Annotated in this window: 46 protein-coding genes and 1 pseudogene (1 of these 47 cut by a window edge); 35 read left to right on the top strand and 12 right to left on the bottom strand. The window is 42.6% G+C overall.

What is annotated here, in order from left to right; translation table 11 throughout:
* Both F902_RS14690 and tpgA read left to right on the top strand, forming a co-directional pair.
* Positions 1–1,599 (top strand): YadA-like family protein (locus F902_RS14690; RefSeq protein WP_005204612.1); only part of this gene is annotated, 1,599 nt, incomplete at its 5' end.
* 63 nt (positions 1,600–1,662) lie between these two features.
* Positions 1,663–2,463, top strand: a complete 801-nt coding sequence (gene tpgA / locus F902_RS14685; RefSeq protein ID WP_005204610.1) for a trimeric autotransporter adhesin/peptidogylcan-associated protein TpgA — start codon at positions 1,663–1,665, stop codon at positions 2,461–2,463.
* Positions 2,464–2,645: 182 nt separating this feature from the next.
* Here the strand turns inward: tpgA and pcaU are convergent, their stop codons facing one another.
* A complete protein-coding gene (pcaU, locus tag F902_RS14680; protein ID WP_005204608.1) occupies positions 2,646–3,470 on the bottom strand; it encodes an IclR family transcriptional regulator PcaU in 825 nt (274 codons plus the stop codon).
* Positions 3,471–3,719: 249 nt separating this feature from the next.
* Between pcaU and F902_RS14675 the strand changes: the two genes are divergently transcribed.
* From F902_RS14675 to F902_RS14585, 19 genes are all read left to right on the top strand, one after another.
* Positions 3,720–4,409, top strand: coding sequence for a 3-oxoacid CoA-transferase subunit A (locus F902_RS14675; protein ID WP_005204607.1), 690 nt, complete (start codon positions 3,720–3,722; stop codon positions 4,407–4,409).
* Positions 4,406–5,059, top strand: coding sequence for a 3-oxoacid CoA-transferase subunit B (locus tag F902_RS14670; protein ID WP_005204606.1), 654 nt, complete (start codon positions 4,406–4,408; stop codon positions 5,057–5,059). Before F902_RS14675 ends, F902_RS14670 begins: the two co-directional genes overlap by 4 nt.
* Positions 5,060–5,165: 106 nt before the next feature.
* Positions 5,166–6,374, top strand: a complete 1,209-nt coding sequence (gene pcaF, locus F902_RS14665; RefSeq protein WP_005204605.1) for a 3-oxoadipyl-CoA thiolase — start codon at positions 5,166–5,168, stop codon at positions 6,372–6,374.
* 8 nt (positions 6,375–6,382) lie between these two features.
* Positions 6,383–7,732, top strand: a complete 1,350-nt coding sequence (locus F902_RS14660) for a 3-carboxy-cis,cis-muconate cycloisomerase (RefSeq protein WP_005204604.1) — start codon at positions 6,383–6,385, stop codon at positions 7,730–7,732.
* 4 nt (positions 7,733–7,736) lie between these two features.
* A complete protein-coding gene (gene pcaD, locus F902_RS14655; RefSeq protein ID WP_005204603.1) occupies positions 7,737–8,522 on the top strand; it encodes a 3-oxoadipate enol-lactonase in 786 nt (261 codons plus the stop codon).
* A 43-nt stretch (positions 8,523–8,565) separates the two neighbouring features.
* Positions 8,566–9,921, top strand: coding sequence for a 4-hydroxybenzoate transporter PcaK (gene pcaK, locus F902_RS14650; RefSeq protein WP_004654280.1), 1,356 nt, complete (start codon positions 8,566–8,568; stop codon positions 9,919–9,921).
* Between the two features lie 15 nt (positions 9,922–9,936).
* The gene (pcaC, locus tag F902_RS14645) at positions 9,937–10,350 is read left to right on the top strand and encodes a 4-carboxymuconolactone decarboxylase (RefSeq protein ID WP_005204602.1); all 414 of its coding nucleotides are present in this window, start codon (positions 9,937–9,939) and stop codon (positions 10,348–10,350) included.
* A 10-nt stretch (positions 10,351–10,360) separates the two neighbouring features.
* Positions 10,361–11,086: a protocatechuate 3,4-dioxygenase subunit beta gene (pcaH, locus tag F902_RS14640; protein WP_004806145.1), complete on the top strand. Its 726-nt coding sequence runs from the start codon at positions 10,361–10,363 to the stop codon at positions 11,084–11,086.
* Between the two features lie 12 nt (positions 11,087–11,098).
* Positions 11,099–11,728 carry a protocatechuate 3,4-dioxygenase subunit alpha gene (gene pcaG / locus F902_RS14635; RefSeq protein WP_004806146.1) on the top strand — a complete coding sequence of 210 codons (630 nt, stop codon included), beginning with the start codon at positions 11,099–11,101 and terminating at the stop codon, positions 11,726–11,728.
* 168 nt (positions 11,729–11,896) lie between these two features.
* Positions 11,897–12,736, top strand: coding sequence for a type I 3-dehydroquinate dehydratase (aroD, locus tag F902_RS14630; protein ID WP_005204600.1), 840 nt, complete (start codon positions 11,897–11,899; stop codon positions 12,734–12,736).
* A gap of 20 nt (positions 12,737–12,756) precedes the next feature.
* On the top strand, positions 12,757–14,217 hold the full coding sequence (locus F902_RS14625; RefSeq protein ID WP_005204598.1) for a right-handed parallel beta-helix repeat-containing protein: 1,461 nt from the start codon (positions 12,757–12,759) through the stop codon (positions 14,215–14,217).
* An 18-nt stretch (positions 14,218–14,235) separates the two neighbouring features.
* Positions 14,236–15,465, top strand: coding sequence for a carbohydrate porin (locus F902_RS14620; RefSeq protein ID WP_005204596.1), 1,230 nt, complete (start codon positions 14,236–14,238; stop codon positions 15,463–15,465).
* Positions 15,466–15,481: 16 nt separating this feature from the next.
* Entirely contained in the window at positions 15,482–17,905 is a 2,424-nt protein-coding gene (locus F902_RS14615; RefSeq protein WP_005204594.1) for a glucose/quinate/shikimate family membrane-bound PQQ-dependent dehydrogenase, read from the top strand.
* Between the two features lie 181 nt (positions 17,906–18,086).
* On the top strand, positions 18,087–18,587 hold the full coding sequence (uraD, locus tag F902_RS14610; protein WP_005204591.1) for a 2-oxo-4-hydroxy-4-carboxy-5-ureidoimidazoline decarboxylase: 501 nt from the start codon (positions 18,087–18,089) through the stop codon (positions 18,585–18,587).
* Entirely contained in the window at positions 18,587–18,922 is a 336-nt protein-coding gene (gene uraH / locus F902_RS14605) for a hydroxyisourate hydrolase (protein WP_005204590.1), read from the top strand. Before uraD ends, uraH begins: the two co-directional genes overlap by 1 nt.
* A gap of 50 nt (positions 18,923–18,972) precedes the next feature.
* Positions 18,973–20,340, top strand: a complete 1,368-nt coding sequence (locus F902_RS14600) for a nucleobase:cation symporter-2 family protein (RefSeq protein ID WP_004654259.1) — start codon at positions 18,973–18,975, stop codon at positions 20,338–20,340.
* A 198-nt stretch (positions 20,341–20,538) separates the two neighbouring features.
* Positions 20,539–21,834 carry an OprD family outer membrane porin gene (locus F902_RS14595; protein ID WP_005204588.1) on the top strand — a complete coding sequence of 432 codons (1,296 nt, stop codon included), beginning with the start codon at positions 20,539–20,541 and terminating at the stop codon, positions 21,832–21,834.
* Between the two features lie 17 nt (positions 21,835–21,851).
* Positions 21,852–23,225: an 8-oxoguanine deaminase gene (locus F902_RS14590; protein WP_005204586.1), complete on the top strand. Its 1,374-nt coding sequence runs from the start codon at positions 21,852–21,854 to the stop codon at positions 23,223–23,225.
* A gap of 172 nt (positions 23,226–23,397) precedes the next feature.
* Positions 23,398–24,387, top strand: a complete 990-nt coding sequence (locus F902_RS14585) for a hypothetical protein (RefSeq protein ID WP_005204584.1) — start codon at positions 23,398–23,400, stop codon at positions 24,385–24,387.
* Between the two features lie 362 nt (positions 24,388–24,749).
* On the opposite strand, the gene hpxO is transcribed toward F902_RS14585, so the two are convergent.
* Both hpxO and F902_RS14575 read right to left on the bottom strand, forming a co-directional pair.
* Complete coding sequence (gene hpxO / locus F902_RS14580) at positions 24,750–25,907, bottom strand: FAD-dependent urate hydroxylase HpxO (protein WP_005204582.1); 1,158 nt, start codon at positions 25,905–25,907, stop codon at positions 24,750–24,752.
* Between the two features lie 182 nt (positions 25,908–26,089).
* Positions 26,090–26,806, bottom strand: a complete 717-nt coding sequence (locus F902_RS14575) for a FadR/GntR family transcriptional regulator (protein WP_005204580.1) — start codon at positions 26,804–26,806, stop codon at positions 26,090–26,092.
* Positions 26,807–26,970: 164 nt separating this feature from the next.
* Between F902_RS14575 and alc the strand changes: the two genes are divergently transcribed.
* From alc to F902_RS14550, 5 genes are all read left to right on the top strand, one after another.
* Positions 26,971–27,984 (top strand): allantoicase, encoded by a 1,014-nt coding sequence (gene alc / locus F902_RS14570; protein WP_005204578.1) that lies wholly within the window; start codon positions 26,971–26,973, stop codon positions 27,982–27,984.
* A 198-nt stretch (positions 27,985–28,182) separates the two neighbouring features.
* Positions 28,183–28,719 carry an ureidoglycolate lyase gene (locus F902_RS14565; protein ID WP_005204576.1) on the top strand — a complete coding sequence of 179 codons (537 nt, stop codon included), beginning with the start codon at positions 28,183–28,185 and terminating at the stop codon, positions 28,717–28,719.
* Positions 28,720–28,978: 259 nt separating this feature from the next.
* Entirely contained in the window at positions 28,979–29,467 is a 489-nt protein-coding gene (locus F902_RS14560) for a hypothetical protein (RefSeq protein WP_005204574.1), read from the top strand.
* 178 nt (positions 29,468–29,645) lie between these two features.
* Entirely contained in the window at positions 29,646–30,083 is a 438-nt protein-coding gene (gene imm9 / locus F902_RS14555) for an Imm9 family immunity protein (protein ID WP_017402348.1), read from the top strand.
* Positions 30,084–30,146: 63 nt separating this feature from the next.
* Entirely contained in the window at positions 30,147–30,746 is a 600-nt protein-coding gene (locus tag F902_RS14550) for a hypothetical protein (protein ID WP_005204571.1), read from the top strand.
* 45 nt (positions 30,747–30,791) lie between these two features.
* On the opposite strand, the pseudogene F902_RS14545 reads toward F902_RS14550, so the two are convergent.
* Positions 30,792–31,046, bottom strand: a pseudogene (locus F902_RS14545) (2OG-Fe(II) oxygenase family protein); the annotation flags it as partial.
* Between the two features lie 104 nt (positions 31,047–31,150).
* Here F902_RS14545 and F902_RS14540 point away from each other — a divergent pair.
* Entirely contained in the window at positions 31,151–31,921 is a 771-nt protein-coding gene (locus F902_RS14540) for a hypothetical protein (protein WP_005204569.1), read from the top strand.
* A 72-nt stretch (positions 31,922–31,993) separates the two neighbouring features.
* Here F902_RS14540 and F902_RS14535 read toward each other — a convergent pair whose 3' ends face one another.
* Positions 31,994–33,007, bottom strand: a complete 1,014-nt coding sequence (locus tag F902_RS14535) for an isopenicillin N synthase family dioxygenase (protein WP_026057558.1) — start codon at positions 33,005–33,007, stop codon at positions 31,994–31,996.
* Between the two features lie 353 nt (positions 33,008–33,360).
* Between F902_RS14535 and F902_RS14530 the strand changes: the two genes are divergently transcribed.
* From F902_RS14530 to F902_RS14495, 7 genes are all read left to right on the top strand, one after another.
* A complete protein-coding gene (locus F902_RS14530) occupies positions 33,361–34,062 on the top strand; it encodes a hypothetical protein (RefSeq protein WP_017402349.1) in 702 nt (233 codons plus the stop codon).
* Complete coding sequence (locus tag F902_RS14525; protein WP_005204566.1) at positions 34,063–34,545, top strand: hypothetical protein; 483 nt, start codon at positions 34,063–34,065, stop codon at positions 34,543–34,545.
* A 358-nt stretch (positions 34,546–34,903) separates the two neighbouring features.
* A complete protein-coding gene (locus tag F902_RS14515; protein WP_005204557.1) occupies positions 34,904–35,302 on the top strand; it encodes an Imm10 family immunity protein in 399 nt (132 codons plus the stop codon).
* A 340-nt stretch (positions 35,303–35,642) separates the two neighbouring features.
* Positions 35,643–36,635 carry an ABC transporter substrate-binding protein gene (locus F902_RS14510; RefSeq protein WP_005204555.1) on the top strand — a complete coding sequence of 331 codons (993 nt, stop codon included), beginning with the start codon at positions 35,643–35,645 and terminating at the stop codon, positions 36,633–36,635.
* 77 nt (positions 36,636–36,712) lie between these two features.
* On the top strand, positions 36,713–37,534 hold the full coding sequence (locus tag F902_RS14505) for an ABC transporter ATP-binding protein (protein ID WP_005204552.1): 822 nt from the start codon (positions 36,713–36,715) through the stop codon (positions 37,532–37,534).
* Positions 37,527–38,321, top strand: coding sequence for an ABC transporter permease (locus F902_RS14500; protein ID WP_005204551.1), 795 nt, complete (start codon positions 37,527–37,529; stop codon positions 38,319–38,321). Before F902_RS14505 ends, F902_RS14500 begins: the two co-directional genes overlap by 8 nt.
* On the top strand, positions 38,318–39,772 hold the full coding sequence (locus tag F902_RS14495; protein ID WP_005204548.1) for an amidohydrolase family protein: 1,455 nt from the start codon (positions 38,318–38,320) through the stop codon (positions 39,770–39,772). The genes F902_RS14500 and F902_RS14495 overlap by 4 nt, the downstream gene beginning before the upstream one ends.
* An 83-nt stretch (positions 39,773–39,855) precedes the next feature.
* Here F902_RS14495 and F902_RS14490 read toward each other — a convergent pair whose 3' ends face one another.
* The 7 genes from F902_RS14490 to F902_RS14465 form a co-directional block, all read right to left on the bottom strand.
* Entirely contained in the window at positions 39,856–40,209 is a 354-nt protein-coding gene (locus F902_RS14490; protein WP_005204546.1) for a DUF7716 domain-containing protein, read from the bottom strand.
* Between the two features lie 62 nt (positions 40,210–40,271).
* Positions 40,272–40,721, bottom strand: coding sequence for a DUF7832 domain-containing protein (locus F902_RS14485; RefSeq protein WP_005204545.1), 450 nt, complete (start codon positions 40,719–40,721; stop codon positions 40,272–40,274).
* A 324-nt stretch (positions 40,722–41,045) separates the two neighbouring features.
* Positions 41,046–42,221, bottom strand: coding sequence for an OmpA family protein (locus F902_RS14480; RefSeq protein WP_005204543.1), 1,176 nt, complete (start codon positions 42,219–42,221; stop codon positions 41,046–41,048).
* Between the two features lie 135 nt (positions 42,222–42,356).
* Entirely contained in the window at positions 42,357–42,602 is a 246-nt protein-coding gene (locus F902_RS22175; RefSeq protein ID WP_005204541.1) for a zinc ribbon domain-containing protein, read from the bottom strand.
* 195 nt (positions 42,603–42,797) lie between these two features.
* A complete protein-coding gene (locus F902_RS14475; protein ID WP_005204539.1) occupies positions 42,798–43,388 on the bottom strand; it encodes a dihydrofolate reductase family protein in 591 nt (196 codons plus the stop codon).
* 100 nt (positions 43,389–43,488) lie between these two features.
* Complete coding sequence (gene puuE / locus F902_RS14470) at positions 43,489–44,439, bottom strand: allantoinase PuuE (RefSeq protein ID WP_005204536.1); 951 nt, start codon at positions 44,437–44,439, stop codon at positions 43,489–43,491.
* 128 nt (positions 44,440–44,567) lie between these two features.
* Positions 44,568–45,500, bottom strand: a complete 933-nt coding sequence (locus F902_RS14465) for a LysR family transcriptional regulator (RefSeq protein WP_005204534.1) — start codon at positions 45,498–45,500, stop codon at positions 44,568–44,570.
* A gap of 164 nt (positions 45,501–45,664) precedes the next feature.
* On the opposite strand from F902_RS14465, the gene F902_RS14460 reads away from it, so the two are divergent.
* Positions 45,665–46,482 carry the 5' portion of an aromatic ring-hydroxylating oxygenase subunit alpha gene (locus F902_RS14460; protein WP_005204532.1) on the top strand. 238 nt of this gene lie beyond the right edge of the window, so the window shows 818 of its 1,056 coding nt (coding positions 1–818); it begins with the start codon at positions 45,665–45,667; its stop codon lies off the right edge, out of view.

The raw sequence follows: 46,482 nt of genomic DNA, 5'->3' as shown, positions 1-46,482 counted from the left end.
ACGGTGGATGTGGTTGGCGCCGACAGCAACATCACCACGAAGGTGGATCAAGGTAAGCTTGCGATTGAACTCTCCAAAGACTTGGCAGTGAATAGTGTCAACGCAGCAGGAACATTGATCAATAGTAATGGTCTTAGCTTTGTCGATGGCAGTGGCAATGCAATCGCAAATAGCCCAAGTATTAGCAAGAATGGAATCAGTGCAGGCAATCAAAAGATCACCAATGTCGCCAAAGGTGATGTAAATGCGAGTTCGACTGATGCTGTGAATGGCAGTCAATTATTTGCAGTTGGAGATGGCGTGAAAAACATCATTGGTGGCACAACCACTTATGATCCAAACACAGGCACATTTATCAATAACAATATCGGGAACACTGGTGAAAGTACCATCCATGATGCGATTAAATCAGTGAATAATACTGTGCAAACGGTGAGCAAAGGTTGGAATTTAACCACCAATGGGCAAAATTCAAGCCAAGTAAAACCAACAGATACGGTTGATTTTGCAAATAAAGATGGAAATATTAAGGTCAATAATAGCGGCAATAATGTCACAGTTGATTTGGCTAAAGACATTAAGGTGGATAGTGTTCAAGCAGGAAATACCACGCTCAATAACAACGGTCTTACCATTAAAGATGGGCCGAGTGTCACCCAAAGTGGAATTGATGCTGGTAATAAAAAAATTACCAACGTTGCAGAGGGTAGCATCGCTAAGAACAGTAAAGATGCTGTGAATGGTAGTCAATTGCATGACATGTTGGGAGATGGTGCATTTGTTGGCGGCGATGGAAATACCATTACCAATATTGGTGGAACAGGTGCGACCAACATCAATGATGCCATTAGCTCAATTAACCAAAAAGCGGGACAGCATTCTACTGTAGTTGCAGGTCAAAATATGACGGTAACAGAAACTGTAAATAGTTCCGGTGGTAAAGAGTTCAAAGTTGCAACGACTGATGATGTCACTTTTAAAACCGTTACTTCGCAAAAAGTAACTGCGGATAATGTAACCGTTGGTGATGTTCAGATTACTAAAGCAGGTATTAATGCGGGCAACAAAGTTATTAGCAATGTTGCAGATGGAGCAGTCAATAGCACGTCGAAAGAGGCGGTGAATGGTTCACAATTGAATACATCGAACCAATATATTACCAAGTCACTTGGTGGCGGTGCGAAGTATGAAAATGGCAAATTTACTGAACCAACCTACAATGTAAATAATGGATCCTATAACAATGTAGGAGATGCGCTTGGCGCATTGAATCAAGCTAATATTAATATGGGTAATCAAATTAATAACTTGGGTGATCGAATTGAGCAAGTCTTTTATGAAACCAATGGGCGCATTGACAATTTAGAAGAAAAAATGTCTGCGGGTATCGCTGCAAATGCGGCACTGGAACAAGCCCCATATGTAGCTGGTAAAGTTACCTTAGCCGTTGGTGCTGGTTATTATAATAATCAGAATGCAGTAGGTGTGACTCTAAGAAAAACAGCAGACAATGGTCGTTGGTCACTCACCAGCGGTGCTGCGCTTGGCAGTCAAGGTGGGGCATTGGTACGTGTCGGCGTGAGCACTGTGCTTGATTAAAATAATGAACAAAGGGAGAGCTAAACTCTCCCAACATAAATTTATAAGAATTTGGAGCAAGAAATGAGAAAAAATACATTATTGATGATCAGCATGTTGGTGATAGGGTTTTCTTCAATCCAGGCACAAGCCGATGATATGAAACAGGTTCAGCAGGAGGAAGTCACTTTTCCCAATGTCGATAAAAGCTATCTAAAGCAAGTGAAACGTTATGAATATGACAGCGTTGCACGTTTAGATACGGGTTTAACCAAAGATCAAATTCGTCATCTATTGGGAAATCCACAATTTAGTGAAGGGATTTTTTATGTTAAAACATGGAATTATGTACTTGATATCCGTATCCCCAAAACACAAAAATATCAACGTTGTCAGCTAAGAGTTGATTTTGATAAACACTATATTGCCGAAAGACTCTCGTGGAAAGGAGAAGCATGTGAGGGTTTGATTGCATGGGGGGAGAATAATCAATTACCTGAGAAACCTGTCGTTGCTCCTGTAGCTGCAACGAAGGCAGCCAGTATCTTCTTTGCTTTTGATCGCTTTGATGAAACCGCGATTGAGACGGGTACGACCTCGATTGCGGATATTGCTCAAAGAATAAAAGCAGAAAGTTCAAATACTCCGATTATTGTCGCAGGTTTTACCGATCCTTTGGGTAAGTTCGCCTACAACTATCGTTTGTCTTCGCAGCGGGCCAATACAGTTGCGAAGTTATTGGTTGCTCATGGTATTGATGGAAATCGTATTCAAATACAGGCCAATAGTAAAACTGATGTATATCAGCAATGTACAGGCGATCAGCATAATCAACAATTGATCGGTTGTCTTGCACCCAATCGACGTGTCAATGTGAGTTGGTAATTATGGGTTTGGTTAAAGCAATTTTCTTGATTTCTGTTTACACACAGAGACACAAAACATAATGATCGTTAAAAACTTTAATGTTCATTTAAGCAAGGGTGGTTAATTTAAAGATACGGACATAAGCCGTAGCAGCAATACACCTTTCGCCACATTTCCAGATGTGGCTTTTTTTTATCTGATTAAATGATTTGGCGTAAATCGCGAGCCGTTTCTTGTAGTAAAGGTAAAATATGGGCAATTAAATAATCTTTGGTGGTACGCATGGTTGGAGACACGATATTTAAGGCAGCAACAACGGCTGCATTGGAATCATATATAGGTACAGCCACAGCATGCACCCCCAATTCATGTTCTTCACAGGAATAGCACCAGTCTTGTTCTTTGATTTCATGCAGTAATTCTAAAAATTGATCAGTTTCGGTATGGGTATATTTGGTTAGACGTTTTAACGGGTATTTTTCTAACCATCGTTTTTGTTGTTCAGGTGTTAAATGTGCCAGCAGAATTTTGCCAGCAGAAGTCGCATGGGCAGGGAGCCGATTGCCTAAATGTAAGCCATAAGGATTGACCCGATCGGTTTGTTGGTGAGCTGCACTACGGGCAATGGTAATTGCTTCATAACCATCTAAGACCATCACCGAATAAATCAACGAGGTTTGATTGGTTAAAAGATTTAATAAGGGCTGACATATTTTTGGAAGTGTGGAACCATCGAGATAAGCCCCTGAAAATTTTAGAATCTTGGGTGATAAATAATAATAATGTCCATCAAAATCTAAATAGCCTAAGTATTCTAAAGTGAGTAAATGGCGTCGTGCAGCCGCGCGGGTCATGCCTGTTTTTTCAGCGGCGGTACTCATATTCAAGCGATGCCGTTCGGGACCGAAGCATTCTAAAATTGCCAAGCCTTTCGCGATTCCTGCAATAAAGTCTTCATGCCGAATGGTCTTTTTATTTTCGTTATGATGAATCAAACGCGGATTCTTTTCCTGATCATTTTCCATAATTTAGACATCCTTGCTAAAACGGGTTCTTTATAAAAACATTCTAAGCGAAAGATGACTATTTTACTTGGATAATGTTCGATGATCGAACATAAAAAATAATCATCGAACAAAATGCACTTCAACGTCTAGAAGTGAGCGCAGAATTTATCAAGAATGAATAGAAGAAATCCGAACAAAGCACTCGACTTAATTTCATCGGTTTTCAGGATGAAAATACGAGTGATGCATCGTACAGGAAGTAGGTAGATGATTGATAAAAGTACGCTCACATTGACTGAGGCACTGTCACAGATCAAGGATGGCGCAACCATCATGATTGGTGGTTTCGGCACCGCAGGACAACCCGCTGAATTGATTGATGGATTGATCGAACTTGGTATCAAAGACCTTGTCATCGTCAATAACAATGCTGGCAATGGTGATTATGGCTTGGCCAAACTGCTTAAAACAGGGGCAGTACGTAAAATCATCTGTTCTTTCCCACGTCAGTCCGATTCATGGGTATTCGATGAACTGTATCGTGCTGGCAAGATTGAATTGGAACTGGTGCCGCAAGGTAATCTGGCATGCCGTATTCAAGCTGCGGGCATGGGCCTCGGTGCAGTTTTTACCCCAACTGGCTTTGGAACACTCTTGGCGGAAGGTAAAGAAACCCGTCATATCGATGGCAAAGACTATGTACTTGAATATCCAATCAAAGCCGACTTTGCCTTAATCAAAGCACATCAAGGCGATCGCTGGGGCAATCTGGTCTATAACAAATCTGCACGTAACTTTGGCCCAATCATGGCGATGGCAGCGGATGTCACCATTGCACAAGTGTCTGAACTGGTCGAACTCGGTCAGCTTGATCCTGAACACATCATTACCCCTGGGATTTTTGTACAGCATGTGGTCGCTGTTGATACAGCCAATGGCACAGGAGTAGAACAATGAGCTATCAAAAATTAAGCCGTGACCAAATTGCTGAACGTGTCGCACAAGATATTCCTGATGGTGCTTATGTCAATCTCGGCATAGGCCTGCCAACCAAGATTTCCAATTATCTTCCTGCGGATAAAGATGTATTCCTACATTCGGAAAATGGCCTGTTGGCATTCGGTCCACCACCAGCCAAAGGTGAGGAAGACCCTGAACTGATCAATGCGGGTAAAGAATACGTCACCATGCTCACTGGTGGCAGTTTTTTCCATCATGGTGACTCCTTTGCCATGATGCGTGGCGGGCATTTAGATATCGCGGTATTGGGTGCTTTCCAAGTAGCAGCCAATGGTGATCTAGCCAATTGGCATACCGGTGCGGCAGATGCGATTCCTGCGGTGGGTGGTGCGATGGATTTAGCGGTAGGTGCCAAGAAAGTATTTATCACCACCGATCATAATACCAAGCAAGGTGAACCCAAGATTGTTGAAACGCTTTCATATCCAGCAACAGGGTTGAAATGTGTCGATCGTATTTATACCGACCTGTGTGTAATTGATGTGACCGTAGACGGTTTAAAAGTGATTGAGAAAGTGGATGGTTTGAGCTTTGAGGAGTTGCAGGCTTTGACAGGTGCTCAGTTGATTGATGCGACTCAAGGATAATGAATCCCTCCCTTGCGGAACTTTAATCGTTCCTCACCCTTTTTAAAAGGGAGGAGTTCCCCTCTTTGTAAAGAGGGGTTAGGGGAGATTTTTAAGGGAAAAACACATGAAAAACGCTTATATCATTGATGCCATCCGTACCCCATTTGGTCGCTATGCAGGCGGTCTTGCCCCAGTACGTGCTGACGATCTGGGGGCAGTTCCAATCCAAGCACTCATGCAACGTAACCCAACTGTGGATTGGCAACAAGTGGATGATGTGATCTATGGCTGTGCAAATCAAGCGGGTGAAGATAACCGTAATGTGGGACGCATGTCAGCCTTATTGGCAGGTTTACCGTATCAGGTGCCAGCCACCACAGTGAATCGTTTATGTGGTTCATCACTGGATGCCATTGCCATGGCTGCCCGTGCCATTAAAGCCAACGAAGCTGACCTGATTATTGCCGGTGGCGTCGAAAGTATGAGCCGTGCGCCCTATGTGATGGGCAAATCTGACAGCGCCTTTGGACGTAGTCAAAAGATTGAAGATACCACCATGGGCTGGCGTTTTATCAATCCAAAGCTCAAAGAAATGTATGGCGTGGACACCATGCCACAAACCGCGGAAAATGTGGCGGAACAATTCAACATTAATCGTGCCGATCAAGACCAGTTTGCCCTCAATAGCCAACAACGTACTGCAACCGCACAAGCCAAAGGCTTCTTCGCCAACGAAATCATTCCTGTGACGATTCCACAGCGTAAGGGTGATGCACTTGTGGTGGATACGGATGAGCATCCACGTGCATCAACCACATTGGAAGCATTAACCAAACTCAAGGGTGTAGTAAAAGCCGAAGGGACGGTCACGGCAGGTAATGCCTCTGGGATTAATGATGGTGCAGCAGCGGTGTTGATTGCTTCGGATGAAGCAGTGGAAAAATATCAGCTCAAGCCACGCGCCAAAATTATTGCTGCGACTACCGTTGGTGTTGAACCAAGAATTATGGGCTTTGCACCTGCACCTGCGATCAAGAAACTGCTGAAACAAGCCAATCTCTCTTTAGCGCAGATGGATGTGATTGAACTAAACGAAGCTTTTGCAGCGCAAGCTTTAGCAGTGACTCGCGATTTAGGTTTGGCTGATGACGACGCACGAGTCAACCCGAATGGTGGCGCAATTGCCTTGGGTCATCCTTTGGGTGCTTCAGGTGCGCGTCTAGTCACCACCGCCTTAAACCAGCTTGAACAAATCAAAGGTCAGTATGCCTTGTGTTCGATGTGTATTGGTGTTGGTCAAGGCATCGCCTTGATTATTCAACGTGTTGAGTGAGGTCTGTCATGAGCCAGTTATACGCCAGCTTATTTTATCAGCCTGAAGTCACGGCCATTTTTAGTGACCAAGCTTTATTGAAATATATGATCCAGACTGAAGTGGCTTTAGCCAAAGCTCAGGCACAGGTCAAAGTGATTCCTGATTCTGCCGCCAGCATCATAGAGCAGGTGGGTCAAAATGCTGTAGCGCAAATCGATCTAGATGCACTGGCTACAGCAGCAGGGTTGGCAGGTAATGTTGCGATTCCATTGGTCAAACAATTCACCGCTTTGGTGAAACAGCAGGATGAAGATGCTTCACGCTATGTGCATTGGGGCGCGACCAGTCAGGATATTATTGATACAGCAACGATTTTACAGTGCCGTGATGCCTTGGTTTTGATCGAAAAGCAACTGCACCAGGCATATCAAATTTGCTTAAAGCAAGCGCAGCAATATTGCGATCAGGTCATGATTGGGCGGACGTGGTTACAGCAAGCTTTGCCGATTACTTTAGGACATAAATTTGCCCGTTGGGCAGCAGCCTTGAAACGTGATCTTGATCGCTTACAGGCAATGAAAACTCGCGTATTGACTGCACAACTCGGTGGTGCAGCAGGCTCACTGGCATCTTTACAAGATCAAGGTTCAGCGGTGGTCGAAGCTTTTGCAGCACAACTCAAGTTAACAGCGCCTGAATGTACATGGCATGGCGAGCGCGACCGTATGGTTGAGATTGCCAGTACCCTTGCTTTGATTGTTGGCAATGTTGGCAAGATGGCGAAAGACTGGTCATTGCTGATGCAAACTGAAATCGCAGAAGTTTTTGAACCCGTAGCAAAAGGGCGTGGTGGTTCATCGACTATGCCACATAAGCATAATCCTGTGGCAGCAGCTTCAATTCTTGCCGCAGCCAATCGTGTACCTGCCTTAATGGCGAGCGTCTATCAAAGCATGGTGCAAGAACATGAGAGAGCTTTAGGCGCTTGGCATGCAGAATGGTTGGCAATCCCAGAAATTTTCCAGTTATGTGCGGGTGCTTTAGAACGTAGTTGTGATGTGCTCGAACATATGCAAGTCAATGCAGAGGCGATGCAACGCAATCTTGAATGTACACAGGGTTTGATCATGGCCGAAGCGGTGATGATGGCGTTGGCACCAAAGCTTGGCCGTTTGAACGCACATCATCTGGTTGAGCAGGCTTGCCAACAAGCAGTTGCTCAACAGCAACATCTAAAAATCATTTTGTCAGCGATGGATGAAGTCAACACTCATTTTAATGATCAGGCTTTGGATGAGTTGTTCCAGCCAGCAACTTACCTCGGCAATATTCAGGCGCAAATTGATGCCGTGCTACACGCAGCAAAAGGAGAGTAAGCACATGATCACGCATATCAATAATCGTCAAGGATATCCAGTTGCAGTTCAAGTGCAAGGTCTAAAAGATGCGCCAGTCATCATGTTCTCCAACTCTTTGGGAACCGACTACGGTATGTGGCAGGCCCAAGTTGCAGCTTTGGCTGATCATTATCAAGTTATTAGCTATGACACACGTGGGCATGGTGCAAGCGCAGTCATTGCCAATAGTACATTGCAAAATCTAGTTGAAGATGTGGTCGATATTCTGGATGCCTTAGCCATTGAAAAAGTTCATTTCTGTGGCATTTCAATGGGAGGGATTACTGCATTGGCTTTAGCCATCTATCATGCTGAACGTTGTCACAGCATTACTGTTGCAAATTCCGCAGCAAAAATTGGCACTGCCGAAGCATGGAATACCCGTGCGGAGAGTGTTGAACAAAACGGTTTGGCTGAAATTGTAAAAACCACGCATACACGTTGGTTTAGTGAACATTTTGATTATGCGCATGATGTGCTGGCACAAAAGACCATTCAAAGTCTTGCAGTGACACCTGCACAAGGTTATGCCAATGCGTGTCGTGCTTTAGCTGATGCTGATGTTCGGGCGCAATTTGGTCAGATTCAAATTCCCACTTTAATTATCGCAGGGCAATACGATCCTGTCACAACGGTTCAAGATGCAGAGTTTATGCATCATCACATTGCAAACAGTCAGCTTGAAATTTTGCTGGCTTCACATTTATCGAATATTGAGCAACCACAAGTATTTACTCAGGAACTGACAAAGTTTATCCAAAGAATATAAACACTTAGGTTTGTTAAAAGGATTTCGCCTCAAGGAGACTACTATGGCGTTTCAGGATTACGCTGCAAAAAATAACAGCATGGATGCACAGGAATTAATTGATAATGCGCCGATTAGCAAGTATCAATGGATGATTGCAATCATCTGTTTTTTAATTGTTTTTTTTGATGGTGTGGATACTGCTGCAATGGGTTTTATTGCACCAGCCCTCACACAGGACTGGGGCATTGACCGCTCCCAGTTAGGACCAGTGATGAGTGCCGCTTTGGGCGGTATGATTATTGGAGCTTTAGTCTCGGGACCAACTGCTGACCGTTTTGGCCGTAAGATCGTTTTGACAGTGGCCATGCTGATTTTTGGTGGTTTTACCTTTGCTTCTGCCTATGCATCAGGTCTAGATCAATTGGTGGTATTACGCTTTTTAACAGGTATTGGTTTGGGTGCAGCCATGCCGAATGCAACAACCTTGTTCTCGGAATATTGCCCGAAACGCGTACGCTCTATTTTAGTGGTGTGTATGTTCTGCGGTTTTAACCTAGGGATGGCGATTGGTGGCTTTATCAGTAGTTGGCTTATTCCTGCTTTTGGTTGGCACAGCTTATTCCTGTTTGGTGGAATTATTCCTTTGATATTGATGCTTCTGGTGATTGTGTTCTTGCCGGAGTCTTATCGCTTCCTGATTGTAAAAAATAAGAGCCCTGAAAAAGTACGTAAAATTTTAAACCATATTGCCCCTTCGCAAGTCCAAGGTATTACCCAGTTTCATATTCCTGAAGAAGAATCCAATGTTGCACCAAAAGGCAATGTATTCAAGATGTTGTTTTCCCGGAAATATGCCAAAGGTACGGTTTTATTGTGGCTCACCTATTTTATGGGTTTGGTCATCATTTATCTATTGACCAGTTGGTTACCGACTTTGATGCGTGAAACCGGTGCGAGCATGGAGCGTGCGGCATTTATCGGCGGATTGTTCCAGTTTGGTGGTGTACTCAGTGCATTGGTGATTGGCTGGGCAATGGATAAATTCAATCCAAACCGAGTATTGGCAGTGTTCTATGTCGTTGCAGGTGTTTTCGCTGTAGCCGTTGGTCAAAGCCTGAATAGCCCGACCTTATTGGCCATTCTAGTGCTTTGTGCCGGTGTTGCGATCAATGGTGCCCAGTCTTCCATGCCTGCATTAAGTGCTCGTTTCTACCCAACTCAATGTCGTGCAACAGGGATTGCATGGATGATGGGAATTGGACGTTTTGGTGCGGTATTTGGTGCATGGATCGGGGCGATCCTGCTTGGAAATAACTGGTCATTTACCGCCATTCTGAGCCTGCTAATGATTCCTGCCGCCGCAGCCGCAGTCGCCATTTTTGTTAAATCTATCGTTGCCCATACCGATGCAACCTAATCGAGGAAAAAGTCAATGAATGATGAGCAGCGTTATCAACAGGGACTGAAAGTTCGTACCGAAGTACTGGGCGAAAAACATGTCGGCCGCTCTTTAGAGAACCTGAATGATTTCAATCAGGACTTCCAGAATTTTATTAGTCGCTTCGCTTGGGGGGAAGTGTGGTCACGTGAAGGTTTACCACGCCATACCCGCAGTCTGGTCACTATTGCCATCTTATTGGCTTTGGGGCGAGAAGATGAACTGAGAATGCATTTGCGTGCTTGCTTCAACAATGGTGTCACTAAGGATGAACTGAAAGAACTGATCTTGCATAGTTCTTTATATGCAGGTTTGCCAGCAGCAAATGCAGCCATGCATATGGCCGAAGAAGTCTTTAAGGAACTTGGCATCGACGTGCAGCCCATTGCAGCACAACTACAGGATTAAGGAGACTGGTATGTTAAAGCATACATTAGGTGCATACCCACAACGTAATACCGATGATCATCCGCCAGCATATACACCCGGTTATAAGACCAGTGTATTACGCTCGCCAAAGAATGCATTGATCTCAATTAATGAAACCTTGACTGAAGTCACTTCACCGCATTTTTCACCGAGTATTTTTGGTCCTAAAGATAATGACTTGATCCTGAACTATGCCAAAGAAGGTCTACCTGTGGGTGAACGTATCATTGTGCATGGTTATGTGCGTGATCAGTTTGGTCGTCCTGTGAAAAATGCCTTATTAGAAGTGTGGCAAGCCAATGCATCAGGTCGTTATCGTCATCCAAATGACAAATTTATTGGTGCAATGGACCCTAATTTCGGTGGTTGTGGCCGTACCTTAACCGATGAAAATGGTTTTTATATTTTCCGTACCATTAAACCAGGTCCGTATCCGTGGCGCAACAGGATTAATGAGTGGCGCCCAGCGCATATTCATTTCTCCTTAATCGCAGATGGTTGGGCACAGCGTCTGATTTCGCAGTTCTATTTTGAAGGCGATACCTTGATTGATACGTGCCCGATTTTAAAAACTATTCCATCTGAAGATCAGCGTCGTGCTTTGATCGCACTGGAAGATAAAAACAACTTCATTGAAGCAGACAGTCGTTGTTACCGCTTTGATATTCATCTTCGTGGTCGTCGTGCGACTTATTTTGAAAATGATTTGACTTAAGGGAGACCAACGATGAATGCATGGAATTTTCAGGAATTAAAGGAAACCCCATCACAAACGGGTGGTCCTTATGTACATATCGGTTTACTACCGCAACAAGCCAATATTGAAGTATTTGAGCATAATTTCAATCATCAGTTAGTCAATGAGCAAACGCAGGGGCAACGTATTCGTCTGGAAGGTCAAGTCTTTGACGGGCTGGGTTTGCCATTAAGAGATGTATTGCTGGAAATCTGGCAGGCGGATGCCAATGGTGTTTATCCAAGTCAGGCAGATACTCAAGGTAAAACTGCCGATCCACATTTTCTGGGATGGGGCCGTACAGGAGCCAATTTTGAAACAGGCTTCTGGAGCTTTAATACGGTAAAACCGGGTGCTGTTGCTGGGCGTAAAGGTTCAATTCAAGCACCACATATTGCTGTCGCAGTTTTTGCCCGCGGTATAAATATTGGTTTGCATACCCGTATTTATTTTGAAGATGAAGTGGACGCCAATACCAATGATCCTGTTTTAAACAGCATTGAATGGGCAGTACGTCGTCAGACTTTAATCGCCAAACGCAGTGAAGTGGATGGTGAAGTGATTTATCGCTTTGATATTCGCATTCAGGGTGATGATGAAACTGTGTTCTTTGATATTTAGATATTTCTTTAAATGTCTTCGTTTCAGGGATGGGCTGATTATGGAACCACTTATATCCTGAAATTGAAAATACTCCTCACTTTTGATCGGTGAGGAGCAATCAAAAAATGAAATGAGAACTCGGCAAGACGTCGCAGAGTTGCAAAAAATTTATTAAGGACGATACCGATGAAAATGAAAATACTGGCAGCAGTGATGCTGCTTGTTAGCCCCTTATTGATGGTTCAAAGCGTACAAGCGCAAGATCATAAGCAAAAGCAGGTTGAGTTAGCTGAACTGGCAAAGCTGCCTGTGAAAACTATTGTGCCCATTACTGCCAAAACCAGAGAGCAGGCGATTGCTCAGGCAAAAGTGATTGCAGCGAATGCCGATGCAGATCTCGCGGAGTTTCGGATTGATTTACTGAACTTTGCCAATGATACAAAGCAAGTGATTGCATTGGGGCATGAATTAAAACAGATTCTCGGCGCTAAGCCGATGATTGCCACCATTCGTACGCATAACGAAGGCGGGCAATTAACAATTAGCGATGCAGATTATGGTAAGACCTATCAAGCGTATTTACAGCAGCCATTTATGGACATGCTCGATGTGGAAATGTTCCGTGATCAGCAGATTGTGGAGAATACAGTCAAATTGGCGCATGCGAAAAAAGTGCTGATCGTCATGTCGAATCATGATTTTCAAAAAACACCACCTGAGGCCGAAATCATCAAACGTTTACTTAAACAGGATGAGTTAGGTGCCGATATACTTAAAATTGCAGTCATGCCGCAAAACAAACAAGACGTATTTACTCTCATGAATGCGACATTGAAAGTGAGTCAACAGTCTAAAAAACCATTACTGACCATGTCGATGGGCAAACTTGGCACGATTTCCCGCATCGCCACGGCCAATATGGGGGGGAGCTTTAGCTTTGGCATGATTGGTGAAGCATCGGCACCCGGCCAGATTGATGTGACCCAACTGAAACAGTTTTTAAAAACAGTGCAACCAACACAATAATTTAAAAAGGATTTTTAGATATGAAAACAATTTACTTACGTTTAAGTACTTTAGCCATCGCTATGGCAGTTTCGAGTTGGGCGGCAGCAGAAACTTATATCGTAGATCGTTATCAGGATGATGCTGATAAAGGTTCTTTGCGCTGGGCAATTGAACAAGCCAACAGCAAGCCGACTGAAGCCAGCGAGATTCTGATTCAGGCAGTAGGTAAAGCGCCTTATGCCATTAAGGTGAATAGTCCATTACCTGAGATCAAAGCGCCTGTAAAAATCATTGGGACGCAATGGGCAAAAACAGGTGAGTTTATTGCAGTCGATGGATCGAACTATATTAAAGGAACTGGTGTTGAAGCCTGTCCTGGTGCAGTTGAAGGGCAATTCGGGACCAATGTTCGGACTACGACTTTACCGGGCATCGTATTACGCGACATCAATGGGGTGACCATTCAAGGCTTGGAAATTCGTCATTTCTGTATTGGTATCTTGATGAACCGTGCCAGCAATAACCTGATTCAAAATAACCGTATCATGCATAACTACGGCGGTGCTGGTGTGATGCTGACGGGTGATGATGGCAAGGGCAATCCAACAGCGACCACCACCAATAACAACAAAGTATTGAGCAACTATTTTCAGGACAATGGTGACGGGCTTGAACTGACTCGTGGCGCAGCATTTAACTTAGTTGCCAATAACCATTTTATTTCTACAGCAGCAAATCCTGAACCATCACAAGGGATTGAAATTCTGTGGGGTAATGACAATGCGGTTGTCGGCAATAAATTTGAAAACTATTCAGATGGCTTACAGATCAACTGGGGCAAGCGCAACTACATTGCCTATAACGAACTGACTAACAACTCCAATGGTTTTAACCTGACCGGTGATGGCAACATTTTTGACAGCAATAAAGTACATGGCAATCGGGTCGGCATCGCGATCCGTTCTGAAAAAGATGCCAATGCACATATTACCCTGACCAAAAACTTAATCTGGAATAACGGCAAAGACATTAAACGTTGTGAGGCGGGTGGAAGTTGCGTACCGAATCAACGTGTCGGCGCGATTATCTTTGATATTCCAGGACTGGAGCATGCACATTTTGTGGGTTCACGTGGTCATGGCGTCAAGATTGATCCTGCCAACTTGCAAAAGACCTGCAACAAACCAGATGAGCAAGGCTGTAATGCACAACCGAATCAGAATATTCAGGCACCGAAATTAACCTTGTCCAAAGGACAAATTGCGGTCGAAGTCAAAGGTCAGCCGAACCAACGTTATCAGGTCGAGTTTTTTGGCAACTCATCAGCACAGTCAAATGAAGCAGAGCTTTATTTAGGTTCAGCGGTGGCTGCAACCAATGCACAAGGAACTGCAACGCTGACTTGGAAACCAACAGCACAAGCTGCTTCAGTGACCGCAAATATTACGGATCGTTTGGGTGCAACGTCTGAACTCAGTTCAGCTGTGAAACTGAAATAAACGGCAAGGAGGCCGAATATGAAGTCGAATGCATTATTGCTCAAAATGAGCTGTCTGGTAGTGGCGGTATGTGCTGCTCAATCTAGTTTTGCGGATCAGCCATGGTCACAGGACCGCCAATGGTTACTCGGTGATTGGAATGGTCAGCGTCAGCAACTGGAAAAAGAGGGCTATAAATTTAACCTCAATGTCATGAACCAGACAGCAACAGTGCTGGACGGTCTGGAACATCATCCCACCAAAAATGCCAATCAGGTGGCATTAGGCGCAAATTTTGATTTGGCTAAAATTGCTGGATTACCCAACACGACAGCCGCTCTAACCGTGACCAAACGAGATGGACGTAATATTGCCAGCAATATAGGCATGAACGGTAGTCCAACGGAAATCTATGGGCGCGGTAATATCTGGCGCTTGACGCAAGCATGGATTAAAACAGGATTTCTGGATAATACCCTGCAGTTTAAGCTTGGGCGTATGGGAATGTCTGAGGACTTTAATGGCTCACACTGTAATTTCCAGAGTCTAATTTTATGTGGTGGCCAAGTGGGCAAGAGTCAGGGCGATGTCTGGTATAACGGTCCGGTGAGTGGTTGGGCTGCAAATATTAAATACCAGTTTATGCCTGAATGGACGTTTGGTGTGGGCGTTTATGAAAATAATCCCGAAAATACTGAAGTGAAGGACAATGCCAATTTCAACCTGTCTACGGATCGGGCAAAAGGTGTCTTGATTCCAGTCGAATTGGCTTGGAAAACCAAGAAATTGAATGGTTTGGCGGGCGAGTATAAAGTTGGCGGTTTTTGGAGTAGTCATGACTATGATCGGGTTGATGCACAAGCAGGACAAGATCCAAAGTCGGCAATCTGGCTGAATACCCAGCAACAGTTGAGCAGCAATACCACAGATTCAAAGGGTGGTTTATATGGCGCAGTGAATCTGGTCTGGAACAATGATAAAACCGCCAATATTTCTGATACCCAGCAAATCGCCTTCTGGTACAAGGGAGCCTTGCCATCACGACCAACCGACCAGATCGGTTTTGGGGTGGGCCGTTATAAATTTAATGATCAGGTGCCAGCCAATCGCGATCGTGATGATGAGATGAATGTTGAACTGAACTATGTTTACAACTATTCCCCAGCCGTAATGTTACGTCCCAATATCCAGTATGTTTATCAGCCACGGGGCATTCCATCTCGTGATAATGTCTGGGTAGCTGGTATTTCAGTTGGGCTGAATTTCTAATACAGGAGTATGACAGATGTCTGAATCTTCAAGCTCACATACCATACTGAAAATATGGTGCTTTATTTTAGCGTTGGTTTTATTGCTTACAGGACTGTTTTTTACAGTCGGTGGCGTAAAGCTGGCGACCTTAGGCGGATCATGGTATTTCGTGATCTCGGGTGTACTCACACTCATCTCTGCTGTTTTTATTTTTAAGAAAAAAGCATTGGGCGTATGGTTATTCAGTCTGGTTTTTGCAGGAACGATCATCTGGTCATTGATTGATGCAGGTTGGGAGTTCTGGCCTTTATTTTCAAGACTGATGTTTCCAGCAGGCTTATTTGCCGCGCTGATGTTTACTTTACCTGCCATCCGTCGTTATCAATTTCAACCGAGCACAGATTTACCTGCTTATGGTCTAGGTATATTGACGGTTATTGGTATGGTGATTGGTCTCTATCAGATGTTCCAACCTCATCCAACCGTGACGGCTTCTGGTGAGGTATTACCACTGATTCCTGTAAAAACGGATATGAAGCAGACCAACTGGGCGCATTATGGTCAGGATTCAGGAGGGAGCCGTTTTGCTGCACTGGATCAGATCACAAGGGACAATGTACATCAATTAAAAGAGGTTTGGCGTTTTCGGACGGGTGATTTCACCACAGGTTCGGGAAATGGTGCAGAAGATCAAATGACGCCGCTACAAGTGGGCAATAAGATTTTCCTATGTACTCCGCATAATAATATTTTCGCGTTGGAAGCAGACTCAGGTAAACAACTCTGGAAAGCCGAAGTCAACTCGAAGTCAGATGCATGGGAGCGATGTAGAGGGGTTGCTTATTTTGATTCTACCCAAGCCTTGGTTCAGCCGACTCTGGCTGGAGCGACACAGGTAAAAGCGGTGGCAAATAATACTTCATGCTTACGTCGAGTCTATACCAATACACCGGACGGTCGCTTAATTGCAGTCAATGCAGACACGGGCGAACGTTGTAAAGACTTTGGTGTGGAAGGTACGGTTGACCTACTCAAAGGTTTAGGTGAGGGCACAACAGCACCACGTTTTGAGGTGACTTCTGCGCCAACTATTGCGGGTACGGTAATTGTGGTGGGTAGCCGTATTGCCGATAACTTTGCTGCCGATATGCCGGGTGGTGTAATTCGTGCATACGATGTCATTACAGGTGAATTACGTTGGGCTTTTGATCCTCGCAACCCTGATCCAAACTATGTGTTGAAGGATGGAGAAACCTATAAACGTAGTTCAGCAAACTCATGGGCAGCGATGTCTTATGATCCTCAGATGAACACGGTATTTTTGCCAATGGGCAGCTCATCGGTCGATGTATGGGGTGGTAATCGTCAACCATTGGACCACAAATACAACTCATCCGTTCTGGCTTTGGATGCAACCACTGGCAAGGAAAAGTGGGTCTATCAGACCGTTCATAATGACCTATGGGATTTTGACTTACCAATGCAGCCAAGCTTGGTGGATTTCCCAATGCAAGATGGTAGCAATAAACCCGCTGTGGTGATTGGTACTAAATCAGGCCAGTTCTTTGTATTGGATCGTGTAACGGGCCAACCACTGACCAAAGTGATTGAGCAGCCAGTTAAACCTGCCGATATCAAAGGTGAGCAATATAGCCCAACTCAACCACGTTCGGTGGAAATGCCGCAAATTGGCAATCAAACCTTAACTGAATCGGATATGTGGGGTGCTACGCCATTTGACCAGTTGATGTGCCGAATTAACTTTAAATCGATGCGTTATGAAGGTTTATTCACTGCACCGGGCACGGATAAATCATTGAGCTTCCCGGGTTCTCTAGGCGGTATGAACTGGGGCAGTATTGCCTTTGATCCAAGCCATCAATATATGTTCGTCAATGACATGCGTTTAGGACTGTGGATTCAATTGATTGAACAAACGCCAGAAGACTTGGCTGTTCAAGCCAATGGCGGAGAGAAAGTCAATACCGGGATGGGTGCAGTGCCGATGAAGGGTACACCCTATAAAGTCAACAAAGATCGTTTCTGGTCAAAGTTGAATATCCCATGCCAAAAACCACCGTATGGCACTATGACCGCAATTGATATGAAAACCCGTCAAATTGCTTGGCAGGTTCCAATGGGAACCGTGCAAGATACGGGCCCGATGGGCATCAAAATGGGGCTTAAAGCACCGATTGGAATGCCAACCATTGGTGGGCCAATGGCAACTCAAGGTGGGGTGGTATTCTTTGCTGCGACGCAAGACTATTACTTACGTGCATTAGATTCATCTTCTGGTAAGGAGTTGTGGAAAGCGCGTTTACCTGTAGGCAGCCAAGCGACACCGATTAGCTATGTGTCTCCAAAAAATGGCAAGCAGTATGTGCTGATTACCGCGGGCGGTGCACGTCAATCGCCTGATCATGGTGATTATGTGATTGCATATAGCTTGAACTAAGTTCTTTTAAGTTTTTAAGATAAAAACGGTGACCCTTGTGGTTGCCGTTTTTTTTATTTCAATCTGAACCTTATAGCTTATTGATGATGTTTGTGGTCTAAGCACAAAAATTGGCATATTCATTGCTTAATTTATGATATCTGGTCTGACCAGTCAGACAATGCGTTAAATTGGAGCAGCGATGCAACTTGAAACATTCAATCAGCTCGATTCAGGTGAGGCCCAACGGGTCTTGCAAGGTTGTGTGCACATTCCAACTTGGATTTCTGAACTGCTACAGCAACGTCCTTACAGCTCTAAAGAACAGCTTTATCAAACTGCGCTTGCACAAGCTCAAACCTGGCAATGGCCTGAAATTTCTGCGGCCTTGGCGCAACATCCACGTATAGGCGAGAAAAAAGCGGCAGCGGTGTTGTCTGAAAAAGAGCAGCAGTTTTCTCAGCAAGAACAAGGGCAGATCCAAACCGATGCAGTGCTGCAACTGGCACTTTATCAGGGCAATTTAGATTATGAGCACAAATTTGGGCATATCTATCTGATTCGTGCAGCAGGTCGTTCAGGGCAACAGATACTGTCTGAGCTGCAACGCAGACTCAAAAACACAGCAGAACAAGAGCAAGCCGAAGTGAAGCAGCAATTAGGGGAAATTGCACTGCTTCGTTTAAATCAGGAGATTCAATAATGGCGGGTATCAGCACACATATTTTAAATGCATCACTGGGTCAGCCTGCGTCAAAGGTTCTGGTGAAATTATTGCAGCAAGTGGATCAAGGCTATGTGTTATTAGATCAACAAGTTACCGATACCGATGGTCGTATTAAAACATTCAACATCGATGTATTTGTGCAGAGCAATTACCAATTAATTTTTGAAGTTGCCGATTATTTTCAAGCTTTGAATACCGACAGTTTTTATCCACGTGTGTGTATTGATTTTAAGGTAGCCGATATTCAACAGCACTATCACGTGCCGTTATTAATCAGTCCGTTTTCATATTCAACCTATCGTGGCAGCTAAACCAACTCAAGCAATGTGGACATTATGAATTTAATTTGAGGAATTAACCCATGCAGCAAGACAACTTAGACCGTGAGGCTCACGGATCAGCAGAACATCAGTATTTAGGCATGAACAAAAACCTCATTTATGGTTTGCAGCATGTCTTAACCATGTATGGCGGCATCATTGCACCACCGTTAATTATTGGCGCTGCGGCAGGTTTGCAAGCCTCTGAAATTGGATTGTTGGTGGCGGCTGCATTATTTGTTGGGGGAATTGCCACAGTTTTGCAAACCGTTGGTTTCAAGCATTTTGGTGCGAAGTTGCCGATTGTTCAGGGTGTATCTTTTGCAGGGGTCGCCACCATTCTTGCTATTGTGACCACAGGTGGTGGCTTAGCTTCGGCGTTTGGCGCTGTGATTGTGGCGTCGATTATTGGCCTGTTGCTCACCCCATTTTTCGCAAAAATTATCCGTTTCTTTCCACCCGTGGTGACGGGTTGTGTGATTACCATGATCGGTATTTCGCTGACACCTGTGGCAATCCGCTGGATTATGGGCGGCAACCCAAAAGCTGAAAACTGGGGGGATCCAGCCAATGTCGGTTTGGCATTAATGACCTTAGCGATTGTGATTATTTTTAGTATGTTACGCAGTCAAATCTTGCGACGGCTTGCGATTTTGATTGCGATTGTGTTGGGAACAATACTGGCTTATTTTGCAGGATTCACTGATTTTTCTAATGTGGGTTCAGGCTCTATCTTTGCTTTGCCGAGCTTTTTCCACTTCGGTTCTCCTGTCTTTGAGTTTTCTGCCATTCTTTCCATGGTGATTGTGACATTGGTGGTGATGACGGAAACCACCGCAGATATTATTGCGATTGGTGAAATCGTAGGCAGCAAAGTTGATTCCAAACGTATTGGAGATGGATTACGTGCTGACATGTTATCCAGTGCAATCTCACCGATCTTCGGCTCATTTATGCAAACGGCATTTGCACAGAATGTTGGACTGGTTGCGATAACCGGCATTAAGAGCCGATTCGTAGTGGCAACTGCTGGAGGAATTCTGATTGTTTTAGGTTTGCTGCCGATTGTGGGGCGTTTAGTCGCATCCATTCCGATGCCGGTATTAGGCGGAGCGGGGATTGTCCTGTTTGGAACGGTCGCTGCCAGTGGAATTCGCACTTTAGCGAAAGTGGATTATAACGAGCATAAGAACCTGATTATAGTCGCAACCTCATTGGCGATTGGCATGATTCCGATTGTAAATCATGAGTTTTATGCACAATTCCCTGTTTCTGTGCAGATGTTATTACACTCTGGGATCAGTTCGACCTGTATTACCGCAATTCTACTCAACATCATTTTCAATCATCTTCCATTCACTAAAAAATCAGTGGAAGTGGCAAGCTTGCCCTTAAATTCAGGGCATTGATCATCACGGATTCAGGCTTGAATGTTCAAACTGAATCCTGCTTTTTACCTGCACATCGTTAAAAGTCGCTTATTCAATTTTGAATAGGTCTGGGGGAGTTGTGGCTTTAAAAAGTGTAAAGCACGATTTTTAAAGTATCAGCAAGTCAGTTTTAAACGTTTTAAATCAATTTTTAGATCAAAGATCTAGGGGATAACGATGCAAAAAATTCACTTAACATCGGTTGCTTTCGCAGTCGCTATGGGTACAACACTACCTGCGTGGGCTGCTGATACCAGCTTAAATGCTTTATTTAATCTGCAACAAGATTGTCAGCGTCAGGACAATTCAATTGAATCGATTTCCGCTGTATTTGCCTGTGGTAGTGTGCATGGCGTGGTCAAGTCTACGTATTATTCACTCAATAATGGTTATTTTGTGAATAATTTAAATCAAGATACCACGGTGATTGGCGGCTATATCAAATATGAAACAGCGCCTTTTTATGGGGTGCAGGCAGGAATTGGCTATGATATTCAGCGTCGTTTAGATGAAAAAAACAAAAATGATGAAGTCTCTGAATTAAAAGAAGATCGTGATGGTTTAGCAGAAGCTTATCTGACATGGAAAAATGATTTGGCTCGGGTGACCGTCGGGAATCAACGTCTCAATTTGCCGTTTATGGGGGATTATGCGGACCGCCGTGTTTTGATGTTCTTATATCAAGCTGCGGATGTACAGATCGGGAATAACAATAATTTTCTGCGCCTAACCAAAGTGAATAAATATAAAAGTTATGCGGAAGATGAGTTCACCAAAAGCTCACGTCAAAATTCAAACTTGGAAACCGATGGAGTTTGGTCGATTGGTGCTGGGAAACGCTTTGCACTAGCGGATGATAAGACCCTGAAAACACAACTGTGGTATCAGGATTATGATGATTATCTGCGTTTGATCTATACCCAAGCGGATCTGGCATTTCCAAAATTGAATTATGCTCCTGAGTTTTCACTGCAATATATGTCTGGCAAGGATCAGGGCAAGGCACTTGCAGGTGAGGTCAATAGTCAGGTTTGGGGTGTCCAAGCTGCGTTGAAAGTTTTACCCGCTGCCACTTTGAAGCTGGCCTATAACTATATTAAGCCCGATCAAAACAGCTATTTAAATGGTGCGCTGCTTATGCCTTATGCCAGTCAGACCTCGTCTGGTGAAATTTTTGCACAACCTTTTTTTACCAGTACCCAAGATTTAGGTGCGGGCAATGCCTTGATGGTGTCTTTGGAGGGCAAACTGACAGATCAAGTGATTGCAGGAGCACGTTATTCATTTATGGATTTAAAAGAGGCTGAAAATGTCGCCAGTCGAAACCAATCTGAATACATGCTGTTCGGCATTTATAACTTCACGGGTGCTTTGAAAGGTTTTAGTGTCAGTAATTTTGCAGGGATTCAGACTTCTCCGCGCTATGACAAGAATTTTTTACAAAACCGTTTTGCACTGAGCTACAAATTTTAAAGGACGAGGCAATGACAATGATGGCCAGCTTAAATAGCCGTTCAAGAATCTGGATTAAACAACCACTTGCAATTTATACCGCGAATCAACTCGATGCGAGTAATGGCTTGGTGATTGAAAATAATAAAATCATCGAGGTTTTGGCAAAGGATCAGCAACCGAGTCTGCCATGTGATGACATATTCGATGCCAATGACTTGGTGGTGATTCCTGGGTTGGTGAATAGCCACCATCATTTTTATCAAACCTTGACTCGGGCTTGGGCACCTGTGGTTAATCTACCTTTATTTCCATGGTTGGTTAATCTGTACCCGGTATGGGCACGTCTAAATCCAGAACAGTTACATGTGGCGACTCAAGTGGCTTTGGCCGAGTTGTTGTTATCGGGCTGTACCTTTGCTGCGGATCATCATTATTTATTCCCGCAACAATTGACCGATGCGATTGATATTCAAGTCAATGCCGCACAGCAATTGGGAATGCGGGTGATGTTAACCCGTGGTTCGATGAGTCTCGGACAAGAACAGGGTGGTTTACCGCCACAGCATACTGTGCAAAGTATGGAGGTCATTTTAAGGGACAGTGAACGCTTGGTGCAGACATATCATCAACGGGGGGATAATGGCATGGTCAATATTGCTTTGGCTCCATGCTCCCCCTTTTCGGTCACACAGGAGATTATGCGAGAAAGTGCGCAACTTGCTCAGACACTGGATGTTCGATTGCATACACACCTTGCAGAAACCTTGGATGAGGAAAGCTTCTGTCTGGAAAAGTTTGGCATGCGTACGGTGGATTATTTAGAACACGTGGGTTGGCTGAATGAACGGACTTGGTTGGCACACGGTATTCATTTTAATGCGGATGAAATTCAGCGTTTAGGGCAGGCGGGTGTAGGGATTTGTCATTGTCCCCATTCCAATATGCGCCTCGCCTCAGGGATTTGTCCAACCCTCGATTTAATGCAGGCAGGTGCCAAGGTCGGTTTAGGAGTTGATGGTTCTGCCTCTGGAGATGCTTCAAATTTAATTCTGGAAGTTCGTCAGGCCATGTATTTACAGCGTTTAAAATACGGTGCCGAAAGGATTACCCCTGAGTTGGCCTTGCATTGGGGAACCCATGGTTCTGCGCAACTATTAGGGCGTGGACAGCATTTAGGACAATTTGCACCTGATTATCAGGCCGATTTAGCCTGTTATAAACTCGATGAATTGAAATTCTCAGGTAGTCATGACCCGATTGCAGCCTTACTCTTGTGTGGTGCAGATAAAGCAGAACATGTGATGGTTGCAGGTCAGTGGCAAGTCAAACATGGCGAGATTCAGGGGCTTGATTTAGAGGAACTGAAAGCAAAACATCGTGCCGCAGCAAAAGCCTTATTGGCGGCTTAAGCAGCCTTTTAACAATGACAAGGGTGCAACAACGGACTAAGCTCAGTTGCTACTTTGATTTAAATTCACTGAAGCACTTCACTGTTGAACATGGGATTTCTGTACCATCGCAAAGTCGCCAACACGTTAGCCGTAATTATGTAAAACGGTACTACAAGGAAAAAAACTTGAAATGATAGAAATTTATAAAATCGATGACTTAAAAAAAATTGAAGAATTTTTAGAAAGCCAAATGGACAAGAATAAACTTCGTGAAACACTTTATACGGAGTTTTTGAAATATGCAGACTACAAAAATGTAACCGAATGGAATAAAGCAGTAAAACTTTGTGAAAGTCTTGCCATTATAGGTTGGGGAGATTATGAGCCGCTTGAAGCATTGAAAGGAATATATTTTAATGGGAACCCAATGACTTTTTTCTGCAACAAATTTGGGGAATGTCGATTTGTGGATGCAATTTGGTCAAAAAGAAAAACGGGCTTTACAATGGAGCAAGGCAGAACAACCTACCATTTTAGCCCAGACCAGAAGGACGAAAAACAAACGATACTTTGGGAATACGAAACAAAGGAAGATATACAGGATTTAAAAATTGAAAGCCAAAGAAATTGGGTGCCGAAAAACCCGATTTGGATAGAACGTGGAATTAGCAATTGTTATGAAAATTCAAAAGCAGTTATTGAAAGTGTCGTTAATGACTTACAACCTGCATTGAACCTTAAAATGCAACCTGAAAAATACGGAAATGCCGTAAATCGTATCGTTATAAAGCATGCTTATAGTTATTTCGACCATGCTCACTGCAAAACCAATTACGTTATTTTAGAAAGCGACAAAAAAATATCAAATCAAAATGCGTGGGAAGAATTACATAAAATATATCCGAAAGAAGAAATAACAGAAAACGGATATTATTTACGAAACAGATTCGAATATGGTCCGTTCAGAGCTGATACAGGTAAAGTGCAAGCAACTATTCACTTTGAAAAATCTTTCAGCGAGTTGAACCATAAAGAGCAAAAAGAAAAATTGAGTGAATATACTCTAACAGCACTGAACACAATTATTGATAAATTAAAAAAGAAAAAGCTCCATTATGATTTTGACTTAATGCTCGAAGATTTCATTAAAATATTAAACGAATGGAAAATGAAAAACTAAGGCTAACAAGCGGTTTTGCGATAATAGGCGTAGAATGGGTTACGTTATCACTAACCCACGCTACGCATTACTAATGCGTGAATGAATTGCTAGGGCTCAGTCCGCGGGATATATTTGCCCGTTTAGCAAGAAAGTGCGTACACCATGCCACTAAAAACCCGAACAATAAGACTATACCAGCGAGGTCTGAACTCATGACAAGCAGCACCAAAGAAGGAAAAGCGCCTATAAGGGAGTCAGCGAAAATTCGCCGGAAGTTCCGCATGAATGAACTCCAATTTTATCTCAACTCATTAAGATAGTAAGCAATTGGATATGTCGTTTCAAGAACCCAAAATACAAGCGTGCTTTGGAGAGAAAGCTCAATCCAGTGGATTGCCAATAATATTACTGATGATGCCTTGCATGATATGTGAGCCTTGTTCCTGATACAGCGATTGATACCATTCTTCAGTCACTTGTGGATCTTTCATATGGGTGATATCGCAACGCTTACGTGCTCGAAGTACCATTTCTTTAGTACGATCATTGCGCTTATTTTGATAACGTGCCAATGCATCCTCTAAACCAAAGGTATTGATTTGCAAGGCACGAGCAAGATAAATCGCATCTTCCATGGCTTGGCAGCCGCCTTGACCGATATCTGGGGTGGTGCTATGGGCTGCATCACCGAGCAGCACCACACGTCCTTTATAAAAATCCATGAAAGGTTCAATGTCATGAATTTCGACACGATTGGCTTTTTGTTCATCTAAAGCTTCAATCAGTTTTTGTACAGGTTCACACCAGCCGCTGAAATGGGATTTGAGGTCTTGCTTATATTGTTCACGTTGATTGGCCAGCCCAGCCGCTAACGGAACATCAAAGAAAAAATAAAAACGATTTTGGGCAACAGGCATCAGTGAGACACGTTTACCTTCACCGATATACGTCGTCCATTGCATGGCAGGTGCAATCGCTTCATCAATATCAACCAAACCATTCCAATTTACATAACCTGCATAGCGACGTTCAACTTGATAACCGAGGACAAATTGTCGGGTGAGGGAATGTGTACCATCTGCACCAATCAGTAAATCAGCTGTAATTTGTGAGCCATCCTGAAAATGAAGGGTGACATCATCTTGATGGCTTTCAATCGCCGTCATTTTCATGCCCAGTCTGATATCTTCCAGACCAAATTGCTGCATTAATAATTGTTGTAGATCGGCTCGGGCGACAGGGTAGGCCCGTTGCCCGACTTCTTTATATAAAGGTGATAAGCTAAATTGAGTCATGGTTTGTTGGCTCAGACCATCTACATAGGCCAAAGATTCCATTTGCCCACCAAGCGCCTGAATTTGATCGGTTAAGCCCAGATAATTGAGGCACTTAACCCCATTTGACCAAAGTGAAATAGCGGCCCCAACAGGTAAGATTTCGGCAGCTTGTTCATAGATTGTGACCTGATGACCAAATTTTTTTAAAGCGATACCAGCAGTCAAACCGCCCATACCTGCACCTACAATCGCAATATTCATCGTTCAGACCCTAAATATATAAATAAGTTTCTAAACAGTTCTAAGCGAGAAGTGTGCCAATTTTAGCAACTGGTTTTACTGGTCATACCAGATAATTTGCTTTATTAAAAAGCAAAAATAGAAAGGTTGCATTGATGTGGTTCAAAGCATGGGGCAAAGTGGTGCAGATTTAATTTTCGTGCTTAGATTGAGCTGTTATGCCGAGAAAAGTACACACCCGCCCGTTGAGCAGCACCAATAATATGCGCTTGCATGGCTTTTTCAGCCGCAGCTGCATCCTGATTAAATAAGGCTTGTAGAATTAATTCATGTTCTTGAATGGTTTTAAATGCCAGATTAGGTTGAACAAATGGCAGTATCTGGCTTTTTTTAATCCATTCAGTATGCATTTTAAGTGTTTGAATAATTGATTGATTATGACTAAGTTCAATAATGTGCTGATGAAAAGCATAATCAAATTCAGAGGCTGCTTGCCAGTTCTGCTGTTTGATTGCACTGGCAAGTGATTGGTAGTGTTGCTGGAGGGTCGACTTATCCTCTTCGGTTAAGTATTCACATGCAAGCAGGGCACAGAAACCTTCCAATACATAACGTAATTGATAGAAATCTTTAAGCGAAACACGGTGTTCGCCATCCCATTGTTCAGCGGCTTGGCTATGCTGTGAAATCACATAAACCCCTTTACCCGCCTTGATTTCCAACAATCCTAAAGCGGCAAGGCGGGTTAATGCCTCACGTAAAGAAGCGCGGCTGATTCCCAACTGGAGGGCAAGATCACGTTGTGAGGGTAAGGCAGAACCGACTGCATAAGTATTTTGTTGAATGCGCTGATGAATCACTTCCACCGCTTGCTCAGTCACCTGAGAGGATTTTCCATTGAGCATAGCCTGTGGACTCATCAGCAACGCACCTTAAATATAAAAATAAACAGTTTGATTCTACACAAAATTTATCTTTTTGTTGGCGCTGTTAATTAAAAATAGCTATATTTTTAACAACAGGTCAGACCAGTTGGACTGGATCTTGCATAATAGAATAGAAATGAAACCTTCAGGAATGATCAATGACAGTGCATGTTGCTAAAACCGTAGCTTTACCGACCCATTTGCAGGCGTTAACCAATCTTGCTGATGCCAGAATTGGTGCAACTATCATAAGTTGTTCCGATGAGTTTTTTGCAGAAGCTGCAAGAATGCTGCAAAGCACACCCGCTCAATTCATTGAAGGAAAATATGATGACAATGGCAAATGGATGGATGGATGGGAAACGCGACGTAAGCGTGAGTCTGGTTATGATTGGTGTATTGTTCGTTTAGGGGTGACAGGGCTTATATCTGGATTTGATATTGATACCTCATTTTTTACAGGTAATTATCCAGCATCTGCTTCCATTGAAGGCTGCTATGCACCAGACAATCAACTCGAGGGCACGACATGGACTGCTCTATTAGAAAATTCAGTTTTATCTCCAGATCAGCATCATTTTTTCGACTGTGCCGCTCAGAAAATTACCCATATCCGCATTAATATTTTCCCTGATGGCGGTATTGCACGTTTAAGAGTGTATGGCCGTGTGCTGCTCGAAAATGTCGATACAACCCAGCAGATGGATTTGATTGGTTTGAAAAATGGCGGGCGTATTGTGGCCTTTAGCGATGCGCATTTCGGCCATCCGAATAATCTGCTCAGTCCTGATCGCGGCATAAATATGGGTGATGGTTGGGAGACCAAACGTCGCCGTGCCCCTGGTTTTGATTGGTGCATTATTGCTTTGGGACAAACAGGCCAGATTGAAAAAATTGATGTAGATACCGCGTATTTTAAAGGGAATTTTCCTGCGTTTTGTTCGATTCAAGCTGCTTATATTGAAGATGCAACCGATGCGCAACTTATTCCGCAGAGTATGTTCTGGCCTTTTTTATTGGAACAGCAACCTTTGAGCATGGACAATATTCATGAGTATGTTGCAGAAGTGCTTCAACATCAAAAAGTGAATTATATCCGCGTCAATATGATTCCTGATGGCGGGATTAGTCGGATTCGTTTATGGGGGAAAGCGGCACTGGTTGCAAAATGATTTTTCAGGGATTTAAGGGGCGAAGCCCCTTAGCACACCCTCAAAAACCAATGGCGCAGCCATTGGTTTTTGAGCTTTTGATTTTAATTTGATTGCATAACCTGTAGTTATTTTTAAGCAAATAAAGCAACAGCGCAAAAGTTGTCTTGCGCGACAGTGTTGCTCACGCGATGCAACTGATCTAAAGAGAATCAACCTATGCATGAAAAAAATATTGAAATTCGGCCTTTAACTCAAGACAGTTTTGCTGATTTTGGGGATGTGATTGAAAAGAGCAACAAAGACTTTATTCCGATTAATCAGGGACTCACTGAACGCTATCACGCCTTATCTCTTGCACAGGTGTCAGGCGATCAGGTCGCGGTAGGGATGAGTATTTTTCATAATCTGTTTGCAACTCCCATTCCATTTCAGATTGAGATGTTGGAACGACATCCGTATGGTTCACAGTCTTTTATTCCATTACAGCAACAGAAGTTTATTGTTGTTGTGGCGTTGCCTTTTGATCAAACGCGACCTGATGAGCAACGGATTCAAGCTTTTATCAGCAATGGGCAGCAGGGAATTACCTACCATCAAGGGGTATGGCATCATCCTTTAATTACTTTGGAAGCAAATAGTGATTTTCTGGTCGTAGATCGCATTGGTGGTGGCAGTAATTGTGATGTCCATCATTTATCTCAACCGTGCTGGATCACTGAGGCTTTAGTACAGTCAGAGATCGTGAATTTGTAACCATTAAACCATGCTTTTATATTTTCTTTTAAATGGCCTATTCTGTTCAGTAATCTAGTGCATTCAGAAGCTTTTTTAGATTCTTTTCTTGATATAATTTTATTTCTTATAAGGTTTACGAAATAGAACCAGAAGATACCCTGCAAGAGAAGCCTTGTGTTCTTGATTGGAATATGAAGTAGTTTTTGAATCAAGAGTTTTGCCTGTTTTTATAAATCTTAATATTTGAAAGATATTGAATTGATGTCGAGCGATCATAATGAGTATTGATAAAAAGCAGTTCATTAAAGTTGCACAAGCACATTTAAAATCTATAGAACATCAATTAAACACAGAGTTAGCCATGTTGTCTAATCGATCATGGCATGACACAACAAAGTTCTTGCTTATAGAATACGATTCATCACAGTTTGATAGTCAGTTTTCTGTGAGCTTATGGGCGATGGATGAGTACGGTAATTCTATTAATTCTAATAAACATGACTTTCTAATTGATAATACGATTGCAATTCCTGTGGAGATATATGATTACGATAATTATGCTAATGATGAAGAATGGGATGAAGTTGATCCTTGGGCAACTGCGTCAACATTGATAGAACATTGGTTTGCGCAACAATGGAATAATCATCCATTAATAAATTTTCCCGCATATATCGGGCACCATGACAGTTACTTCAAAACTGAATTGTCGAATCTCATGCAGATAGATTGGGATGCTATTCTCAAACGTGCTCAGACCCGATAAAACTATTTTTAGAAAGGCGGACTTTTTTTTTCAAATTCGTATCGATTTGCGCTTAAGTACTCTTTTACCATGATAAAGAACAATTCAGATTTGAGCTATTACAGTTTACGATATACAAATTTATAGGGAAAAAATGCACAATTATCCGAAGATCAGAGTTCTTTCATACATTGGAGTGATGAAGCTGAATGATGTCGTAGATATAAATGCGATTGAGGCGTTGGCTAACAAATACATTGAGACACTCACGCCGTCGATAAACACTGAAGATTTGGGTGAGTGGCGACTCTTGATGTATTTGGTGTTTAACCACGGCGATGTTATTGGGCTTGGCAAGTGTTGCGTCACCTATCCGTCAGACAAAGAAAAAAGCTGGTCGATTGGCATTCCTGTTCCTGACCTGAAACAAGCCGCTTATGGTCTGGAAGAAAAACATTTCGTTCGTACTAGCGTTGATCGACGAGCCGAGTTCCATGACCCTGTTAATGCTAAATTCGCTGATTATTCCGATTTGCAGACGTGTCTAGCTACGAATGTCATTCGTGGTTTGGAGGCTGCTTTTTTGCGTGGCGTGACCATTGCAGGGAAACGCATTAAGCTTATACGACCAGTGTAGTAGTCGCTATGGTGGTAAAAGTTAATGCTTAAGGGTTAAATTGGCAAAGGATTGATAAATATTATGTTATCTACAGTTAATATATTAGTGCAATTTGTCGAAGGCCATATGGAAACGCGCTTATTCGAAGATGCTTTATACAATGATCCTGATATTGAAAAATTATTATCTGCTGAGCTAGCTCCACAATACGCACTTGCTGCCCACACGCTTTATCATTATTTGATCACTCTAAATTATCGCAATCCGATTGATGTGTTGAATGCCGAATCCGTGATTGTAAAATATTTAAAAGAACAACAAGAGATTAACGTGCAAGTGTCTAGTGATAGGGCTGATATGGTTAAGCTTATTGTTGTAGTTCAACCAAAGTGGTTGGATCTTGATCCAAGTTATGTACAACAACTTATGCAAGAAGCCCCAGAAAAACTATCAAAAGATGAATTAAAAAAATGGCTACAATGCAGAATATTGGAACTCTTTCGCTATGCAAAGAAACCCCCTAAATGGCTCCAAGCACCAGCTTGGCCGATGGTAGAGAAAAAACCATTAGTCTTTCTAGGGCAAATTACAATTCCAGATTATTTTCATGATGAGGCTGCTGCATACGTCTTCCACGATCCAGTAACTCAACAATGCCAAACCATAGTTCAAGTATGTTGACGACTAGATAGGGTTTGAAAATTACTTCAAACCCTATCTAAATAATCAGTATTTCCCTTTAAAATTTGCACTGATGCGTTGTTTTAGATATTCCTTCGTTGTAATTGCTGGATATTTTTTTTGTGGGCTTGCAATTAGCACATCTTCATTGGCTTGGCAGAAGAAGGCGAAGCTATAACGTGCTCCTTGGTATTCATCTGCTTCTGGATTTTTGACTCGGTGGAAATTAGAAGGTAACTGATCATCACTCCAACGCATCAACATATTGCCAATATTACAGGTGATCACATCATCACTTGGAAGGTTGCTCATTTTAATTTAGAATTCTCGATCCTATGAATATTCGCGTATCTTTATTATTTTCTAATTAAGATTTTTATATAAAACATAAATATTGATTTTCTATGTCAACAAAACGTTATGTAGCAAGAGAATTGCTTGAGCAGCACACAAAGCAAAAGAAGCAAGAAAAATTAGAACAAAGACGTTTGGCGCACGAACAACGAGCTAAAGAAAAAAGACAGGCGAAAATACATATTAGCCTTTTGATTATTGTATTTATTTTACCGTTATTTTTATTTCCAGCATATCCACGCAATCAGTGGCAGTATGAGATTTATCGTTATATCACAGAGCAGATGTTGATTACGGTAGGGACTAAAGGTCCATTGCCATTTTTTACTATTCTTTCAAGTATTTATTATACGATTGTAACCTCTGTTTTCGGAGGTTATTTGTGCTTCTTATTCATTAAGAGAGTCGGCGTGAGCAAGGCGTTTCAGGAAAAAATTTATAGTAAATTTTTTCAGGCCGAGTTTAAAGCATCGGAGAAATATCCATGGTTGGAAAAACCATTAATTAAAAAAACAATAGTTTCAGGTATATTTTTCTTATTCCTCTTAATCGGCATCCTACATTTTCTACATGATGAAATTTCCTTTCAGGATGGTAGCCGTAGAGGTGCACTCATCCAGTTAAGTTATAATTATCGAATTGGCGTAATTTTTTGGGAAGCATGTATTAGCACTATTACGATCTTTCCATTTTTCTATTTTGGTTTTTTATTCATTTATCTTGTTAACTATTTTTTCAGAGGTTTAGGTACGGGAAAAATCAATATTCCTCAAAAAGCGGTACCTAAAAGAACCAAGAAGAGATCACGGAAAAGATCATAAACGGAAAAAATAAATCGATATTTTTTAAGAGTAGACAGAGACGATTTACCTCTGTCTACAATGAATCAACGATTAGTATTTCCCTTTAAAATTCGCACTGATGCGTTGTTTTAAATATTCCTTGGCTGTAATTGCTGGATATTTCTTTTGTGGGCTTTCAATTAGCACATCTTCATTGGCTTGACAGAAGAAAGCGAGGCTATAACGTGCTCCTTGGTATTCATCTGCTTCTGGATTTTTGACTCGATGGAAATTAGAAGGTAATTGATCATCACTCCAACGCATTAACATATCGCCGATATTACAAGTGATCACATCATCTCGTGGTTCGATACTGGTCCATTGTTGCTGTTCCATATCTTTACCTGGACAGACTTGCAGACCACCTTGACCGTTACGTTGAAACAATAAGGTTAAACAATCAAAATCGGTATGTGCACCTGCACGCCATAGACCTAATTGATCTTTCAGAGCAGGATCAATAGCATAGTAATGCAACATTCTTAAAGTACTTTGATAGCTGTCTTGTTCAGGATCGTGGGCAAGACTAAAGAAATTATCGGCAAAACCCAGTTTATAAGCAAAGCAGGAGAGTATTTTCATACCCACGTGCCAACATGCCTGTTCAAATTCAAGCATGGTATTTTTAAAATCAGGTAGCTCTTGCTCGGTTGGATAAAGCCCATCCATACGTGGACGAGTAATTTGGTAGGATTCTTTCTGGTCTGGGGTACTGGTTGATGGACGAACTTGGGCCTTACTTTCCCAACCTGCATTTCGATTAAGTGGGTAACGTGCTTTGACTGGTTCAGGTAGAGCAAAAAACTGTTGTGTCATGTCAAATGCAGTTTGGATTTGCTCAAGTGGAATACCATGATGCGAGACCTGAAAAAAACCGATATCAGTAGCAGCGGCCCAAAGCTGCTCCGCGATTTCATATTTACGTTGTTCAAAGTCTGATAAATCAATCACCCGAACTTCGCGTTCAAATGTTTCTTGACCCAAAGCTCCCATACGAGCTTCTTTTTGCAGTTCTTCTAAGCTGTAGTCTTGTTCAGCTAATGCCGTCATATTGGCGCTATTCATATTTTCAACCTCATCTTTTGGATAAACCGTGACCCAATCAAATAGATTGAAAGAGACGGGGTCACATTCAAAAAAGAGCTGCACTTTTTCCATAGGAGAAAGCTTATAAAAAAAAGTGAGCTGATTTCTGAGCAATGACCCACATAACAGTCGATGTGACTGACTATGCTGAACGCTTCTACTCTGACAGAAAGAATGAAGCACTTTTTGTGCCAGTTTATAAAGTGAAATAGGTCAATATGAGGAGAAACACTGCAATTTCTTGTGAAAATATTGAAATTCAAACAACAGTGGACTTTAATCTGTCTAAAGATGGCACTGAATTAAATGACTTTCAGAAGGAATGTTGTCATATGAGCAATTTTCAGCAGCTTGCAGATCATATAGGGATCATTTTGCCAGCGATGCTTGCCAATTGGTTGGAAGACGGATCAACACGTTATGACAATTGGGCCGAAACTTGGCGTGAACGCATGTTGAACGCACCTCCACCTTTGATCAGTGCTTATGATTTTGAGTGGATAGGTGCGGAGAATGCGAGAGATATTCAAACTGATTGGTTGAATCCTAAGTATCAACAGGGTATTCGCTTTTTACCGTTTGCTTGTACTGGTGCAGGTGATTGCTATGCGTTGATTCCGCTTGCTCACGATACATTAGCTGTTGCCTTGATTGCTCATGATTCAGGAAGCGTAACTTGGTACGCGCGATCATTCGCCGAATTTGTTTATATGATGCTGGTCGAAGCATGTGCAGATCATGAACAGTTATTAGAAGATGGCTTTTCTGAGGCAGAGGCCAATCAATGTATATTGGCAGATATGTCGAATGTGTCCAAGGTGCTGTCTTATGAGTTAGCAGATAGTTTGAAAACGCTGAGAACATGTCTAACTGCTGTTAATTATTCAGATAGAGAAGAGCAGCAGGCATCGGTTTTAGATGATGATATTGATTTGGCATTGGCGCTTGAAAGCCTGCTGACAGAGCTAAAGGAAAAGTTTTCTACATCAGATTTTCCTGAGTTAACTTGCAAGCCTCGTTGGGAGTGTGAATAAATGCAGATTTATGGCAGAGATGTACTCTCTTCAGATGAACTATGGGAACTTTATCAGCGTATGATCCAAACATCTGAATTATGGAATCCAGAAACTTTTAAAGAGGCAGCAAAGAAATGCGGCTTCAGTAGAGTTGCTAGTCGTGAAGGTTATTTCAGTTTTTCAGGAAAAAAACATCTTACTGGTCAGGCCAAGATTGTTGATAATTTCATTGAGGAAATTCGTCTTTTTATTGGTAATGAACCCAAAAACTTGACGGAAGAACTCTATAAAAAAGATCGTCGGAAAATTGGAAAAATCGCTGCTGAGTATTCTGCTCAATTTAAGCAACAACTGGGTGAACCCCGAATATCAAACAATAATGATATTTTCGAATATAACGATCATCGTCTTCGAGTGCTCCCAACGAATTGTGTTTGGGTCGTGATTTCTAATCTTTCTATTCTCAAACAATTGCCAAATGACTGGTGGGCAGAGAAATAAGATTAAAAAATATCAGCACTGCGAAAGTGCATTAGCGTTAGTTTAACGCACTATTTTTGGAGAGGTTAAAAAAGAGTTAGAATGATTAACTTTTGAAGTATATAGTAATTTTTATACTAATCTATTTTTATTATAAAATTCTTGAGCACTTTTTTAGTGAAACATGGCTGTCTGTGGGGATTTTTGCAGTCACATTAATTGTTCTGAGGGTCGTGCTTTATTTTTATAGGAAATCAAAGGGTATTCGGGATGAGTATATTGCAAAAACCTTGAACTTTAAAACCCGACAGGCTCTAATCAGCTTAGGTTTGGAGCTGAATTTTGTAGATAAATAACGTTCCTAAAGGAAAGAGGTACTATGAAACTTGAATTTATCGCAAATGATGTGAATTATTTTTTTGAAGATGGCATTCATATTCTTGGATTTGCGGATAATGCGAACGAACCACAAGAGTATGTCATCTTTGAACGTAGTATAGAGTTTGATGAGCAGGATCGAAAGTTAGGTCAGGACACATATTTTGTGGAGGTCTGTGCAGATGGTAGTGCAGGATACGGAGGAATTAGGTTAGTTTCTTTTTTGGCTGGGACTTTGAAAATTGAATTCGAAGAGGACGCAAAATGGTGTGGTGAATTGTCCTTTATACAGATTGATATACAATTAATAAAGGATTATGGGCGTATTAAGGATTGGTTGTTGGCTATATTCTCAAAGACAGATACATTAGTCGAGTTCGAATCTGGAAAGCTCTTATAAAGTGCATCTGCACTTACTTAACGCACCATTAAACTGCATACAAAACCAAAGACTCAATGCAGTTGATTCATCTAAAAACAACTAATAATAAATCCAACCTAGAAAATTACTATAAAAATCAGGATCAAATCAATCTTGGCACAGAGCTTGCTAAATCATGATTGAGTATAAGCGGTCAGTATGTTGCAAACATACGGGACATTGCTCTACAGCGTTTGCTGTTCCTCTTTTGGGGACAAAGCCAATTGATTTGGTTTTGAGAGAAATGTGTAGCTTATACATTGATTGACCCCCTTAAAAGAATAGCAAGATGAATCCATACAGATTTAGGGGTCTTAATATGAATATTCAGCACTATGTGGGCAAAGGGCGACGTACTGTTATCTCGGGCGCGTTATTGGGACTAGGCACAGTGCTCAGCTCAACCAGTTTTGCAGCCGATAAACTGGTTTTACAAACCACTTGGTTTGCACAAGCCGAGCAAGGCGGCTATTACCAAGCACTGGCACAAGGAATTTATAAAAAATACGGGCTTGATGTCGATATTAAAATCGGTGGGCCACAAGTCAATAACATGACCTTATTATTATCAAAACGTGCCGACATTATTATTAATTATGACCTACAGGTCTTAAAAGGCATCGAAAGCAACTTTCCCATCAAAGCGGTAGCAGCACCATTCCAGTTTGATCCACAAGGCGTGCTTACTCACAGCGATGTAAAGTCTTTGGCCGATCTCAAAGGCAAAACCATTTTGGTCTCGACCAGCGGACAAGCAAGCTGGTGGCCTTGGTTAAAAGGTAAATATAAATTAGATGCCGCACAGGCACGTCCTTATACCTTCAATATGCAACCATTTTTAGCAGGCAAAAATGTAGTCCAGCAAGCCTATGCCACCTCAGAAGTTTTTCAGGCGAAAAAAGCAGAACCATCGAGTAATTTCTTTTTATTTGCTGATGCGGGTTATCCCGCTTATGGCGGCATTTTAGTGACCCGCAATGATGTGATTCAAAACAAACCTGATGTGCTGCGCCGTTTTGTCCAAGCTTCAATGGAGGGATGGAAAAACTATTTAGCCGATCCACGTTTGGGCAATAGCATCATTAAAAAAGAAAATCCGAATATGAATGATGAATTACTGACTTTTGCTGTCGGGCAAATGCGTAAATTGAAATTGATTGATGGTGGAGATGCCAAGACCCAAGGCATTGGCGTCATGACAGATGCACGTTGGAAAGCAACGCGAGATTTTATGGTGAACGCAGGTTTACTCAAAGCTCAAACCAATTGGAAAACCGCTTATACCACGCAGTTTGTTAAAGCTGCCAAATAGCCTGAGATACTTTCCTTAGAAGGAAGTCATGGTGAAAAGGTTAACAAAATAGGGCACTCGCACGAAGGGGAAACCACATGAATTCTGCTTTACCAGTTGATACGCCAATACATGAATCTTCAACCTTTATCACGCCGATGATTATGGCTAGAGGGGTTGAAAAAACCTATCCCAATGGGACCAATGCCTTACAACGACTGGATTTAAATATTGCCCGTGGTGAAATTGTTTCATTACTGGGACCGTCAGGCTGCGGTAAAAGTACCTTGCTAAAAATGTTTGCCGATCTAGAACAGCCTTCAGCAGGTTTGGTACGCTGGAATGGCAAGGCTGAAATGCAATCTCAATGCAAAATGGCCATGGTATTTCAGGAGGCAACACTGATGCCGTGGGCCAATATCGAAGACAATGTACGTTTACCTCTGGATTTACAGCATATTGCCAAATCAACCAGTATGCCCAAAGTCCAAGCTGCTTTAAAAGCCGTTGGCTTAGAAAAATTCGGCACCGCTTATCCGCGTGAACTTTCTGGGGGGATGCAAATGCGTGCCTCTTTGGCCAGAGCCTTAGTGACAGAACCTGATCTATTGTTGATGGATGAACCTTTTGGCGCATTGGATGAGTTTACCCGCCATAAACTGGATAGTGATATCCGTCAATTATGGTCAGAACGAGATTTAACGGTGGTGTTTGTCACGCATAGTATTTATGAAGCGGTGTATCTGTCTTCACGGGTAATTGTGATGGGTGCACGACCAGGACGCGTAGTGGCGGACCTAAATATTAAAGGGCCTTATCAACGTGATGAGTCTTTCCGAAGCTCAGACATTTTTATTCAACAATGTTCGCATCTATCGCAATTATTGGCTGAGGCGAGTGGAGTGCATGCTCATGATTAAACCATTTCTACAACATCCAACGGTACAACGTATTGCCGCTCCACTCGGACTTGGTTTGATCTTTCTGTTGTTTTGGCAATTGAGTTTTCAACAACTTGAAGTCCCTGTTTATGTCGTGCCGAAGCCCAGTGATATTGTCATGGCGCTGATTAATCAGTCCAGTGTGTTATTTGGTAGTTTATGGGTAACTTTAAAAATCACCTTATTGGCTTTTGTCTGCGCCGTAATGATTGGCACATTGATCGCTTTTGTATTTGTACAAAGTCGCGTGCTCGCAGCCTGTTTTATGCCGTATGCCATTTTGTTTCAGGTCACACCGATTGTTGCAATCGCACCTCTGGTCATCATCTGGATTCAAAATACCACTTTGGCGTTGGTGGTGTGTGCCATGTTGGTTGCAGTTTTTCCAATATTGACCAATACCACCTTGGGTCTGCGGAGCGTCAATAAAGGTTTGCTTAATCTTTTTCAAATCAATAAAGCCAGTCGCTGGCAGATTTTGATGCGTTTACGTGTGCCGAATGCTTTGCCTTATTTCTTTGGTGGCTTACGAATTTCCTGTGGCTTAGCGCTGATTGGTGCTGTGGTTTCCGAGTTTGTTGCAGGCGCGGGTGGCACCAGTGCGGGCTTGGCTTATCAAATCTTACAAGCAGGTTTTCAGTTGGATTTACCCTTGATGTTTGCTGCATTATTTCTGATTACCTGTACGGGTTTGGGCTTATTTGTTCTGATGTCTTTATTAAGTCAGTTCTTTTTAAGCAAATGGCATGAGAGTGAGCAAGTATGAGTTCAAAGCAAATAAATCAAAGCTATTTAATTCAAAATGCGCATGCCATTTTGACAGGCTTAACTGGGAATGCAGCACGTTGTTCATCCACTGATATCCGTATCCAATCAGGTAAAATTACTGAAATAGGGCGGTTAAGTGCTCAGCCGAATGAACAGATTGTCGATGCCAAAGATTGTGTGATCTACCCAGCATGGGTAAATACCCATCACCATTTATTTCAGTCTTTATTAAAGGGCGAGCCACAAGGTTTAAATCAAAACCTGACCTCGTGGCTTGCCAGTACACCGTATCGGTTTCGTGGCGCATTTGATGAACGCACTTTTCGGATTGCTGTACGTATTGGCTTGATTGAATTATTACGTTCAGGTTGTGCAACGGTAGCAGATCATCATTATTTATATTGGCCACAAATGCCGTTTGATGGTGCTGCAATTTTATTTGATGAAGCCGAAAAACTGGGTATGCGCTTTGTGCTATGTCGTGGCGGCGCAACCTTAACACGAGGCTTGGAAAATGAGTTACCTCAAGCCTTGCGTCCAGAAAAATTTGAAGACTATATGGCGGATATTGAGCGTTTGGTGCAGCACTATCATCAACCAGATTCAAATGCTTTCCGAAAAATCGTGATGGCACCGACTTCAACCTTGCATTCGACCACAGCGCAGCAATTACGCGAAAGTGCCAGAATCGCCAGAGAATTGGGGATTCGGATGCATAGTCATTTATCTGAAACGGTGGATTATTTGGATGCAGCTAAAGCCAAGTTTGGTATGACCCCAGTCCAGTTCTGTGCCGAGCAGGATTGGATTGGCAGTGATGTTTGGTTTGCGCATTTAGTGAAATTATTACCCGAAGAAATTCAGTTGTTGGGCCAAACTCAAACAGGAATCGCGCACTGTCCGCAGAGTAATGCACGTTTGGGCAGTGGCATTGCCGATCTTGTTGCTCTGGAACAGGCAGGCATGACCATTTCGATTGGCGTTGATGGTGCAGGTTCCAATGAAGCCGCAGATATGTTGTCTGAAACTCATGCCACTTGGTTGTTACAACGCGCCAGAAAGGGGATGTTGGCGACACCACAATATGAGGGGGGGCAATTTGAAGGTGGTGCAGATGCTGCCAGTATTGAGGATGTGATCCGTTGGGGAACAGTGGGTGGTGCGAAAATCTTGGGACTTGATCAAGTCGGTACAATTGAGGTGGGGCAACAGGCTGACTTGGTTATTTATCAGTTAGATGATCCACGTTATTTTGGCTTGCATGATATGGCGATTGGGCCTGTGGCTAGCGGCGGGCGAGCGCATATTAAGGCCATGTTTGTAGCAGGGAAAATGGTGATGGAAAATGATCAGATTCCTGATCTGGATATGATGGAGTTGGCTTGGCAAGCCAAGCAAGCGGTAAAGCTGTTACAACAGCGGAGTATGGAAATGGCAAAAATAGCCTAAGCCATATTAGTTCACGAATATCTGATAGTGGTTTATTTTTAAAAATGCATTGTCAGATATAGGATGAAATTAATGCTTAACTTTCAGGCATCCAAAAAAGTATCGTATTCACGATAATAATTGATGCCTTGAATGAAAGATTCATCGTTAAAATTGTGAGACATTAATTTAAGGTTTTCGATAACACCTTTTAAAGTACCTATTTCCATCCATGGTGATAGATATAACTCTTCTAACTCTATAGGCAAAAATGCTCCACTATCTGATTCATAAACTTTTTCATCTGGCAGATTATCGACTTCTTCCTCCGAAATAATGAAAAAAATACTTTCTTTAGGTGATTTATTCCAAGATATTAGATTGACATAAATCCATTCATTTTCCTTTGCTCTAATTACTGTCTCGTATAAATCACGTATTGTAATTATTTGGATCATTGCCCATCTCCTTTATTATTTAATTCGACAGTTAAATTTATACTGAACAATTTTTTATGAGTTTAAGCAATATATTGGGGTCTACCATCCATGATCCATCGACGATACCTTTCATCAATATGGCTTGCCAATTTGTCGTAATTTTCCCAAGTATCAGTGACTCTATACACGTTATTCGTATCTACTGAAAAGCTAAGCAAGTAGTCATCAATATATCGACTATCATTATTTAATCCTTCGTAATACGCCAAAGCAAAAGCATTACCTTCTTCGGTAAAATCATTGTCGGTGAGCTTCTCATCAAGTTCATCAATGAGAAAATGTGCTCCTGTAATTTGTTTTGTCTTTAGATGCTCAATTGCATCTTGTGAATCTTCAGTTAATTCTTCACTAGCAAAGTTGTGAAGAAGCATCCATGTTAAAAACATTCCAATATGGGTTGCTCCTGCCTCTTGTGGAAGGTCGGTAGGGAAGTCACCTCCATAATGCCAAGAAGCATCATCGTATTTCATGATTCATATCTCCAAAAACTGAGTCATTACTCACCATTTAAATAATTACACTGATTTAAATTTTAGTTTTATCGTAGTTAGTTATTTTCCGTTTGGACATTAAGAAATGTCCAATAAACGCATCTCGTCGATTCGTAATCAGGTCATAAAATTGTATCAGTTCAAAGATGGGAAAATTATTCCGAATAACCCATTTTGTTCAACAGAATGGGTTATTTAGATTGAGTTGAGGAGTCCTTTAATTGCTTTACCAGTATTTACCGGCTAGATAGGGCATTCAACATATTGCCAATAAACGCGGCCATCGTTGACCCGCTCGCATCATCAAGTGCGCACGAAGATTTCCACCCGCCGGTTCAACTGCCGGCCAGCAGGGTTGTCTTGGCCGCTGACCTCGTTGGGCGCTACTGGCTGCGACTCGCCGTAACCACGCGTGCTGGCGTTGGCTGCAGCGCCACGCTGGCGCAAGGCCATACCCACTGATTTGGCACGATGCTCGGACAAATTCAGATTGTAGGCGTCACTGCCCTTGGCATCGGTATGACCACGAATTTCGATTGCCTTGGCTGGCACTTTCTGCAAGGCCATGGCTAAGGTGTCCAGTACCTTGGCTGCATCAGGACGGATATCCGACTTGTCGAAATCGAACAATACCTGATCATTGAGAGTGATGATGAACCCACATGGCACACCGGATGGAGCGAATTTTTTTAACGGCGGGAACTTGCCAGCTGGAGTGACCTTGGGAATTGGTGCCATTTTCACTTGACGTGCTGGTGTGCCAATGCTGCCATTGCCTTTACCGTCGTTGCTCACCAACCCGTGCGGACCGTTCCATGTACCGCTGCCGTCGGCGTTGATGGTGACGATGCCTTGCGGACCATTCCAACTACCTGAACCATCACCTTGGTTGCGAATCACCCCGTGGTCGCCGTTCCAAGTGCCACCACCTTTGCCGTCCAGCACGATGATGCCGTACTTGCCGTTATACGTGCCCGAACCGTCGGCCTCGACCGAGATGATTCCATCGTCAGCGCCACCGTCGCCATTGCCGTTGATTGTGCCACTGCCATCTGCGTTGACGACGATGACGCCGCCTTCGTAGTTGGCGGTACCACTGCCGTCTGCGTCGATATGGAAGATGCCTTCATCACCGTTGCGCGACAGATTGCCTTGCACATCCATGCTGGTAATACCCGCATCGTTGACTAATGCGCCGTCGGTGGCACAGTTGGCGGGCTTGACACTGATGCCAGCCACTGGGTCAATGATATCTTGCATCGATGTTTCCAGCGCTCGCTGGGCTGGGCCAATACCGATGATCTCTGGCACGACGATCTGTGGGATTACTGGGAAGTCGACATCCCCAGCGGACTTTGCTGCGACTTTGGTTGTTTTCGTCGTCGCATTGGCCTTTTCCTCGTCAGCCGAGGGTGACTTCGTGCAGGAGCACGCGAGCAATGCTATTCCAAGCACCATGAATCTGTTCATTGAAAACATGTCTAATCACTCTACTTATATGTTGACCGCATTTTGTTTTAATTGAGTCGCGTTAAGTCCTTCGAATACCTATCTTTGGCTGCAAAAAACACGTGTACAACTAACAAGGCTATGTAGTTCTTTAATTAAGCTTATTCATTCGCTCTTGAGTGAAAGATAGGCAAATACCAGCACCGCTAGTCCGAAGAGGAGTCGCGCAATCCAGGGCGTGATCAGCCAAGCGCCGAGTGCCATGATGGCGCGGCTTAACACATGCGGTGATTGCAATGCTCTTGGCTCGGGTGTGTTATGTTGCGTCTGCAGAGGATAACCGCAATGCGGGCAGGAGTTGGCTTGGGTCGAAACCTGACGGCTGCATTCGGGGCATGAAATAAGCGCCATAAGCATTCTTCCTTTTTAATTTTTCCTATTTGGGCATTAAGAAATGTCGTATAAACGCATCTCCTCGATTCGCAATCAGGTCATAAAATTGTATCAGTTCAACGATTGGAAAATTCTTCCGAATAACCCATTTTATTTGACAGAATGGGCTAATTCGATTGAGTTGGGGGAGTTCTTTAATTGTTTTACCAGTATTTACAGGCTAGATAAGGCATTCAACATTTTACTAATTTTTTTACGTTCAACGCTATAATGTAATTCAACCATACCTTCACCCATTTGATAAGCGGAGATCAATTTAAGTGTTGGAGCAAGTACTCTTCGGGGGAAAAGCGCTTTTCCTTTTGCAAGAGTAACCGAACCAATTTGTATAATGAGTTCATCAAGCAAATTTGCATCATAGAACTGACCCGCTAATTCGCCACCGCCTACAATCCAAATATTCTTATCCCCAATGATGGATTGTATTTCAGCATAAACAGGAGCGATGTCTCCTTGTACAAAATGGATATTTGCACCTTCAATCAAGGGCAGTTTACGGCTGGAAAATACCCAAGTTGGCTGAGTATAAGGCCAAGGGGAACCTGTTTCGGCTGCAACTTGATCTGCGTTATTCAATATCCATTCATAAGTTGCCGATCCCATCACCAAAGCACCAACATTTGCAATAAACGTGGGATAACTTGAGTTATCTAGTTCGCCTAATGCAAATAACCATTCCAAAGAATCGTCTTCGGTCGCAATAAATCCATCTAGTGTACTCGCTGCAAAATATTGTACTTTCATCCTGATCATCTCCTTATTCTAAAGGAGTAGCTTAAAGCTTATTTTGTTTGGATAAATTGTTTAAATCGGATATACGACACATGATGACGCTTTAATAAAGCTAAGCTTGAAAAGGATGATGTGTATACCAATGCTCTGCAATCTGCTGACGAGTACAAATCCAGACCCGATCATGATTTTGCACATAATCTAGGAAACGTTGTAATGCCTTAAAGCGGGCAGGACGTCCTAAAATTCGGCAATGCATGCCAATCGAAAGCATCTTGGGTGAGGTTGCTCCCTCTGCATAGAGGACATCAAAAGCATCTTTTAAATATTCAAAAAAATCCTCACTGCGATTAAAACCAGTTGGTGAGGCAAATTTCATATCATTGGTATCAAGTGTATAGGGGATAATTAAATGCGGACGGGTTGCACCCGCTGCATTGCGGAGTGTTGTCCAAAAAGGTAAGTCATCACCGTAATAATCGCTGTCATATTGCACCTGACCGTATTCCGCCAATAATTGACGGGTATTGGGGCTATCGCGGCCTGTGTACCAACCTGTCGGCATTTCACCAAATAAATCTTTAAGGATCTGCATGGCTTCAGCCATATGCTGCTTTTCGGTTTCAACATCCATATTTTGATAATGAATCCAGCGTAAGCCATGCGAGACCACATCGTAATGGTGTTGTTTGATCGCTTCGACCACCAATGGATTCCGTTGCAAAGCCATCGCCACAGCAAAAATGGTCATGGGCAATTGGCGTTTGGCAAATTCCTGCTGAATGCGCCAAAAACCGACCCGTGAGCCATATTCATAAATCGAGTCCATCGAAAGATGGCGTGCAGGATAACTTTCTGCGCCACTAATTTCAGACAAAAACTGCTCTGACCCTTCGTCGCCATGCAGGATATGTTTTTCTCCACCTTCTTCATAATTCAGCACAAATTGAACCGCGATTTTTGCTTGATTGGGCCATTGGGCATGGGGCGGTTGATCGGCATAACCGACCATATCTCGTGGATAATCTGCTGTTAAATGAGTGTCTGTATTGGGCCAAACCATAGCAATACCTAAATCGTGAAAAAGGTGAATCTTCACATCAACTTACCCGATTAAATCTTTGGGTGTCAAATATTATATTGATTTAAATCAATAGCTTGTGTGTTTTGTTTTGGTGCAAAAATACCATGTTATTGATGAATATTCATTAGCATGCGCGATTTTAGTGCTTCCATCTCGATAATGATTTGATTCATCATGATTTGAGCAATCCGAGAAAGTTGCCGTTTTGGTGCAACACAAAGTGCGACCGTAATTGGATGTAGGCCATGGTCATTGATCGCTCTAAATTCAAATTCAGCATTTTCAATATAAGGGGCTGCATCCAGATAACTCATGATGCTGATACCTAAGTTTTGCCTAAGCAATGAAATCATCATATGGATATCGTTGCATTCGATGGTATGGCGTGGGTGAAAGTCCTGCTTTTTATATAAGGCCGTAACATGGTCATGAATAACCAAAGGCTCGGCAGGAATAATATGATTGAATTCCAGTGTATCGGAGAAGTAGATTTTTTCTTTATGGGCTAAAGGATGCTGTTTGGGAATCACGAAACCCAAGGGCATTTCAATAAAGGCGCTGATCTGCAATTGATGCTGATGTTTGGGATTCAGAATCAAGCCAAAGTCGAGTTCAGCATTGATCACCAGATCAGCGATACGATCACTGTCCAAGACACGAACCTTAAAATTAATCCACGGATATTGCTGAACAATAGACTGCATCACGGCACTGACAAAGCTTTCATTGAGTGCTGCAATCATCCCAAAATCAATTGAACCGCGTTGTATGCCTTGGATTTCATTCAAACGTTTCTGTGTGATTTGAAACTCTTTTTGCCAGCTGCGTAGATCGGCATAGAGTAATTCACCAGCCAAGGTCAGCTTGAGTCCACTGGGCAAACGTTCAAATAAAGCCACACCGAGTTCTTCTTCTGCCAAAACAATCTGCCGATGTACCGCGGAGACAGAAATAAACAGTTGATCGGCTGCTTTTCTTAAACTGCCTGTTTTGGCAACGGCAATAAAATAATCGGCAAAACGTGAAAATGGCAAGGCCATTGCAAACTCACTTGAGATAAAGCAGGTTTTAATACAAAAGCAATTTTAGTGCCTAGGCTGTTCTAATTTTTAGAATGATGCATATAAATCATTCTAATAGACGAGAATATTGATCTATTCCACACTGCTCATGAAGAGAAAAATCTTAAAAATGAGCACAGGATATGAACGCAATTCCATTCATCAATCTTCCAAATAAGCCATGTCATAGCCAATTTGATGATCAGGATTGGCAGATTCTTGCACAACATTGGTATCCCGTGGCACGTATTGAAGATGTGAGCAGTAAACCGCAGCAAGTCACCTTATTGGATATGAATCTAGCTTTGTATAAGACCGAAACAGGGCAGATTCATTTAGCTCGGGATATTTGCCCGCATCGCGGTGTGCCTTTGAGTAAAGGCTGGGTTGAGGGAGATACTTTGATTTGTCCTTATCATGGACTTCATTTTAATGAAGATGGCAAATGCTCTAAAATCCCAGCTCAGCCTGATTTAACTAAAATCTCAGAGCGCTTTTCGCTGACCAAGTTTCCCGTGGTTTTAAAATATGGACTGGTCTGGACCAGCATTTTGGGCAGAGATGAAAGTATGGCAAACTTCCCTGTATTAGACACATGGGAGAGTAAGGCACATCAAGCCATTTTACCGCCTTCTGTGGATATTGCCGGTTCAAGCGGTCGTCAACTGGAAGGTTTTATTGATGTGGCACACTTTGCTTGGGTACATCATCAGGCCTTTGCCGATCGAGATAATCCTGTTGTACCTAAATATTCGACTGAACGTACCGATTATGGTTTGCATACAAACTACACCAGTAATGTCAGCAACTACCCGCATGGCATGCAGCATTTAGCACCTGATGATTTTTTATGGGAGCGGATCTTTGATGTTTATCCGCCATTTTCAGCAATACTGACCATTCATTTTCCGAATGACGGTGTGCTCAAGATTTTAAATGCCTGTTGTCCCATCTCGCATAA

It is taken from the genome of Acinetobacter higginsii, assembly GCF_000369525.1.
Taxonomy (GTDB): Bacteria; Pseudomonadota; Gammaproteobacteria; order Pseudomonadales; family Moraxellaceae; genus Acinetobacter; species Acinetobacter higginsii.
This window is presented reverse-complemented; position numbering and strand designations above follow the sequence as displayed.

Bases quoted from the DNA above. Each gene is read 5' to 3' on its own strand.
- tpgA (WP_005204610.1), top strand. From the start codon at position 1,663: ATGAGAAAAAATACATTATTGATGATCAGCATGTTGGTGATAGGGTTT.
- pcaU (WP_005204608.1), bottom strand. From the start codon at position 3,470: ATGGAAAATGATCAGGAAAAGAATCCGCGTTTGATTCATCATAACGAA.
- F902_RS14675 (WP_005204607.1), top strand. From the start codon at position 3,720: ATGATTGATAAAAGTACGCTCACATTGACTGAGGCACTGTCACAGATC.
- F902_RS14670 (WP_005204606.1), top strand. From the start codon at position 4,406: ATGAGCTATCAAAAATTAAGCCGTGACCAAATTGCTGAACGTGTCGCA.
- pcaF (WP_005204605.1), top strand. From the start codon at position 5,166: ATGAAAAACGCTTATATCATTGATGCCATCCGTACCCCATTTGGTCGC.
- F902_RS14660 (WP_005204604.1), top strand. From the start codon at position 6,383: ATGAGCCAGTTATACGCCAGCTTATTTTATCAGCCTGAAGTCACGGCC.
- pcaD (WP_005204603.1), top strand. From the start codon at position 7,737: ATGATCACGCATATCAATAATCGTCAAGGATATCCAGTTGCAGTTCAA.
- pcaK (WP_004654280.1), top strand. From the start codon at position 8,566: ATGGCGTTTCAGGATTACGCTGCAAAAAATAACAGCATGGATGCACAG.
- pcaC (WP_005204602.1), top strand. From the start codon at position 9,937: ATGAATGATGAGCAGCGTTATCAACAGGGACTGAAAGTTCGTACCGAA.
- pcaH (WP_004806145.1), top strand. From the start codon at position 10,361: ATGTTAAAGCATACATTAGGTGCATACCCACAACGTAATACCGATGAT.
- pcaG (WP_004806146.1), top strand. From the start codon at position 11,099: ATGAATGCATGGAATTTTCAGGAATTAAAGGAAACCCCATCACAAACG.
- aroD (WP_005204600.1), top strand. From the start codon at position 11,897: ATGAAAATGAAAATACTGGCAGCAGTGATGCTGCTTGTTAGCCCCTTA.
- F902_RS14625 (WP_005204598.1), top strand. From the start codon at position 12,757: ATGAAAACAATTTACTTACGTTTAAGTACTTTAGCCATCGCTATGGCA.
- F902_RS14620 (WP_005204596.1), top strand. From the start codon at position 14,236: ATGAAGTCGAATGCATTATTGCTCAAAATGAGCTGTCTGGTAGTGGCG.
- F902_RS14615 (WP_005204594.1), top strand. From the start codon at position 15,482: ATGTCTGAATCTTCAAGCTCACATACCATACTGAAAATATGGTGCTTT.
- uraD (WP_005204591.1), top strand. From the start codon at position 18,087: ATGCAACTTGAAACATTCAATCAGCTCGATTCAGGTGAGGCCCAACGG.
- uraH (WP_005204590.1), top strand. From the start codon at position 18,587: ATGGCGGGTATCAGCACACATATTTTAAATGCATCACTGGGTCAGCCT.
- F902_RS14600 (WP_004654259.1), top strand. From the start codon at position 18,973: ATGCAGCAAGACAACTTAGACCGTGAGGCTCACGGATCAGCAGAACAT.
- F902_RS14595 (WP_005204588.1), top strand. From the start codon at position 20,539: ATGCAAAAAATTCACTTAACATCGGTTGCTTTCGCAGTCGCTATGGGT.
- F902_RS14590 (WP_005204586.1), top strand. From the start codon at position 21,852: ATGATGGCCAGCTTAAATAGCCGTTCAAGAATCTGGATTAAACAACCA.
- F902_RS14585 (WP_005204584.1), top strand. From the start codon at position 23,398: ATGATAGAAATTTATAAAATCGATGACTTAAAAAAAATTGAAGAATTT.
- hpxO (WP_005204582.1), bottom strand. From the start codon at position 25,907: ATGAATATTGCGATTGTAGGTGCAGGTATGGGCGGTTTGACTGCTGGT.
- F902_RS14575 (WP_005204580.1), bottom strand. From the start codon at position 26,806: ATGAGTCCACAGGCTATGCTCAATGGAAAATCCTCTCAGGTGACTGAG.
- alc (WP_005204578.1), top strand. From the start codon at position 26,971: ATGACAGTGCATGTTGCTAAAACCGTAGCTTTACCGACCCATTTGCAG.
- F902_RS14565 (WP_005204576.1), top strand. From the start codon at position 28,183: ATGCATGAAAAAAATATTGAAATTCGGCCTTTAACTCAAGACAGTTTT.
- F902_RS14560 (WP_005204574.1), top strand. From the start codon at position 28,979: ATGAGTATTGATAAAAAGCAGTTCATTAAAGTTGCACAAGCACATTTA.
- imm9 (WP_017402348.1), top strand. From the start codon at position 29,646: ATGAAGCTGAATGATGTCGTAGATATAAATGCGATTGAGGCGTTGGCT.
- F902_RS14550 (WP_005204571.1), top strand. From the start codon at position 30,147: ATGTTATCTACAGTTAATATATTAGTGCAATTTGTCGAAGGCCATATG.
- F902_RS14540 (WP_005204569.1), top strand. From the start codon at position 31,151: ATGTCAACAAAACGTTATGTAGCAAGAGAATTGCTTGAGCAGCACACA.
- F902_RS14535 (WP_026057558.1), bottom strand. From the start codon at position 33,007: ATGAATAGCGCCAATATGACGGCATTAGCTGAACAAGACTACAGCTTA.
- F902_RS14530 (WP_017402349.1), top strand. From the start codon at position 33,361: ATGAGCAATTTTCAGCAGCTTGCAGATCATATAGGGATCATTTTGCCA.
- F902_RS14525 (WP_005204566.1), top strand. From the start codon at position 34,063: ATGCAGATTTATGGCAGAGATGTACTCTCTTCAGATGAACTATGGGAA.
- F902_RS14515 (WP_005204557.1), top strand. From the start codon at position 34,904: ATGAAACTTGAATTTATCGCAAATGATGTGAATTATTTTTTTGAAGAT.
- F902_RS14510 (WP_005204555.1), top strand. From the start codon at position 35,643: ATGAATATTCAGCACTATGTGGGCAAAGGGCGACGTACTGTTATCTCG.
- F902_RS14505 (WP_005204552.1), top strand. From the start codon at position 36,713: ATGAATTCTGCTTTACCAGTTGATACGCCAATACATGAATCTTCAACC.
- F902_RS14500 (WP_005204551.1), top strand. From the start codon at position 37,527: ATGATTAAACCATTTCTACAACATCCAACGGTACAACGTATTGCCGCT.
- F902_RS14495 (WP_005204548.1), top strand. From the start codon at position 38,318: ATGAGTTCAAAGCAAATAAATCAAAGCTATTTAATTCAAAATGCGCAT.
- F902_RS14490 (WP_005204546.1), bottom strand. From the start codon at position 40,209: ATGATCCAAATAATTACAATACGTGATTTATACGAGACAGTAATTAGA.
- F902_RS14485 (WP_005204545.1), bottom strand. From the start codon at position 40,721: ATGAAATACGATGATGCTTCTTGGCATTATGGAGGTGACTTCCCTACC.
- F902_RS14480 (WP_005204543.1), bottom strand. From the start codon at position 42,221: ATGTTTTCAATGAACAGATTCATGGTGCTTGGAATAGCATTGCTCGCG.
- F902_RS22175 (WP_005204541.1), bottom strand. From the start codon at position 42,602: ATGGCGCTTATTTCATGCCCCGAATGCAGCCGTCAGGTTTCGACCCAA.
- F902_RS14475 (WP_005204539.1), bottom strand. From the start codon at position 43,388: ATGAAAGTACAATATTTTGCAGCGAGTACACTAGATGGATTTATTGCG.
- puuE (WP_005204536.1), bottom strand. From the start codon at position 44,439: ATGGTTTGGCCCAATACAGACACTCATTTAACAGCAGATTATCCACGA.
- F902_RS14465 (WP_005204534.1), bottom strand. From the start codon at position 45,500: ATGGCCTTGCCATTTTCACGTTTTGCCGATTATTTTATTGCCGTTGCC.